The sequence below is a fragment of the Staphylococcus sp. HMSC34G04 genome, from assembly GCF_001838765.1.
Taxonomy (GTDB): Bacteria; Bacillota; Bacilli; order Staphylococcales; family Staphylococcaceae; genus Staphylococcus; species Staphylococcus epidermidis.
This window is the reverse complement of the sequence record NZ_KV838739.1, coordinates 379,802-429,228: the sequence shown is the minus strand read 5'-3', so window position 1 is coordinate 429,228 and position 49,427 is coordinate 379,802. Positions and strand designations below refer to the sequence as shown.

Here is a 49,427-nt window from a genome sequence, read left to right as displayed (position 1 = left end):
GCTATTTTGCTAGGAATTATGTCCCAGCCTCTCTGTTTTAATAATCATTATTTATTAGCTGACATAAGTTTAGATTTAATACGGTCAGCTTTATTAGAATGGATTAAATTACTTTGAGATGCTTTATCAACTTGTTTGATAGCAAATCTTAATAATTCATCTTTGTTTTCAGCATCAGTAGAGATAGCTGTTTTAGCTCGTTTCACAGCTGTACGCATAGCGTTTTTCTTAGAAATATTTCTTTCTTCAGCTGTTTCAGTTGTTCTTACACGTTTAATTGCAGATTTAATGTTTGGCATTACTGTCACCTCCTAAAAGTGATCATAACTTATCAAAATTTATTTGATTACAACAAGAAATATTTTATCAAATGTCTTATATTTGTGCAATCATTTATTTAAAAGTAACTTCAATTGAATTTATTACTTTTTAATTGTTGGAATGAACTACTGAACTAGATATAATAGTTATGTTAGAATTTACATTTAATTAATTATGTCAAAGATATATTGCATTAAAGTAATAAAAACGTTACTATATCAAAGATACATAGAAGTGACAGGTTATAAAGATGAAAGCGAGAAGGATAAAATGGATAAGCAAGAACGATACAATAGAAGAGAAAATATTAGAAATTTCTCCATTATTGCGCATATAGACCATGGTAAATCGACATTAGCTGATCGAATTTTAGAGAATACAAAATCAGTTGAAACTCGAGAAATGCAAGATCAATTACTTGACTCTATGGATTTGGAAAGAGAACGAGGCATCACTATTAAACTAAATGCTGTTCGATTAAAATACGAAGCTAAAGATGGAGAAACTTATACATTTCATTTGATAGATACACCAGGGCATGTCGACTTTACGTATGAGGTTTCTCGCTCATTAGCTGCATGTGAAGGTGCAATTCTTGTAGTTGATGCTGCCCAAGGAATAGAAGCACAAACCTTAGCAAACGTTTATCTAGCATTAGATAATGATTTGGAACTTTTGCCAGTTGTTAATAAAATAGACTTGCCTGCAGCTGAGCCTGATAGAGTTAAGCAAGAATTAGAAGATGTTATAGGTATAGATCAAGAAGATGTAGTACTCGCAAGTGCTAAGTCAAATATAGGTATTGAAGAAATTTTAGAGAAAATAGTTGATGTTGTGCCAGCACCGGACGGTGATCCTGAAGCCCCACTTAAAGCACTTATCTTTGATTCAGAATATGATCCATACAGAGGAGTAATATCTTCAATTCGAATTATTGATGGTGTTGTTAAAGCTGGTGATAGAATTAAAATGATGGCTACCGGTAAAGAATTTGAAGTTACAGAAGTGGGAATCAATACACCTAAGCAACTACCGATAGAAGAATTAACAGTTGGTGATGTGGGCTATATTATCGCAAGCATCAAAAATGTTGATGATTCTAGAGTAGGTGACACAATTACTTTAGCTGAAAGACCTGCTGACAAGCCGTTACAAGGATATAAAAAGATGAATCCAATGGTATATTGTGGTCTATTCCCTATTGACAATAAAGACTATAATGACCTAAGAGAAGCTTTAGAAAAATTACAACTTAATGACGCATCCTTAGAGTTTGAACCAGAGTCTTCACAAGCCCTTGGTTTTGGATACAGAACTGGATTTTTAGGAATGTTACATATGGAGATTATTCAAGAAAGAATCGAAAGAGAATTTGGTATTGAACTCATTGCAACAGCGCCTTCTGTTATCTATCAATGTATTTTAAAAGATGGTTCTGAAGTTTCAGTTGATAATCCAGCACAAATGCCCGAAAGAGATAAAATAGAACATATTTATGAACCATTTGTCAAAGCTACGATGATGGTGCCGAATGATTATGTAGGTGCAGTGATGGAGTTATGTCAACGTAAAAGAGGGCAATTTATAAACATGGATTATCTTGATGATATAAGGGTTAATATTGTTTATGAAATTCCATTATCTGAAGTAGTTTTCGATTTCTTTGATCAACTTAAATCTAATACAAAAGGTTATGCTTCTTTTGATTATGAATTTATTGAAAATAAAGAAAGTAATCTTGTTAAAATGGATATATTACTGAATGGAGATAAAGTTGATGCTCTAAGTTTTATTGTCCATAGAGATTTTGCATATGAAAGAGGAAAAGCGCTTGTCGAAAAATTAAAAACATTAATTCCACGACAACAATTTGAAGTGCCAGTTCAGGCGGCTATTGGTCAAAAAATTGTTGCACGAACAAACATTAAATCTATGGGTAAAAATGTTTTATCTAAATGTTATGGTGGAGATATCAGTCGTAAACGAAAACTTTTAGAAAAACAAAAAGCAGGTAAAGCTAAAATGAAAGCAGTAGGCAATGTGGAAATTCCTCAAGATGCATTTTTAGCAGTATTAAAAATGGATGATGAATAATGTAGATGAATGGGGTATAGACATTCTTTATGTCTTACCTCATTTTATAATGTCTAGAATGATATAAGTATATAATGTGAAAACTATATAAATGATTTAAAGATTGGTGGTTATAAAGTGAGTGTAAAAAGTGCATATATTCATATTCCATTTTGCTATAGAATTTGTACTTATTGTGATTTCAATAAATACTTTATCGATAAACAGCCAGTCGATGAATACTTAGACGCACTTATTAACGAGATGCAAGTTGATAATAACAGAAATCTTGAAACAATGTATGTCGGAGGTGGTACACCGACAGCCTTGAATATGAGACAACTTGAGAAGCTACTTAAAGCAATTAATCAAACATTTACAATTAGCGGAGAATTTTCTTTTGAAGCTAATCCTGATGAGTTAACTTATGAAAAAGTTGTACTTTTAAAACAATATGGCGTAAATAGAATATCAATGGGTGTACAAACATTTAAACCTGAACTATTAAAAATTTTAGGCAGAACTCATAAAACTGAAGATATATATAATGCTGTTAGTCATGCCCGAAAAGCAGGTATTGAATCAATAAGTTTGGATTTAATGTACCATTTACCACAACAAACTATCGACGATTTTAAAGACAGCCTAGAACGTGCCATTGCATTGGATATTGATCATATTTCAAGTTATGGATTAATTCTTGAACCTAAAACCCAGTTTTATAATTTGTATAGAAAGGGACATTTAAAATTACCAAATGAAGATTTAGGGGCAGAAATGTATCAATTTTTAATGGATCGTATGAAAAACTCATCATTCCATCAATATGAGATTTCTAATTTTAGTAAACTTAATCATGAATCAAACCATAATAAAGTATATTGGTTAAATGAAGAATACTATGGCTTTGGTGCTGGTGCAAGTGGTTATGTAAACGGTGTACGTTACACAAATCTTAATCCAGTAAATCATTATATTAAAGCGATAAATGAAGGGAAAAAACCAATACTATCTGAAACATCTCCTACTTATAACGAAAGAATGGAAGAAGAAATGTTTCTTGGTTTAAGAATGAATCAAGGTGTGAGTAAAAGCCGTTTTAAGAAAAAGTTTAATAAATTAATCGATGAGGTGTTTGGTGAAACTATTAAAGATTTGAGGTGTAGGGGACTCATAAAAGAAGAAAGAGAATTTATATCTTTAACCGAACGTGGAAAAGTCATAGGTAACGAGGTTTTTGAAGCATTTTTGCTAAATTCATAAAAAGTTAGAAATTTTAGTGCTTTAACATTGACTTACTTTGACCAATTTGATAAATTGTAATTAGCACTTGAGATAAAAGAGTGCTAATGAGGTGAAAACATGATTACAAAAAGACAATTAAGCATCCTTAATGCTATTGTTGAAGATTATGTTGATTTTGGACAACCGATTGGATCTAAAACTCTAATTCATCGTCATCACTTGGATGTGAGTCCAGCTACCATTAGAAATGAAATGAAGCAACTCGAAGAAATGCATTTCATTGAGAAGACACACACATCTTCTGGAAGGGTTCCATCTGAATCAGGGATTAGATATTATGTCAATCGCCTTTTAGAACAAACATCTCATCAAAGTCAAAACAAAATTCAACGTTTAAATCAATTATTAATTGAGAATCATTATGATAGTTCGACTGCACTTTCAAACTTTGCACACGAATTATCTATGAAATCTCAATATGCAACGTTGGTAGTCCGCCCGAATCACAAGCAAGATGTTATAAATGATATACATCTTATTCGTGCTAATAACCATTTGATTATTTTAGTAATGGTATTTTCTTCTGGACATGTTGAAAATATACATTTTGTATCGCATGCTCAACTAAATAATATTAATTTAAATAAAATAGCAAACTTTTTGACCGAACATTTCAGTTTTAATCGTAAAGTACTAACTCAAAACATCGAGTCTTACTTTAGTCAAAAAGAAGAGCTATTGCTTGCAAATGAAGTAGTTGAGATGATAAATTTACAAATTGGTAATCAAAGTAATAGCATTTATATGGGTGGAAAGGTTAAACTTATTGATGCGTTAAATGAGTCCAACGTTTCATCTATTCAACCGATTCTTCAATATATAGAATCAAATAAAATAACTGAATTATTAGAAGATATATCAACTTCTCAAATCACTGTCCGAATTGGTAAAGAGATTGATGATAGTTTAAGCGATATATCAATTGTGACTAGTCAGTATCATTTTGATGAGTCACTAAAAGGTCAAATTGCAGTAATCGGACCAACTGCAATGCATTATCAAAATGTAATTCAATTATTAAACCGTATATGGTAGTAATTGGAAATGTATTGGAGGTCAGACTATGTCAGAAAAAGATCAGTCAGTGAATAATACTGAGAAAGATATTAATGTAGAAACTGAAGATAATCAGAATGATACAAAGATTGAAAACTCAGTATCTAACACAGATAATAGTGAAGCTAATGCTAGCGATTCAGAAAATAATTCAGAAGAAAGTATCAAGGATGAAGAGTCAGAGTCTCAAGATACTAAAATTAAAGAATTAGAAAAGCTTGCAAATGATAATGAAGAAAAATATTTAAGATTATATGCTGAATTCGAAAATTATAAACGCCGAATTCAAAAAGAAAATCAAATTAATGCTACTTATAAAGCTCAAGGTGTTTTAACTGACATTTTACCGTCTATAGATAATATTGAGCGTGCACTACAAATTGAAGGTGATGATGAATCGTTCAAATCACTTCAAAAAGGAGTGCAGATGGTTCATGAAAGTTTACTAAGAGCTTTAAAAGACAATGGTCTTGAAGAAATTTTAGCTGAAGGTAAGGAATTCGATCCTAATTTACATCAAGCTGTCGTTCAAGATGACAATCCTGATTTTAAATCAGGTGAAGTTACTCAAGAATTGCAAAAAGGATACAAACTTAAGGATCGTGTTTTAAGACCATCAATGGTAAAAGTAAATCAATAATTAGATTGAAAATACATTGAAATAAATAAAATGATTAAATTGGAGGAATTATATTATGGGTAAAGTAATTGGAATTGATTTAGGTACAACTAACTCTTGTGTTTCTATCTTAGAAGGAGATGAACCAAAAGTAATTCAAAACCCAGAAGGTGCACGTACTACACCATCAGTGGTTGCATTTAAAAATGGTGAAACTCAAGTAGGTGAAGTAGCAAAACGACAAGCTATCACAAATCCTAACACTGTACAGTCTATTAAACGTCATATGGGTACAGATTATAAAGTTGATATTGAAGGTAAATCTTATACACCACAAGAGCTTTCAGCAATGATTTTACAAAACTTAAAAAGCACTGCAGAAAACTATTTAGGAGATACAGTAGACAAAGCTGTTATCACTGTCCCTGCTTATTTCAATGATGGTGAACGTCAAGCAACTAAAGATGCTGGTAAAATTGCAGGCTTAGAAGTTGAACGTATTATCAACGAACCTACAGCTGCTGCACTTGCTTATGGGTTAGATAAAACTGAAACAGATCAAAAAGTTCTCGTATTTGACTTAGGTGGGGGAACATTTGACGTATCTATTCTAGAGTTAGGCGACGGTGTATTTGAAGTATTATCAACTGCCGGAGATAATAAACTTGGTGGCGATGACTTTGACCAAGTAATTATTGATTATCTTGTTTCAGAATTCAAGAAAGAGAATGGTGTTGATTTATCACAAGATAAAATGGCATTACAAAGATTAAAAGATGCTGCTGAAAAAGCTAAAAAAGATTTATCAGGTGTTTCTCAAACTCAAATTTCATTACCATTCATTTCTGCTGGAGAAAATGGACCATTACACCTAGAAATTAGTTTGACTCGTTCTAAATTTGAAGAATTAGCTGATTCATTAATCAAAAAAACTATGGAACCGACTCGTCAAGCATTAAAAGATGCTGGTTTATCTACTTCAGAAATAGATGAAGTTATTTTAGTTGGTGGTTCAACACGTATTCCGGCCGTTCAAGAAGCTGTTAAAAAAGAAATTGGTAAAGAACCACATAAAGGTGTTAACCCAGATGAAGTTGTAGCAATGGGTGCTGCTATTCAAGCTGGTGTAATCACTGGTGATGTTAAAGATGTGGTATTACTTGATGTTACGCCATTATCTTTAGGTATCGAAATTATGGGTGGACGTATGAACACATTAATTGAACGTAATACTACTATTCCAACATCCAAATCACAAGTTTATTCTACAGCAGCTGACAATCAACCAGCGGTAGATATTCATGTATTACAAGGTGAACGTCCAATGGCATCTGACAACAAAACTTTAGGAAGATTCCAATTAACTGACATTCCACCTGCACCACGTGGTGTACCTCAAATCGAAGTAACATTTGATATCGATAAAAACGGTATTGTTAACGTTACAGCTAAAGATTTAGGTACTAATAAAGAACAAAATATCACAATACAATCAAGCTCATCTCTATCTGATGAAGAAATCGATCGCATGGTTAAAGATGCTGAAGAAAATGCTGAAGCAGATAAAAAACGTCGTGAAGAAGTTGACTTGAGAAACGAAGCAGATAGTCTAGTATTCCAAGTTGAAAAAACAGTTAAAGACTTAGGCGAAAATATTAGTGATGAAGATAAGAAAAATGCTGAAGAGAAAAAAGATGCACTTAAAACAGCATTAGAAGGTGAAGACATCGATGATATTAAAGCTAAAAAAGAAGAACTTGAAAAAGTAATTCAAGAATTATCTGCAAAAGTTTATGAACAAGCTCAACAAGCACAACAACAAGCTCAAGAAGAACAAGGTTCTCAAGATAGTACTGTTGAAGATGCAGACTTTAAAGAAGTTAAAGATGACGAAGATAAAAAATAAGTTTAGTATCTAACTTATAATTATCTATTAAGTTTTTAGTAAAAAAGTCAAAGTCAATCGATCATTGACTTTGACTTTTTATTTGGATATTAAGAAACAATTAGATAAACTATTCTTGTTAAACGTATAAAAGGAGAGGTAATTATGGCCAAAAGAGACTACTATGAGGTCTTAGGCGTAAGCAAAAGCGCTTCTAAAGACGAAATTAAAAAAGCTTATCGTAAATTATCAAAAAAATACCATCCAGATATAAATAAAGAAGAAGGCGCAGACGAAAAATTCAAAGAAATCTCCGAAGCATATGAAGTCTTAAGTGATGAAAACAAACGTGCAAATTATGATCAATTTGGTCATGACGGACCACAAGGTGGATTTGGCAGTCAAGGCTTTGGTGGCAGTGACTTTGGTGGATTTGAAGATATTTTCAGCTCATTCTTTGGTGGCGGTTCACGTCAAAGGGATCCTAATGCACCTCGCAAAGGTGATGACCTTCAATACACAATGACAATAACATTTGAAGAGGCTGTATTTGGGACAAAAAAAGAAATATCAATAAAAAAAGATGTAACATGTCATACATGTAACGGTGATGGCGCTAAACCTGGTACAAGTAAAAAAACTTGTAGCTATTGTAATGGCGCTGGTCGTGTTTCTGTTGAACAAAATACTATTTTGGGTAGAGTTAGAACTGAACAAGTTTGTCCTAAATGTGAAGGTAGTGGACAAGAATTTGAAGAGCCATGTCCAACATGTAAAGGAAAAGGTACTGAAAATAAAACAGTTAAACTAGAAGTAACTGTTCCTGAAGGTGTGGATAACGAACAACAAGTTCGTTTAGCTGGAGAAGGTTCACCTGGTGTTAATGGCGGACCGCATGGTGACCTATATGTGGTGTTCAGAGTTAAACCATCCAATACGTTTGAACGTGATGGAGACGATATCTACTATAATCTAGATATTAGCTTTTCACAGGCTGCACTAGGTGATGAAATAAAGATACCTACACTTAAAAGTAATGTTGTTTTAACCATTCCTGCTGGTACACAAACGGGTAAACAATTCCGACTTAAAGATAAAGGTGTAAAGAATGTTCATGGTTATGGTTACGGGGACTTATTTGTCAACATAAAAGTGGTTACACCAACAAAATTAAATGACCGTCAAAAAGAATTATTAAAAGAATTTGCTGAAATTAATGGTGAAGATATAAATGAACAGTCATCTAATTTTAAAGATAGAGCAAAAAGATTCTTTAAAGGAGAATAGTCAATGAATTGGATGGAACTCTCAATTGTAGTTAATCACGAAGTAGAATACGATGTTACGGAAATTCTTGAAAGTTATGGCTCTAATGGAGTTGTAATTGAAGATTCACATATTTTAGAAGAACAACCTGTTGATAAGTTTGGAGAAATTTATGATTTAAACCCTGAAGATTATCCTGAAAAAGGAGTTCGATTAAAAGCTTATTTTAATGAGTTCACTTATAATGAAAACTTAAAATCCAACATTAATCATGAAATATTGAATCTTCAGCAAATTGATAAAACAATTTATGATTATCAGGAAAAACTTATTGCCGAAGTAGATTGGGAAAATGAATGGAAGAATTATTTTCATCCATTTAGAGCTTCAAAACAATTTACGATAGTACCAAGTTGGGAATCATATGTTAAAGAAAATGATAACGAATTGTGCATTGAATTAGATCCAGGTATGGCTTTTGGAACAGGTGATCATCCAACTACAAGTATGTGTTTAAAAGCAATTGAAACTTTTGTAAAACCAACGGATTCAGTTATCGACGTTGGAACAGGCTCAGGCATTTTAAGTATTGCTAGTCATTTACTTGGAGTTCAAAGAATAAAGGCATTAGATATAGATGAAATGGCTGTAAATGTGGCAAAAGAAAACTTTAAGAAAAATCATTGTGATGATGCAATTGAAGCAGTTCCAGGTAATTTATTAAAAAATGAAAATGAGAAATTTAATATCGTTATTGCAAATATTCTTGCCCATATTATTGAAGAAATGATTGAAGATACTTATAATACTTTAATTGAAGATGGTTATTTTATCACATCAGGTATTATTGAAGAAAAGTATCAAGACATAGAATCACAAATGAAGCGTATTGGTTTCAAAATTATTTCAGTAGAACATGACAATGGCTGGGTTTGTATAGTTGGTCAGAAAGTGAGTGGATAATTTGCAAAGATATTTTATGAATCAAAGCGCTGATGAAAATCAGTGCTTTTTTATTGAGAACAAAGAAGACTATCATCATATCTTGAATGTTATGCGTTATAAAGAAGGACAAAATATCATTGTCACTTTTTCAGATGAAAATGTATTTAGATGTAAAATTATTTCAATAAACGATCAATCGATTGAAATTAAATTAGAAGAAAAACAACAAATTAACACTGAACTACCTCAGAACATTACAATATGTAGTGGTTTAATCAAAGCAGATAAATATGAATGGATGATACAAAAAGCAACTGAAATGGGGGCAAACGAATTTATAGCTGTAGCTATGGAACGCTCTGTGGTCAAGCTCAATGATTCTAAAGTAGAAAAGAAATTATCGAGATGGCAAAAAATTATAAAGGAAGCTGCAGAACAAAGTTATCGTTTAACAATACCAAATATAAAATTTAAGTCGAATTTAAAAGAAATTTATGGTATGATAAATCAATATGACTATGTTCTTATAGCATATGAAGAACAAGCAAAGCACGGTGAATTAAGTCAATTTAAGCAAACAATTAAACAATTTAAGACACAGGACCGTGTTTTAATCATATTTGGACCTGAAGGTGGGTTATCAGATAGTGAAATTGCATTATTCGATGATGTAAGTACTATAGTTGGATTAGGTCCACGTATCTTGCGTGCTGAAACTGCACCTCTTTACGCTTTAAGTGCAGTAAGTTATGAAAAAGAATTATTGGGGTGAAGATTATGTCAACAGTTGCGTTTCACACATTAGGTTGTAAAGTAAATCATTACGAAACTGAGGCAATTTGGCAATTATTTAAAGATGCAAATTATGAAAGAGTAGAATTTGAAACAAATGCTGATGTATTTGTTATTAATACATGTACGGTGACAAATACAGGGGATAAAAAAAGTCGTCAGATAATTAGAAGAGCGATTAGACAAAATCCTGATGCAGTCGTTTGTGTAACTGGATGTTATGCACAAACATCATCTGCCGAGATTATGGAAATCCCTGGTGTTGACATCGTTGTAGGTACTCAAGACCGACATAAATTGTTAGATTATATTCAACAATTTCAGGAAGAGAGACAACCTATTAATGGTGTAGGTAATATTATGAAAAATAGAACTTATGAAGAATTAGAAGTTCCTTACTTTACTGATAGAACGCGTGCTTCATTAAAAATACAGGAAGGGTGCAATAATTTTTGCACGTTCTGTATTATCCCGTGGGCACGTGGATTGATGCGTTCTAGAGATCCAGAAAAAGTAGTAGAACAAGCTACTCAACTTGTTAACTCTGGTTATAAGGAAATTGTCTTAACGGGTATTCACACTGGTGGTTATGGGCAAGACCTTAAAAATTATAATCTAGCACAATTGCTAAGAGATCTAGATACTATTGAAGGGCTTGAACGTATACGTATTTCTTCGATTGAAGCAAGTCAACTTACTGATGAAGTTATTGATGTCATTGGAAACTCAAATAAGGTAGTACGTCATTTACATATACCGTTACAATCTGGGTCTGATGATGTGTTAAAACGTATGAGACGTAAATATACGATGGCACACTTTTCAGAAAGATTGACAAAATTACATCAAGCATTACCAGATTTAGCAGTTACTAGTGATGTAATTGTTGGTTTCCCTGGAGAATCTGAAGAGGAATTCCAAGAAACTTACGATTTCATCGTAAATCATCATTTTTCAGAGTTACACGTATTCCCTTATTCTCCTAGAATAGGAACGCCTGCTGCAAGAATGGACAATCAAATTGATGAAGAAACAAAAAATGTTCGTGTGCACAAACTAATTAGTCTAAGTAATCAATTAGCCAAAGAATATGCTTCTAAATTTGAAGATGAAGTTTTAGAAGTTATACCTGAAGAAATGGGTGAAGAACCACAAACACTTGTTGGCTATGCTGACAATTATATGAAGGTAAGATTTGAAGGAGATGACTCATTAATAGGTCAAATAGTGAAAGTTAAGATAGTTAAAGCTAATTATCCAATTAATGAAGGCAAAGCAATACGTGTTGTTAAACATGCAACGAATCAATCTGAAAAAGAAGTACTTGTTTAATTAATAAAAAATTGTAAATTTTACTGATTGACCGTCATTTAGAGTTATATTATACTAATAACTGCATAGTTTTACTATGCAATGACTATAAAGTTCCGTTGATATTTGGAGGGAGGGAAATACAGATGTCTAAAACAGTAGTACGTAAAAACGAATCACTAGAAGATGCTTTACGTAGATTTAAACGTTCAGTATCAAAAAGTGGAACTATTCAAGAAGTACGTAAACGTGAATTTTACGAAAAACCAAGCGTAAAACGTAAAAAGAAATCTGAAGCTGCACGTAAACGTAAATTCAAATAATTAATAGCTCTGTTGACTCCCTCAACAAGAATGTTAATTATATATTAGGACAGAATTTGAATTGAATTCACTGTTCTATCTAGAAATGAAGACTAGAACTGATTTATTTGTTTTTAACGTATTTCAGTTCTAGTCTTTAATTGTTAATAAGTCAAAGCTTGGGACAATGATTGAGCTATCTCCCAAATATCGGTAAAAAACACTTTCGTTGAATTCATATTAAATTGATTCATGCGAAAGTGTTTTTCTATTAAAAGAAAATCTTATTCGATAGAAACAAAATATCAAGCAGTTGAAATGAAAGTAGATGAGTATGATTTAAAACAATTATGGAACCATTGAATCTTCAAAATAAAACACAAGTCAAGTATTGTTAGCGATGATATCAAAATGCTGAAAGCTACACATTTTCTCAACATACTAGAAAATATTAGAAAAGATATAGAATTGGATATTAAAAAACTATAAGGTAATGAAAAAAGGTATCAGCAGTAATGATTGATTTAGTGGATCACTTAAAACTAAAATATCTGTCCGAACTAATAATAGAAGTCATGCGTATATCTAAATTACCATAATAGAAAGTTTATAATATTTTCAAGTGTGTGTTATTGATATGTCTCAGTTTTTTCATTTTTATGTCCGACTATACGCTTGTAACTGTAACAAACTGTTGCAACTATATTTAAATGCGTTTGAGTAATAGTTAAAATGCTTTGATTTTATATCGTCTTATATTGCGTTTTTATTTTACTAAATTAACATACTATTTTTATTATAGATATGTAAATGACTATATGATATGTTTCATTTCATGTATAATTATTTTGAGGGCGAGGTGAAAAAATGGATAACTTACATCTAATACATATGCTGTTTATGACAAAACCTTTAAATGGAATGAATTGGGTTGAAAACCTTGCACAGTTTATCACTCAACCTTTTGTTTCTCTTATTTTCACTTGTATTATATTTATTGGCTTTTTATACCAACTATATTCAAAACGCATAAACTTAATGGGAATAATTGCATTACTTGCTTTACTACTTTTATTTTTAGCATTCCTAATTAATGGCGACGTCAACGTGATGTCAGTATTACTGTTTACAATTGGTCTCATACTACTCATCATTGAATTATTTGTTATAGGGGCTGTAATTGGTATTATTGGTATTATTCTAATAACACTAAGTATTATTATACTTGGTGACAATATTTTATTAATGCTTGGAAATGTTATAGTTGCATTAATATTATCAATTATAGAATGGGTGATTTTAGTGAAAATATTCAATAGAAAAATTCCATTTTTAGATAAAGTTATTTTAAAGGATTCAACAAATTCTGAAGCAGGTTATCGTTCACATGACGACCGCTCTCATCTTTTAGGAAAAACCGCACATACTGTTACCGATTTAAGACCAGCAGGAATTATAACTTGTGACAATGATCGAATAGACGCAGTATCTGATGGATCATTTATTTTACGTAATCGACAAGTTAAGATTCTTGAAGTGGAAGGTACACGTGTTGTTGTTAGAGAAATCGAAAAATAAAAAGGAGCGATTTAATGTTTAGTATTGGTTTTATAATCATTGCAGTCATTATAGTAGTTGCACTACTCATTCTGTTTTCATTTGTTCCAGTCGGATTATGGATTTCAGCACTAGCTGCTGGAGTACATGTTGGAATAGGCACGCTTGTGGGGATGCGTTTAAGACGGGTTTCACCAAGAAAAGTTATCGCACCTCTGATCAAAGCGCATAAAGCTGGTTTAAACTTAACTACAAATCAACTTGAGTCTCATTACTTAGCAGGTGGTAATGTTGATCGTGTTGTTGATGCAAACATTGCAGCACAACGAGCTGATATCGATTTACCATTTGAGCGAGGCGCTGCCATTGATTTAGCTGGTAGAGATGTATTAGAAGCAGTACAAATGTCAGTTAATCCAAAAGTTATTGAAACGCCATTTATTGCTGGTGTAGCTATGAATGGTATCGAAGTTAAGGCAAAAGCTCGTATTACCGTACGCGCTAACATAGCAAGACTTGTTGGTGGTGCTGGTGAAGAAACAATCATTGCTAGGGTCGGAGAAGGTATAGTATCTACAATTGGTTCTAGTGAGCATCATACAGAAGTGCTCGAGAATCCAGATAATATCTCAAAAACAGTTCTAAGTAAAGGTTTAGACTCTGGAACTGCATTCGAAATTCTATCTATCGATATTGCCGATGTTGATATTAGCAAAAACATCGGTGCTGATTTACAAACAGAACAAGCACTTGCTGATAAGAACATTGCACAAGCAAAAGCAGAAGAACGTCGCGCAATGGCTGTTGCTTCTGAACAAGAAATGAAAGCGCGCGTTCAAGAAATGAGAGCTAAAGTTGTTGAAGCTGAATCCGAAGTACCTTTAGCTATGGCTGAAGCATTAAGGTCAGGCAATATTGGAGTTAAAGATTATTATAACCTTAAAAATATTGAAGCAGATACAGGTATGAGAAATGCAATAAATAAGCGCACTGATCAAAACGATGATGAATCACCACAACAATAATGAAGAGGTGATAAGATGAATATTGGCATTATCATTTTCATCATATCTGTGATAATTACAGGTGTTAGCGCATTACGAGATAAAAGTCACGAGGACAGACAAAATCAAAGACCCAATCAAAAACCCTCAAACGACCAACCTCAAGAAGGTGGTTTCTTTGAAAAATTAGAAAAAACTTTTAAAGAAATTAGTGACGAATTAAATGATGAACCTGAAAAAAAGCAGAGTAAACCTTTTGAACCTTCATTACCACCACTGAATGAAGATTGGAATAAAAATGAAAAGAAAAACACATCACATCCTAAAGAAAAACAAAATACTTCACAATCCAAACGTCAAACAACGTCTACTCATGAACATCAAAATATTCCTCAGCTAGATAAGACAACATCAAGAGATGATAATTATGAAAAACTTAAACAGGAACTTGAACAAGATGTAACTAAAAATTTAAGTGATGTACGGAGAGAAATTGATAAAGAAAAAGAAAAGCAACTTGTTATGATTGAGAGAAAAGCTCAAGACATTATCAACGATAAATATCTCTCAGAAAGAACAAAGCGATATCGATTAAAACAACTACTAAATTCTAGGAATGTTGAAAAAAACATGTCGCACTCTGCTTTTCAATATGATAGTGATGAAGTTATAAATGGTATTATTTGGTCAGAAATTTTAAGTAAACCAAAACAGCTTTAATTAGTTTTAAATTTTCAAACATTAATTTAAATATTTAAGTATATGAGAGAGTATATTGTAATTTATTACGGTATACTCTCTTTTTAGTTTGTCTAAAAACAGGTATTTTAGTAAAATTTAATTAAGATTTAAAATGAAATTTAGCTATGAATGATAGTAAGAGTTTAATTCATCATTTATTCATAGCAAGCATGATACAATATTGATGTATCAAGCTAAATTTTATATTATGAAATTTATCTCATGTTGATGAAACATTAAATTTACGTAACTTGAAAAGGAGCGCGTTTATGCCAGGAATAATTCAAATTGACGATATTAATCAATCTCAAGCTTTAATAGGAAATAATGATGAAAACCTAAAAGCGATTGAAGCACATTTTAATGTCGTAATACATGCTAGAGGTCAAGAAATTGCTGTTAAAGGTGAAAAACTAGAGCATGTTGAAAAAGCAGAATTAGTTCTAAAAAATTTACTTAAAGTAATTGAATTAGGTAATACAATTACGCTTAAAGATGTAGAAGCTGCTATAAAAATGGCCGACAATAATACAATTCATCATTTGTTAGATTTATATGATGAAGAAATTACAAAAGATGCTTATGGTAAAACAATTCGTGCTAAGACTATGGGACAACGTATATATATTAATGCTATGAAGCGTAATGATTTAGTATTCGGTATTGGTCCAGCTGGAACTGGTAAAACTTTTTTAGCAGTCGTATATGCGGCTAAACAACTACGTAAAGGATCTGTTAAGCGTATTGTTCTAACGAGACCTGCTGTTGAAGCAGGTGAATCTCTAGGATTTCTGCCAGGTGACTTAAAGGAAAAAGTAGATCCATATTTAAGACCCCTTTACGATGGGTTAAATACTGTTTTAGGTAGAGAGCAAACTCAAAGACTCATCGAACGAGGTGTAATAGAAATTGCACCATTAGCATATATGAGAGGTAGGACCCTAGATGATGCATTTGTTATATTAGATGAAGCTCAAAATACGACACATGCACAAATGAAAATGTTTCTTACCCGTTTAGGATTTGGATCAAAAATGGTTGTCACTGGTGACCAAACTCAAATCGATTTACCAAAAGGGGTAAAAAGTGGTTTAAAAGAAGCGGTAAAAAAACTAAGTGGTGTCAGTGGCATAAGTATTATGAAAATGGATCAAAGCGATGTAGTTAGACATCCACTTGTAAGTAAAATTATTAATCGTTATGAAGGAGTTGAATAAATGTTTACTATAGATTTTAGTGACCATACGGGTCTAGTAGAAACGTCTTGGTTTGACCAAATAGATCAATTATTAACATTCGCAAAAAAGAAAGAAAATATTCATAATGATGCTGAATTATCAGTAACTTTTGTAGATAAAGAGGAAATTCAAAATATAAATAAAGTATATCGTAACAAAGATAAAGTTACTGATGTCATCTCATTTGCTCTAGAAGAAGATGAACCAGAAATAGATTTCAATGACTTTGAGATACCACGTGTTCTAGGTGATATTATTATATGTACAGATGTTGCCAAAGAACAAGCAGAAAGCTACGGACACTCATTTGAGCGTGAATTAGGATTTTTAGCATTACATGGCTTTTTACATTTGCTAGGATACGATCATATGAATGATAATGATGAAAAAGAAATGTTTGGTCGACAAGATGCTATACTTAACGAATTTGGTTTAACTAGAAATTAATATGAAACGTTTTAAATATGCATATGAGGGTTTTCGCGCAATTTTAAAAAAAGACCAAAATTTCTTATTCCACATTTTAGCGGCTGTAATAGTTATCATATTAGGAATTGTGTTAAATATTGATCGTATAGATTGGATATTAATCATTGTAGCTATAGGACTTGTTTTAAGTTTTGAAGCTATTAATACCTCAATTGAATTTGTTGTCGACTTAATTACCACTGACTATCATGAATATGCAAAATATGCTAAAGATATAGCTGCGTTTAGTGTTGTCATCGTTTCAATCGTTTCAATATGTATTGGGCTAATTGTTTTTATACCATATATATTAGAAATATTTAAGGGAGGAATGTAATGAGTTATCAATCACACTACTTTAAAGAAGTCCGAGAGGCACAAAAAAATGCTTACGCACCATACAGTAACTTTAAAGTTGGTGCTTATTTAAGAACGAAAGATGGTCGGTGTTTTCACGGAGCAAATGTTGAGAACGCTGCATACCCGATGGGGATATGTGCAGAAAGATCAAGTTTAGTAAGCGCTATATCAGAAGGTTATCAACCGGGTGATTTTGAATCCATTACAGTTACTGTCGATGCTGATAAACCCTCGTCCCCATGTGGCGCATGTCGCCAGGTGATGATGGAACTTTGTGATAAAGATATGCCTGTATATATGACCAATCAAAACGGAGATATGATAGAAGCTACAGTTGGTGAATTATTACCATTAGGATTTTCTGGAAAGGATTTAAATTAATGACAGAACATAAATCAGGATTTGTTTCAATAATCGGTAGACCTAATGTAGGTAAATCTACCTTTGTAAACAGAGTAATAGGACATAAAATTGCTATTATGTCAGATAAAGCTCAGACGACTAGAAATAAAATACAAGGTGTAATGACGAGAGATGATGCTCAAATCATCTTTATCGATACACCTGGTATCCATAAGCCTAAACATAAATTAGGAGATTACATGATGAGAGTAGCTAAAAATACACTTTCTGAAATTGATGCTATTATGTTTATGGTTAATGTAAATGAAGATATAGGTAGAGGAGACGAGTATATAATGGAAATGCTAAAAAACGTCAAAACACCTATATTTTTAGTTTTAAATAAAATTGATTTGGTTCATCCAGATACATTGATGCCAAAAATTGAACAATATCAGTCATATATGGATTTTACAGACATAATTCCAATTTCTGCTTTAGAGGGGTTGAATGTTGATCATTTTATTGATGTATTAAAATCTTTTTTACCAGAAGGGCCTAAATATTATCCTGACAATCAAATTTCTGACCATCCTGAACAATTTGTAGTGAGTGAAATCATTAGAGAAAAAATTCTACATTTGACGAGTGAAGAAATTCCACATGCAATTGGTGTCAATGTCGATCGTATGATTAAAGAGGATGAAGATAAAGTACGTATTGAGGCGACAATTTATGTTGAAAGAGATTCACAAAAAGGTATAGTAATAGGTAAAGGTGGTAAAAAGCTTAAAGAAGTAGGTAAACGTGCACGTAGAGATATCGAAATGTTACTTGGCTCGAAGGTTTATCTTGAATTATGGGTGAAAGTACAACGTGATTGGAGAAATAAGGTTAATTTTATAAGACAAATTGGATATGTTGAAGATCAAGATTAATCAATAGAAAGTTGGTGATCAACTGATGCTAATGAAACAAAAGGGCATCATTATCAAATCTGTTGATTATGGTGAGTCAGATAAAATCATTACAATATTAAATGAATACGGAGCTAAAATACCACTAATGGCCAGACGAGCAAAAAAAGTTAAGTCTGGATTTCAAGCAAATACACAGCTTTTCGTATATGGCTTATTTATTTATAATAAATGGCGAGGCATGGGAACACTAAATTCTGTTGATGTGATTAATCAACATTATGAACTCCAACTCGACTTATTTGAAAGTAGCTATGCATCTTTATGTGCTGAAACAATTGACCGATCAATGGAAGAGAATGAGGTTTCAAAATATAATTATGACTTGCTTCAATTTGTTCTTTCCAAAATTAACGAAGGAACTCCAGCACAATTAATGTCTGTAATCGTCTTATTAAAAAGTATGTCTAAATTTGGATTCACAGCTTCATTTGATCACTGTGCAATTACCGGCATTCAAGATCAATCAAAACTTATAGCGTATAGTTTTAAATATGACGGTGCTATTTCAGAATCTGCATTATATCAGGATCAACATGCTTTTCAGCTCTCTAATCGCACTTTATATCTTCTTAATATCCTACAGCAATTACCCATAAGTAAGATGAATCATCTAAATATTCAGCAAGACATATTAAATGAAATGTCTGAATTACTTATCATGCTTTATCGTGAGTATGCTGGTATGTTTTTTAAAAGTCAAAAATTAATAAACCAATTAAATAGATTAGAAAAAGATTCATTGTGAAAAGATTTCAGAATAAATTTATCATAAAAAGCTCCTATCTGCTGTTGTTAAAACTTAAGATAGGAGCTTTATTCATAATCAAAATTTTTACTTATAAATAAATAGTAAACTAAAATTTAACTTTGTCAGCTAAAAATGTTTCTAGTTCTGATATTGGCATACGTACTTGTTCCATACTATCTCTGTCACGCACTGTTACTTGGTTGTCCTCTAATGAGTCAAAATCAAAAGTGATACAATATGGTGTACCTATTTCATCTTGACGACGATAACGTTTACCAATAGATTGTGATTCATCAAAGTCTATTGCAAAGCTAGAGCTTAGTTGTTCAAAAATTTTAATAGCTTCACTTGATAATTTTTTACTCAATGGTAGTACCGCCGCTTTATATGGTGCTAAAGCTGGGTGGAAATGCATAACTGTACGTGCATCTTTACTACCCTCAACACCTTCTTCAGCATACGCATCACATAAAAATGCTAAAGTCACACGATCTGCACCAAGAGATGGTTCAATACAATAAGGAATGTATTTTTCGTTAGTTTCAGGATCGTGATATTTAAAATCTTCACCTGAATGTTCACTATGTTGTCTTAAATCATAGTCTGTACGACTCGCAATACCCCATAATTCTCCCCAACCAAATGGGAATTTGTATTCAATATCAGTAGTAGCATTAGAATAGTGTGATAATTCATCTTCATCATGATCTCTAAGGCGCATATTGTCTTCTGAGATGTTTAAATCTGTTAACCATTCACTTGCAAAAGTTTTCCAATAATTTTGCCATTCAATTTCTTCACCAGGTTTACAGAAGAATTCAAGTTCCATTTGTTCGAATTCTCTTGTTCTGAAAATAAAGTTTCCTGGTGTGATTTCATTACGGAATGATTTACCAATTTGACCAATACCAAAAGGTAATTTTTTACGCATAGAACGTTGAACATTTTTATAGTTCACAAAAATACCTTGAGCTGTTTCAGGTCGTAAAAATAATTCATTAGTAGAATCTTCAGTAACACCTTGGAAAGTCTTGAACATAAGATTAAATTGACGGATATCAGTCCAGTTTGCAGTCTTACTGACCGGACAAACAATTCCTTCATCATCAATAATTTTTTTCATTTCATCAAAACTTAAGCCATCTGCTATAAAGTTTTCGTCACCTTTTTCATTTTGCATATAATCTTCGATTAATTTATCTGCACGATAACGAATTTTACTGTCCTTATTATCAATCATAGGATCATTAAAATTTCCTAAATGTCCTGATGCTTCCCATGTTTTTGGATTCATAAGAATCGCAGCATCAATACCTACATTGTATGGTGATTGCGTAATAAATTTTTGCCACCAAGCTTTTTTAATATTATTTTTTAATTCAACACCTAACGGACCATAATCCCATGTATTTGATAATCCACCATAAATATCACTACCAGGGAATACAAATCCTCTATGCTTCGCAAGTTGTACAATTGTATCCATATTTTTAACCATAAAAGCCTCTCCTTATACATAAAAACGCCCCAAGACAATACACATAGATTATGCAATATTATCTTGGGACGAGTTTAAATTATTTAAAACACATTGTTGAAATAACATGTGTTTATTTACATTTCAACCCGCGGTTCCACCCAAATTAGTGTAAACACTCGCTTTTATAAAAATTTAATCATATGCCAAAATATGTTTGTTAAGCTCACACCATCCTTAACTCGCTTATTAATAATTCTAATTGAAATAATTTTTAATAGCAAGTGTTTATATGTATTTGTAGCAATTGAAAATAAAAGTTATAATGAGTAAGTATTAAAAAGGGGTGAAGACCTATAGAATTAAGTCAAAGACAAGAACAAATAATAGAGATTGTTAAATCGGAAGGACCTATCACGGGCGAGCATATAGCTGAAAAAATCAATTTGACTCGTGCTACATTACGTCCTGACTTGGCTATACTCACTATGTCTGGTTTTATAGAGGCACGTCCTCGAGTAGGTTATTTCTATTCTGGTAAATCTAAAAATAAAATCATAAACGAAAAATTACGAAAATATGTTGTAAAAGATTATATGTCGCATCCTGTTGTCATAAAAGAAAACATGACTGTTTATGATGCTATATGTACCATCTTTTTAGAGGATGTCAGTACATTATTTATTACAAATGAGAATAACGATTTTGTAGGAGTATGTTCTAGGAAAGACTTACTTCGTGCCTCAATGATTGGTGAGGACATACATACAATGCCTATCAGTGTAAATATGACTAGAATGCCTAATGTTTCATATTTAAAAGAACAGGAACTCGTTATTTATGCTGCAAACCAAATGATTGATAAGGAGATAGATTCATTACCAATTGTTAGACCTAAAGAAAACGACAAATTTGAAGTAATAGGTCGCATCTCTAAAACAACAATCACTAAATTATTCGTTTCATTATTTAAAGAATAGGTGGTAAGTACATGGATAATATAAAGATAATTGTTGCCTCTGATTCAATTGGTGAAACTGCGGAACTCGTTGCAAGAGCAGGCGTTTCACAATTCAATCCTAAACAGTGTAAGCATGAATTCCTTCGATATCCATATATCGAATCATTCGAAAATGTTGATGAAGTCATTCAAGTTGCTAAAGATACGAATGCAATCATTGTTTATACATTAATAAAACCCGAAATTAAAAAGTATATGATATCAAAAGTCAATGAACATGCATTGAAATCTGTTGACATCATGGGTCCATTAATGGAATTGTTATCGAATTCTATAGAAGAAACTCCTTATTATGAACCTGGGATGGTTCATCGATTGGACGATGCTTATTTTAAAAAGATCGATGCAATCGAATTTGCTGTTAAATACGATGACGGAAAAGATCCTAAAGGATTGCCGAAAGCAGATATTGTGTTACTTGGCATTTCAAGAACATCAAAAACACCTTTATCTCAATATTTAGCACATAAAAGCTATAAAGTAATGAATATTCCAATAGTACCTGAAGTGACTCCCCCAGACGGTTTATTTAATGTTGATCCATCAAAATGTATTGCGTTAAAAATTAGTGAAGAAAAATTAAATCGTATACGTAAAGAGAGATTAAAACAATTAGGATTAGGTGACAAAGCTAGATATGCAACTGAAGCAAGAATTCAGGAAGAATTAGATTACTTTGAAAAGTTAGTCGATAAGATTGGTTGCCCTGTTATCGATGTTTCAGATAAAGCCATTGAAGAAACAGCAAATGATATTATTCATTTTATTGAAAAAAATAAATCGAAATGATTTCTTTTCCAATAAATTGAAGGTATAATAATAGAACTTTAATAAGATTGCTATCTTAGAAATGAATGTATTTTATAGGTGGCATTTATAGTTTGAAATATATTCCTTCATTCTTTTAGTAACCACATAAAAATAAAGAATTAGCAATTATGAATATTGATAGGTGATGTCTTTTGCGTATAGATCAATCCGTCATTGATGAAATAAAAAATAAAACTGATATATTAGATTTAGTTAGTGAATATGTAAAACTTGAAAAAAGAGGGCGCAATTATATCGGTTTGTGTCCTTTTCATGATGAAAAGACACCCTCATTTACAGTTTCAGAAGATAAACAAATTTGTCATTGTTTTGGATGTAAAAAAGGTGGTAATGTTTTTCAATTTACGCAAGAAATTAAAGACGTATCATTTGTTGAAGCTGTAAAAGATTTGGGTGAACGAGTTAATATCCAAGTTGATATAGGGCAGAACCAAACAAATTCCTCGACAAAAATTGCGTCTGATGAGTTGAAAATGATTGAGATGCATGAACTCATTAAAGATTATTATCATTATGCTTTAATGAAAACAGTTGAAGGTGAGGAAGCCCTCAATTATTTACATGAACGTGGCTTTACAGATGACCTTATTAAGGAAAGAGAAATTGGGTATGCACCTGATAACTCACATTTTTGTCATGATTTTCTTGAAAAAAAAGGATATGATATAGGACTAGCATTTGAAGCAGGTTTGTTATCTCGTAATGAAGAGAATTTCACATATTTTGATAGATTTAGAAATAGAATTATGTTTCCTTTAAAGAATGGACAAGGACGAATTGTTGGGTATTCAGGACGGACATATACGAATCAAGAACCAAAATATTTAAATAGTCCGGAAACACCTATTTTCCAGAAGCGTAAAATTTTATATAATTTAAATAAAGCACGTAAATTTATTCGAAAACAAGATGAGATTATTTTATTAGAAGGTTTCATGGATGTAATTAAATCAGATTACGCTGGATTAAAACAAGTTGTCGCTAGTATGGGTACCCAGTTATCACAAGAACATATTACTTTTTTACAAAAACTAACTCAAAACGTAACATTAATGTTTGATGGTGATTATGCTGGTAAAGAAGCTACTATAAAAACTGGACAAGCACTGTTGAATCAAGGATTAAATGTGTTTGTGGTTCAACTACCTTCAGGTATGGATCCTGATGATTATATTAGAAAATATGATAACGAACAATTCATAAAATTTGTTCAACAAGACAAACAATCATTTGTGCTATTTAAAGTTAAAATGTATCAAAATGAGATTAATCATAATGATCTTGCATACGAAAAACATTTTAAAGAAACTGTGCGAGACCTTTCTTTAGTCAATTCAGGTATTATTCGTAATAAACTTATTCAAAACATAGCTGATATATTTAAAGTTAGTCCAGAAACCATTCAATATGAGTTAGATGCAACTTATCAACATCAGATGCCGTCGAACACTTATCCCACTTTTCAAGATGAGCCAAGTAAACAACAATTAATACTCGGTCGTCTGACTAAAAATGAGAAAGCAGAAAGAGCTTTAATTAAGCATTTAATGAAAGATAAAGATACCTTTTTGAATTATTATCAAAAAGTTGTACCAGAAGACTTTACAAATAGCTATTTAAAGCGTATATTTAGTTATTTGTACGACTATTATTCAAAAAATGATTATTATACAATTAGCGATATGATGCAATATATTGAATCTAATGAATTGAGAGAAGTTCTTATTGAATTAGATCAATATCATCTAAATGATGAACCTTATGAAAACGAAATAGAGGACTATATTCAAATTATTAAAAATAATAATAACGAAGATTCTTTAGAAAGTTTGAATTATAAATTAAGGGAAGCATCACGTATTGGAGATTCAGAATTACAAAAATATTATTTGCAACTTATCGTTAACAAAAATAAAAATCGAATGTAAAAGCAATATTTATAAGAATTTAATTTAAAATTCAAGAGTAGTTAATCAAATATGGTTACTTTAATTATTTAACGGGTAAATTTGTTATATCAGAACTTCTAAAGTGTATATTTATTCAATTGAACACCACTTATTTAAGCACATATCACTTGATTTTCACTTACTCAGTGTAATCCAGTGATTATTTAGAATATACAAATCATATTAAATTGATATAATATATAATTATTAATAGATTATCAGTATTTACTAAAATCGGGAGGCCTTTTCATGTCTGACAACCAAGTTAAAATTAAAAAGCAAACAATTGATCCGACTTTAACACTAGAAGATGTTAAAAAACAATTAATTGATAAAGGAAAAAAAGAAGGTCATTTAAGTCACGAAGAAATCGCTGAAAAACTACAAAATTTTGAAATGGACTCAGATCAAATGGATGATTTCTTCGACCAATTGAATGACAATGACATTACACTTGTCAATGAAAAAGATAGTTCTGACACGGATGATAAAATCAATCCTAATGATTTGAGTGCCCCTCCTGGTGTCAAAATCAATGACCCAGTGCGTATGTATTTAAAGGAAATTGGTAGAGTTAATCTTTTAAGTGCTCAAGAAGAAATTGAGCTTGCAAAAAAAATTGAACAAGGTGATGAAATTGCTAAATCACGATTAGCTGAAGCAAACTTACGTTTAGTTGTTAGTATTGCTAAAAGATATGTTGGTCGTGGCATGTTATTCTTAGATTTGATTCAAGAAGGTAATATGGGCTTAATTAAAGCTGTTGAAAAATTTGATTTTAGCAAAGGATTTAAATTTTCAACATATGCCACTTGGTGGATTAGACAAGCTATTACACGAGCAATTGCTGACCAAGCGCGTACAATTCGAATACCAGTTCACATGGTAGAAACGATTAATAAATTGATTCGTGTTCAACGTCAATTATTGCAAGATTTAGGCAGAGATCCAGCTCCTGAAGAAATTGGAGAAGAAATGGATTTACCACCAGAAAAAGTCAGAGAGATTTTAAAAATTGCACAAGAACCCGTTTCCTTAGAGACGCCAATCGGTGAAGAAGATGATAGTCATTTAGGAGACTTCATAGAAGACCAAGAAGCTCAAAGTCCATCTGATCATGCAGCATACGAATTGTTAAAAGAACAATTAGAAGATGTTTTAGATACACTTACTGACAGAGAAGAAAATGTTTTACGTTTACGTTTCGGTTTAGATGATGGACGAACAAGAACACTAGAAGAAGTTGGAAAAGTATTCGGTGTAACACGTGAAAGAATTCGTCAGATTGAAGCAAAAGCTTTAAGAAAACTAAGACATCCTAGCCGAAGTAAACGTCTTAAAGATTTCATGGATTAAATTAAAGGAATAAGACATTGGCGTTTGAATTATTAATTAATAGTAATGTCGTTTAACTAAATCATCACACTAAAGTAGGGTGGGATAGTGAATTCAAATTTCTTATTACTGAATTCTATCCTACTCTTTTTTAATACATATAAGGAGTTTAAAAATGATTAACCTTAACCAAAGATTATCAATTGTATGCTCATTTATTAAAAGAGGAACATTGGCTGATATTGGCTCAGACCACGCATATCTACCTATATATGCAATTCAAAACGACTTATGCACAAAAGCAATAGCAGGAGAAGTTATTCAAGGACCTTATAAGGCCGCTAAAAGAAATATTGCAAATTATGAATTAAATCAACTGGTTGATGTACGTCTAGGCGATGGTCTAAGCGTTATAAACGCAGAAGATCAAATTGATAATATAACTGTTTGTGGTATGGGAGGACCATTAATTGCAAAAATTTTAAACGATGGGAAAGATAAATTAGTTAACCACCCAAGACTCATACTACAAAGTAATATACAAACTCAAGCATTAAGACAAACTCTTAACAAACTCTCATATGAAATCGTTGATGAAAGAATCATTGAGGAAAAGGGTCACATATATGAAATCGTGGTAGCTGAGTTTAATAATAACTTAGTTAAATTAAATATATTACAAGAAAAATTCGGACCATTTTTACTTAGAGATTGTAATAACATTTTTCAAAAAAAATGGAAAAGAGAGTTACAAGCACTGCGTGATATAAAATCTCAATTGAATTCAACTTCACATCATGAGAGACTAAAAGAAATAGAAGATGAAATCAACTTAATACAAGAGGTGTTAATTAATGAAAATTAGTGAACTGATGAAAATTTTAAATAATCACGTTCCATTTCATCAAGCTGAATCATGGGATAATGTAGGATTATTAATTGGTAATGATAATTTAGATATTACAGGTATTCTGACAACTCTCGACTGCACCGATGATGTTGTTAACCAAGCAATTGAACTTAATACTAATACCATCATTGCTCATCATCCACTTATTTTCAAAGGAGTAAAACGCATTGTTGAAGATGGATATGGTAGTATTATTCGTAAACTTATCCAAAATAATATCAATCTTATAGCATTACACACTAACCTTGATGTACATCCTGAAGGTGTCAATCGAATGTTAGCGCATCAATTAGGTTTAGAGAACATATCCATGATTAATACAAATAGCTCATATTATTACAAAGTTCAAACTTTTATACCTAAAAATTATGTTGAAGATTTCAAAGACAGTTTAAACGAACTTGGATTAGCTAAAGAAGGTAATTACGAATATTGTTTCTTTGAAAGTGAAGGTAAAGGACAATTTAAACCAGTAGGTGATGCAAACCCTTATATAGGGAAGTTAGATAGTATCGAATATGTTGATGAAATAAAACTTGAGTTTATGATAAAAAGCAATGAATTAGAAATAGCTAAGCGAGCTATTTTAGATAATCACCCATACGAAACACCAGTTTTTGATTTTATTAAAATGAACAAAGAAAGTGAGTATGGATTAGGGATTATTGGACAATTAAACAAAACTACGACTTTAGATGAATTCTCTGAATATGCAAAAAAACAACTCAGTATACCAAGCGTACGATATACAGGTCAACATGATAGTCCAATTAAGAAAGTAGCAATCATAGGCGGTTCAGGTATAGGATTTGAGTATAAAGCTAGCCAACTTGGAGCAGACGTTTTTGTTACTGGTGACATTAAACACCATGATGCTCTAGATGCTAAAATCCAAAATGTAAATTTATTAGACATCAATCATTATAGTGAGTATGTTATGAAAGAAGGATTAAAAGAATTATTAGCAAAATGGTTATTTAAATATGAAAATCAATTTCCGATATATGCCTCTGAAATCAACACAGATCCATTTAAATATAAATAAATGTTATTGATAAACATTTAAAGGAGAACAAATTATGTCAAAACATCCATTTGAACACTTTAATTTAGATGAGAATTTAATTGAAGCTGTTAAAAATCTCAATTTTGAAAAACCGACCGAAATCCAAAATAGAATCATACCGAGAATTCTTAAAGGAACAAATTTAATAGGACAATCTCAAACTGGAACTGGAAAGTCACACGCTTTTCTCTTACCATTAATTCAACTTATAGAAAGTGACATTCAAGAGCCACAAGCCATCGTAGTAGCTCCAACACGTGAACTTGCTCAGCAACTTTATCAAGTTGCTATGCATTTGGTAAAATTCAAAAAAGGTATAAAGGTAAAACTTTTCATTGGTGGCACCGATTTAGAAAAAGATAAACAACGATGTAGCCATCAACCACAACTCATTATTGGTACACCAACAAGAATTAATGATTTAGCACATTCAGGTTATCTTCATGCACATTTAGCCTCATATTTAATTATAGATGAAGCGGATTTAATGATTGACCTGGGTCTCATTGAAGATGTTGACCATATTGCAGCGAGATTAGATGATGAAAATGCTCATCTAGCGGTATTTAGTGCAACAATACCTAAATCATTACAACCATTTTTAAATAAATATTTAAGTCAACCAGAATTTGTAGAAGTAGATGGTAAAGCTCATAATAAAGAAAATATCGAATTTTATCTAATTCCTACAAAAGGTTCTGCCAAGGTAGATAAAACATTGGAACTGATAGATATATTGAATCCTTATCTATGTATTATTTTCTGTAACAGTCGTGAAAATGCCGATGAATTGGCAGACACTTTAAATAAAGAAGGAATTAAAATAGGTATGATTCATGGTGGTTTAACACCAAGAGAACGTAAACAACAAATGAAAAGAATAAGAAATTTAGATTTTCAATTTGTCATTGCAAGCGATCTTGCTTCTAGAGGAATAGACATTGAAGGCGTAAGTCATGTTATTAATTTCGATGTACCCAATGACATCGATTTCTTCACACATCGCGTAGGTCGAACAGGAAGAGGTAATTATAAAGGAGTAGCCATTACATTATATAGTCCTGATGAAGAAAGTAATATTACTCTTATCGAAGACAGAGGTTATAAATTTAAAAATGTAGATATCAAGAATGGTGAATTAAAACCGATTAAGGCACACAATATGCGTAGATCAAGACAACGTAAAGATGATCATTTAACCAATGAAGTTAAACACAAAGTAAGAAGTAAATCAAAACGTAAAGTTAAACCAGGGTATAAAAAGAAATTTAAACAAGAAGTTGAAAAAATGAAACGTCAAGAAAGAAAGCAGTATAGTAAAAAGCAAAAAAGACAAAAACGAAAAACTAATAAAGGATAGGTGAAATGAATGTTACTAGGATCACATGTTTCAATGAGTGGCAAAAAAATGCTGCAAGGGTCGGCAGAAGAAGCACATAAATATGGTGAATCCACATTTATGATTTATACAGGTGCACCACAAAATACAAGACGTAAAAATATTGAAGATTTAAATATCGAAAAAGGCCAACAGGCAATGAAAACATATGGTTTATCAAATATCGTTGTACATGCACCATATATCATTAACATTGCAAATACAACCAAACCTGAAGTATTTAATTTAGGAGTTGACTTTCTACAAAAAGAAATCGAAAGAACTCAAGCACTTGGAGCAAAAGATATTGTACTACATCCTGGGGCGCATGTCGGAGCAGGTGTAGATAAAGGAATCCAAAAAATTATTGAAGGACTTAATGAAGTGCTCACACATGATAATGATGTAAGAATAGCACTTGAAACTATGGCGGGTAAAGGAACAGAAGTAGGGAGATCTTTTGAAGAAATTGCTCAAATAATTGATGGTGTTACACATAATGATCGCTTATCAGTATGTTTTGATACGTGCCACACTCATGATGCCGGATATAACGTCAAAGAAGATTTTGATGGTGTACTAGAAAAATTCGACAATATAATTGGAGTAGATCGAATTAAAGTAGTACATGTTAATGACAGTAAAAACCTAAGAGGTGCACAGAAAGATCGTCACGAAAATATCGGCTTTGGTCATATTGGCTTTGATGCACTTAATTACGTAGTGCATCATGATACTTTTAAAAATATTCCAAAAATATTAGAAACTCCATATGTTGGTGAAGATAAAAAAAATAAAAAACCACCGTATAAATTAGAAATAGACATGTTAAAATCACAAGAATTTGATCCAGACCTCAAGAACAAAATTTTAAATCAATAAAATAGTTATAAAATCAAGCCATTCATCGTCTTTTCATTCAGTGAATGGCTTAATTATTTCATCATGTTAAATAAAAATAATATCTTTTTAATTACGACTATCAAGTCATTAGACTAATTATAGAACAACCAAAACTATATGTAATTTAAAATAGTCGTAAACATTACTATTTACATAAAAATTAATAAGTTGTATAGTTATATGCGAGGTGAAAACCATGACAACGCCAGTTTTTGAATTACGAAATTTAGATTATTATTTCGATAATAAGCATGTATTAGAGAACATAAATATCAAAATTAATAAGGGCGAATTTTTAGCAATTGTTGGTCCAAACGGGGCAGGTAAATCTACTTTACTAAAAGTCATATTAGGGCTATTGCCTATACAAAAAGGGGAGATAATTGTTGAAGGAAAACCATTTAAAGATAATAAATCTTCATTGAAAATTAGCTATGTCTCTCAGAAAGCTTCTGCCTTCAATGCAGGTTTCCCAGCTAGTGTAAAGGAAGTTGTTTTAAGTGGTCTGACTAAAACCAAAAAAATATTTCAAAGATTCAATAAAAGTGATTATCAAAAAGTCAAAAAGGTATTAGAGAGATTAAATATATCTCATTTAATAAATAAAAATATAGCTGAACTATCTGGTGGACAACAACAACGTGTACTTATTGCTAGAGCACTTATTTCTAACCCAAGTGTGCTAGTGTTAGATGAACCTACAAACGGAATTGATGCAAAACATGTAAGCGAATTTTACGATACACTTGATAAATTAAAAAAGCAGGGGATTACAATAATTTTAGTCACCCATGATATTGGCATTGTAGCAGATACCGCTACAGAAGTAGCATGTTTAAATAAACATCTTCATTTCCATGGTTCTACAGAAGCATTCAAGTCTTTAGATGAAGTGGAAATTTCAAAAATTTATGGTCATCCTATTCAATTTGTTGATCATCAACACAACCGAACATGTTGTAATGAGGGAAATGAATAAATTTATATTAGAAACAAAGAGGAAGTGTAACTTTTGATAGATGCGTTATTAAATTTTGATTTTATTAGATATTCTTTGATTAGCGGTCTGCTTATTGGCTTTATCGCACCATTAATAGGTGCATTTATTGTAGTTCGAAGACTATCATTAATTGCTGACGCTTTGAGCCACGTGACATTAGGTGGCATTTCCTTTGGTATGTTTTTGCTTACCATTATTCCCGTATTCTCAGTAATAAACCCTATGTGGTTTGGTATTCTTTTTGCTGTTATTGGAGCGTTATTAATTGAAAAATTAAGAACTTCATTTTCTAATTATCAAGAAATTGCAATTCCTATTATAATGAGCGCTGGTATTGCCCTAAGTGCTATTTTTATTTCTCTAGCAGATGGTTTTAATCAAGAAATCGTAGGCCTACTATTTGGATCAATTAGTGCAGTAAATATTAGTGATTTAACTACAATTATTATCATTACAATAATTGTTCTCATATTTATTGTTTTATTTTATAAAGAATTATTTATTTTATCATTTGACGAAGAATATAGTAAGGTCATAGGTATACCAAAGTGGATTCAATTTTTGTTTATAGTAATTGTTGCAATGGTTATATCTGCATCAATGAGAGTTGTAGGTATATTATTAGTAAGCGCGTTAATAACTCTTCCTATAGCAATTTCAATGAGAATAACTAAAGGATTTAAACAATTAATAGCATTAAGTATTATATTAGGAGAACTGTCTGTAATTCTAGGATTAATTATAGCTTTTTATATGAATATATCACCTGGTGGTGTCATTGTTGTACTATTAGTAGTAATGCTCATACTAACGATGACTATTCAGAAGTTAAAAATTAAGTTCAAAAAGGGAGTCGTTTAAGAATGAATACAAATGATGCAATTAAAGTTTTAAAAGAAAACGGACTTAAATACACTGATAAACGTAAAGATATGCTAGATATCTTTGTTAAAGAGGATAAATATTTAAATGCTAAACATATTCAACAACAAATGGATAAGGACTATCCTGGAATATCATTTGATACTGTATACAGAAATCTTCATTTATTTAAAGATTTAGGCATTATAGAGAGTACCGAATTAGATGGAGAAATGAAATTCAGAATCGCATGCACAAATCATCACCATCATCATTTTATTTGCGAAAATTGCGGAGAAACTAAAGTGATTGATTTTTGTCCAATTGAGAAGATTAAAAGTCAATTACCCAATGTAAATATTCATACTCATAAACTAGAAGTGTATGGTATTTGTGAAGAATGTCAACGTAAAGCAAACTAAAAAACATTCGGATCATAATACTGGCAGATTTCATCATTTCAATTTAAGATTTTCGGTCATGGAATTTTAAATATTTAATATAAAATGAATACTCATGATTTGTAGCAAAAGAACCTTGTGATAATAACTGAGGTTCTTTTACTAATTATAGGCCATTAGTCGTATTTATTAAAATTTATGTATTTTTATGTTTAATCTTCACAAATTTGAGATATATTTATAGTATATCAATTAGTAGATTTAGAAAAATATTAAGAAGATTCACATTAACAATTTTGATAAATTGTAGTGTGGGTCGGGAAAACAATTCAGCAATTAAAACTTTTTTGAAAGCATATTCTTTGTTGCTTATAAATCTACTTGTTATGATATAGTTATAGACAATTTAGGAGGATGATTATTTATGGCTTTTGAATTACCAAATTTACCTTATGCATATGATGCATTAGAACCACACATCGACAAACAAACTATGGAAATTCATCATGACAAACACCATAACACATATGTTACAAAATTAAATTCAGCAGTTGAAGGGACAGATTTAGAAGCTAAATCAATCGAAGAAATTGTTGCTAATTTAGATAGTGTGCCATCTAATATTCAAACAGCTGTTCGTAATAATGGCGGTGGACACCTTAACCATTCATTGTTCTGGGAACTATTATCACCAAATTCTGAAGAAAAAGGTGAAGTTGTAGATAAAATAAAAGAACAATGGGGTTCTTTAGACGAATTTAAAAAAGAATTTGCAGATAAAGCTGCAGCACGCTTTGGTTCAGGATGGGCTTGGTTAGTTGTAAACAATGGACAATTAGAAATTGTTACAACACCAAATCAAGATAATCCAATTACTGAAGGAAAAACACCAATTTTAGGTTTAGATGTTTGGGAGCATGCTTATTATCTTAAATATCAAAATAAACGCCCAGACTATATCAATGCATTCTGGAATGTTGTTAACTGGGAAAAAGTTAATGAATTATATAATGCAACTAAATAATCAATATTAAATAACTTTAGAACATAGAAATTCTAAAAATCAGTTTAAACAATACCTTATATTTTTTGTTGTAGCCCTTAGATGATCGTCATCTAAGGGCTAATTACATATAAAACTAAATACTATCTACAACACGTGAGAAATGAGATTCATTACTTAATATCCATTTTTATTAAAATCTAAATTAACATAAAAGTATATGCATTTAGTTTGAATTACAATACTGATGAAACCGATGTAAAAATTTTTATTATTGATTATTGTTTAAAAGTATATTTATAAATTTGATTATCAATTGATAAAGGAATTTTTCTGCGTCTCTTTTTTGTTAAAATGATAGAAAAATAATCTAATATCATATATCATTTGTATGAGAGACTTTGAATAGAGGTAGGTTGTTTTGCTGAAAAGATTAAAAGAAAAAACAAATGATGAAAAAATGAGAAACACCATGAATAAAAGAATCAATTTCATATTTGGATTTATAGTATTTATCTTTGCTATAGTCGTATTGAGATTAGGTTATTTACAAATAGCACAAGGATCTCATTACAAACAATTAATCAAAAACGATGAAAATATAACTGTTAATGAATCAGTACCAAGAGGCAGAATACTAGATAGAAATGGCAAAGTACTAGTTGATAATGCTTCAAAGATGTCTATTACATACACTAGAAACCGTAAAACTTCACAAAAGGAAATGTTAAATACTGCTAAGAAACTGACAGATTTAATTAAAATGGATACGGATAAAATTACTGAGAGAGATAAAAAGGATTTTTGGATTCAAATGTATCCGTCATCTGCTAAAAAGTTAATGAGAAAAGAACAATTAATGTTAGAAGATGGCAGTATTTCACAAGAACAATTTGATACACAATTAAGAGATAAAATAGGAAAAAAACAATTAAAACAGTTAACTAAAAAAGATTTGCAAGTTTTAGCAATTTATCGGGAAATGAATGCTGGGTCAACTCTAGATCCTCAAACAATTAAAAATGAAGACGTAAGCGAGAAAGAATATGCAGCCGTATCACAACAACTTTCTAAATTACCTGGTGTAAACACTACAATGGATTGGGATAGAAAATACCCATACGGTGATACTTTAAGAGGTATATTTGGAGATGTGTCGACTTCGACTGAAGGTATACCTAAAGAATTAACCGAACAATATTTATCAAAAGGTTATTCACGCAATGATCGTGTCGGTAAATCTTATCTTGAATATCAATACGAAGATGTTCTTAAAGGCACGAAGAAACAAATGAAATATACAACTGATAAATCTGGTAGAGTAATAAGTTCAGAAGTACTTAATCCTGGTTCAAGAGGTCATGATTTACAATTAACTATAGATATTGATTTACAGAAAAAAGTAGAATCTTTATTAGAAAAACAAATTTCTAAGTTACGTAGTCAAGGTGCTAAGGATATGGACAATGCGTTAATGGTTGTCCAAAATCCTAGAAATGGAGACATACTTGCTATGGCAGGGAAGCAAATTGATAAGCAGGGTAAACTCAAAGATTATGATATTGGCAACTTTACAGCTCAATACACGGTCGGTTCTTCAGTAAAAGGAGGAACATTATTAGCTGGGTACCAAAATAAAGCTATTAATGTTGGAGAAACTATGGTAGATGAGCCATTAAAATTCCAAGGTGGTTTAACTAAACGATCATATTTTAATAAAAATGGTCATGTATCTATCGATGATAAACAAGCACTTATGCATTCATCAAACGTATACATGTTTAAAACCGCACTTAAATTAGCAGGTGACCCCTATACTTCAGGTATGTCATTACCTAATAATATAGCAGATGCGGGTCGTAAATTGCGTAAAGGGTTAAATCAAGTAGGTCTTGGCTTAAAAACAGGCATTGACTTACCGAACGAAACGCCAGGCCAAATAGAGCCCTTAACTAATAATCCTGGTAACTATTTAGACTTAGCTATTGGACAATACGACACATATACACCACTTCAGTTGTCCCAATACGTATCAACTATTGCAAATGATGGCTATAGAATTCAACCACATATTGGATTGTCTATTTATGAATCTACTAATAAAGATGAAACTGGCCCATTAAAACGTAAAATTAAGGGTAATGTTTTAAATAAGGTAAATAACTCAAGTGACGAAATTAAAGAAGTTCAAGAAGGATTTAAAATGGCTTTCAATGAAAAGCAAGGTACGGGTTATGCTAGTTTTAGAAATACTGTAGTACCTTCAGCTGGTAAAACTGGGACTGCTGAAGTTTTTCAAGATGGAGAACCTAGAGTTAATTCAACATATATCGGTTATGCACCCGTCGATAATCCTAAATTATCTTTTTCAATTGTCTACACAAATCAACCTGTTCCACCACCTTGGTTAAATGGTGGAGATTTAGGTAGAGACGTAATCAACTACTATTTTAAAGATAAAGATAATAAAGATGACTCTCGATCTAATAACGAAGAGAAAGAAGATTAATTTAAATTGTCAACTTAACTAATCATAAAATTATACTTTGCAATTAGTTAAGTAATTGGTATAATAAATAAGTCGTATTTTGAAAAGGTAAGGAGGAGAAATTCATGCGCGTAAACGTTACATTAGCTTGTACAGAATGTGGAGATAGAAATTATATCTCAACAAAAAACAAAAGAAATAATCCTGAACGTGTAGAAATGAAAAAATATTGTTCACGTGATAATAAACATACTTTACATCGTGAAACTAAATAATTAATGTTTTTAAATTTGTACATGACGATATAAAATCGATTTAATCCCTTTAAAGTAACCACTTATAAAAGTGAAAACTTTGAAGGGATTTTTCATTTACTTTTTGTCTTTAAATACCAACTTAATGACATTAGTTACTATAAACGTTATAATGTTAAGTGAACGAAATGGGTGAATAAAATGGATAAAAAGGGACTACGTAGAAATATAATTAAAAAGATGAAATCTTACGACAAAGTACAAAAACATTTGGCTGATGAATGGTTGGCTAAGAAATTATATCAAAGTGAAGCTTATCGCAAAGCTAACAAAATTGGTATTGTTTTATCGATGCCTCATGAAGTTAATACATATCCAATTATTACTTATTCGCTACATAATAATAAAAAAATTTTTGTTCCTGAAACAAATTATCAACAGCAAGAAATGACTTTTAAACAACTATTATCAATTGAGGATATCGAGAAAGATGGCAAAGGTATTTATCATTCTATTTCCCCAGTCGGTACAACGAATAAAATGGACTTAATTGTAGTACCTGGGGTTGCATTTGATAAATTGGGCTATCGAATAGGTTATGGTGGTGGTTATTATGACCGATTCCTGAGCCAACATAGAAGTAATACAGTTAGTTTACTATATGATTTTCAGTTAGCCCAATTCAATATAGAACCACACGATCAACCTGTAGAGCAATTAATTATTTATCACAATAAAGTGGTGGAGGAATAAATGAATATTAATAAACTTTATTGGAAGGCCTTATATTACTGGATTAGGTATCTTAATTATAATGTAATTTATCGTGATAAAGGGGACGATGAAATATGGTTGTCTCATAAGAGAAAACAATCCATTGTTGTTTTTAGAAAAAATGTTACATCTACCCAAGAGATTAGGTTTGATAAATCAAAAATTATGGAACGACCTGAAGAAATACAACAATTCATCGGTTATTTACCTGAATCTTATGAATTTTATTATTTTACGGATAAAGAGCTTTCAAAAGAAAATTTAAATGAAGAAAAACCAACTAAACTGAAATTTAAAATTTTAAGCAATGAGCAAAGCTTAAAGTCACTCCCTATAAACTTTTTACTTATAAAAATGCTAATTAATAATGAAGATAAAAAGACTTATCTTTATTACAAAAGAAAAGTTTTGACACAAAATCTTGTTGATAAACATATGCATCGTTTTACCCCTATTACATATACACTTATCTTAATTAATATTGTGATATGGTTATGTATGATTTTATACTTAAATCGATTTTCTGATGTTAAACTATTAGAAGTAGGTGGACTTGTTCATTTTAATGTTGTACATGGAGAATGGTATAGACTTATTTCGTCAATGTTCTTACATTTTAATTTCGAACACATTTTAATGAATATGCTTTCTCTATTTATTTTTGGTAAAATTGTCGAATCAATCATTGGTTCATGGCGAATGCTAATAATTTATATTATATCCGGATTATATGGAAATTTTGTTTCTCTATCTTTTAATACGTCTACAATTTCAGTCGGTGCTAGTGGAGCAATATTTGGCTTAATTGGTTCTATTTTTGTGATTATGTATTTAAGCAAGAATTTTAATAAAAAAATGATTGGCCAGTTATTAATTGCATTGGTTGTTTTAATCGGTTTTTCACTTTTTATGTCTAATATTAATATAATGGCACACTTAGGTGGATTTATCAGTGGTGTATTAATTACATTAATAGGCTATTATTTCAAAACACATCGCTCTTTATTTTGGGCATTTTTGATTGTATTTTTACTTATATTCATTGTTTTACAAATTAGAATATTTACTATAAGTGAGGATAATATCTATGATAAATTAATTCGGGATGAAATGATTAAAGGTAATTATAGCGAAGCAAAACATGTTGTAAAGCAAACACTTAATAATAATTACGCCGATGATGAAACATATTACCTTAGTGGTTTGATTACTGCAACTAAGAGCTCGCAAGCAGAGGCCGTATCAGAATGGGAAAGAGGTTTAAGAAAATTTCCAAATTCAGGTGTACTTAATTATGAATTAGCTATAGCTAATCGTTCTTTAAGTGATGATAAAAAGGCTTTAAAATATATAAAAAAAGCTGTAGCAATTAATCCTAATAATAAAAAATATGTTAATTTAAAAAAAGAGTTGAGTAAATCTAATGACGCGAAAAATTAAAAATTTTTATGACGTGTTACAATTACTTAAAACATATGGTTTCATTATCTATTTTAAAAATCCAGATGATATGTATGAAATGATGATACAAGAGATTAAATCCTTATATAGTTATCAATTGTTAACGAAGGATGAATATCTGAATTGTATACTGATAATAAATCAAAGAAGGAATGAAAAATAATGACAGATATTATTTTAGCTGCCGATATAGGCGGAACAACTTGTAAATTGGGGATATTTGACAAGGATTTAGAACAATTGCATAAATGGTCTATTGATACTGATACAAGTGACCACACTGGTGAGTTACTTTTAAAAAACATTTATGATTCTTTTACTGAAAAGGTTGCAGAATTTAAATATGATTTTAACAATGTTGTTGGAGTCGGTATTGGTGTTCCTGGACCTGTTGATTTTGATACTGGAGTTGTATACGGAGCTGTTAATTTACATTGGCCAGGTAGTGTCAATGTAAGAGAAATTTTCAAACAATATGTTAATTGTCCAGTTTATGTTGATAATGATGCTAATGTTGCTGCATTGGGAGAAAAACATAAAGGTGCCGGTGAAGGTGCTGATGATGTAGTAGCAATTACTTTAGGTACCGGACTTGGTGGAGGTATAATTTCTAATGGAGAAATCGTACATGGACACAATGGGTCAGGCGCTGAAATTGGACATTTAAGAGCTGATTTTGATCAACGTTTTCAATGCAATTGTGGTAAATCAGGGTGTATAGAAACAGTTGCTTCTGCTACTGGTGTAGTAAATTTAGTTAATTTCTATTATCCTAAATTAACGTTTAAATCATCAATTTTACAACTTATTAAAGATAACCAAGTAACAGCAAAAGCTGTATTTGATGCAGCTAAAGCCGGTGATCAATTCTGTATATTTATAACTGAAAAAGTTGCAAATTATATCGGCTATTTATGCAGTATCATTAGCGTTACTAGTAATCCAAAATATATTGTTCTAGGAGGGGGCATGTCTACTGCCGGACTTATCCTTATAGAAAATATTAAAACTGAATATCGTAATTTAACTTTTACTCCAGCTCAAAATAATACTGAGATAGTACAAGCTAAATTAGGGAATGATGCTGGTATTACTGGTGCAGCTGGACTTATCAAAACATATATCATAGATAAAGAGGGTGCTAAATAATGGCAATTGTTGATGTAGTAGTTATTCCAGTAGGAACAGAGGGTCCTAGTGTAAGTAAATATATAGCAGAAATCCAAACAAAGTTAAATGAATTTAAACAACAAGGGAAAATTGATTATCAATTAACACCAATGAATACATTAATCGAAGGTGATTTGAAAGATCTTTTTGAGGTGATTCAAGCGATTCATGAATTACCTTTTGATAAAGGATTAGATAGAGTTTGTACAAATATTAGAATTGATGATCGTCGAGATAAATCAAGAAAAATGAATGATAAATTAAAATCAGTACAAAAACATCTAGACTATAGTGGTGAATTATAATGCGAATTTCAAATTTAACATTAGGAATCGTTGACACTAATACGTACTTCATTGAGAATGAAGAAAATGTAATATTAATCGATCCCTCAAGTGAAAGTCAAAAAATAATTAAAAAATTAAATCAAATCAATAAACCTTTAAAAGCAATTTTATTAACACATGCACACTATGATCATATCGGAGCATTAGATGATATTATTGAAAAATATCAGGTTCCAGTTTATATGAGTAAAGATGAGTTTGATTTTTTAACTGATCCAGATAAAAATGGCTCATCTAAATTTACACAATATGGTTTATCTAAAATAGAAAGTCACGCAAATCCATTAAGTTTATCAGAGGGTCCTGCAGAGATTGAAGGATTTAAATTCAAAGTATTACATACGCCTGGTCATTCTCCAGGTAGTCTTAGTTTTGTTTTTAATGACTTTGCTGTTGTTGGCGATACTCTGTTCAAAAATGGTATCGGTCGTACAGACCTTTATAAGGGAGATTATGAAACATTAATTGATTCAATAAAAGATAAATTATTTGAATTAGAAGGTGATATGCCACTTTTCCCTGGACATGGGCCTTACACCACAGTTGACGATGAGCAACTCAATCCTTTTATAAATGGTTAATATTAGAGAGTAAAAAAATCGCCTCCTACGTTTATATATGTAGGAGGTGATTTTTTTTGAAAATTTTATTTGAACAGATTATCAATCATGCAATTAAGCAAGAAGCAAGTGACATACACTTTATACCATGTGAGGAACACACTATAATTAAGCTAAGAATTAAAGATGAGCTCACAATATATGATACACTTTCATTTCCAATTTATAAAAAATTACTTATATACATGAAGTTTCAATCTGGGTTAGATGTATCAACACAGCATAGGGCACAAAGTGGTAGATATAGTTATAAGATGAAGCGTTTATATTATTTAAGAATCTCTACATTACCGTTATCATTAGGCAATGAAAGTTGTGTAATTCGTATAGTACCTCAATACTTCCAAACTAAACGAGAATCATATGAATTTAAAGATTTTAAACATTTCATGAAAAAGAAACAAGGTCTACTTTTGTTTAGTGGGCCAACTGGCTCTGGCAAAAGTACTTTAATGTACCAAATGGTCCTTTATGCACATCAAAATTTGAATTTAAATGTAATATCAGTTGAAGATCCAGTAGAACAAATACTCAATGGAATCACACAAATATCAGTTAATGAAAAGGCAGGTATAAATTATGAAAGCTCTTTCAAAGCCATTTTAAGGTGTGATCCGGACGTAATTTTAATTGGTGAAATCAGAGATTCTACCGTAGCTAAATACGTGATTCAAGCCAGTTTAAGTGGACATTTAGTTTTGTCGACAATGCACGCGAATGATTGCAAGGGAGCATTATTACGATTATTAGAAATGGGTATTTCTGTCCAAGAGTTGTGCCAGGCAATCAATTTAATTTCTAATCAAAGATTAATCACTACTACTACAAATACTCGTCAACTAGTATCGGAATTAATGTTTCAAAGCCAAATCAATTATTTTTTTGAACATAATCATTCTTTACCTAAAAATTTCACAAAATTATCTACACATTTAAACAAAATGTCTAAAGAAGGTGTTATATGTGAAGAAGTTGTCGATAAATACATTTAAATATAAGAGGAATAAATATCTTACTGAAATACAATCAATAAACTTATTACAGAGATTACATCAGCTTTTAAGTCACGGATTCACTTTATATCAAAGTTTTAAATTTTTAAACTCTTATTTTAAATATAAAGAACGAACAATAAATGAAAAGATTATCCAACATCTACAAAACGGCGCTACATGTTATGATATTTTAAAAATGATAGGGTATCCAGAATTAGTTCTTCTTCAAATAAAATTTGCTGAAAACTACGGTAACATTGATGAGGCTCTCGTTGATACTGTTCAATATATGAAAAGAAATTTGAAAGCTAAAAAACGACTCATCAAAACCTTACAATATCCTGTTGCATTAATTTCTATCTTCTTATTCATATTAACCATTTTAAATATAACTGTCATACCTCAATTTCAACAACTTTATGAGACTATGAATGTTAAATTATCAACATTTCAAAATCTACTAACTCTTATTATTACCCTTCTTCCCAAGCTAACTTTCATTTTTATCTTTATGAGTGGTATAGCATTTTTTATCACTTATAAATTTTACTATTATCTACCAATTGAGAGAAAATTAAAATCTATTTTAAAAATCCCAATGATTAATACGTATTATAAAATATATAGAACTTATCAACTTTCCAATCAGCTTTCTTTATTTTACAGAAATGGTACAAGTCTTCAACAAATTGTCCAAATATATCGTAATGAGCAAGATAACGAATTTCTTAAATTTCTGGGTAATTGTCTTTTTAAAGAAGCTAATAGAGGGCTCCCGTTACCTACTATATTAATGAATCTACAATGTTTTCAAAATGATTTAATTAAATTCATAGAACAAGGAGAGAAAAATGGAAAATTAGATATAGAATTAAAATTATACAGTCAAATGTTATTACAGCAATTTGAGGAAAAAGTGTTAAAACAAACAAAATTTATACAACCTATCATCTTCTTTATCTTGGGAATTTTTATTGTATCTTTATACTTAGTCATTATGCTTCCTATGTTCGAACTTATGCAAACAATAAAATAATTTGAGGAGTGACATCAATGAAAACATTGAAATTATTGAAACAAACACGAGCATTTACCTTGATAGAAATGCTTTTAGTATTACTAATAATCAGTTTATTATTAATACTTATAATTCCAAATATTGCAAAACAAACATCTCATATTCAGTCAACTGGATGTGATGCTCAAGTTAAAATGGTAAACAGTCAAATAGAAGCCTACGCTTTAAAACATAACCGCAACCCTTCTAATATTGATGATTTGGTTTCAGATGGTTTTATAAAAGAAGGACAAAAAACATGTAAATCCGGTCAGACAATTAGTATTGCAAATGGAGAGGCAGTTGCCAATTAAAAACATTAAAGCATTTAGTTTAGTCGAGATGATTTTTACTTTGTTTATTATCAGTTGCTTGTTGATAACAACTTTATGGTCACGAAACCTATTCGACATTCAGCTAATTGATGAAGAACATGAAATTAAGCAATTAATAACAAAATTTAATTACTATAAATCTAAAGCTATTAGCAACAATGAATCGATAACTTTATTATTTTTTAATAATTCAAATAGAGTACAAGTAGTTGAAGAAAATGGAGATAAATATAGTTTTAAACTTAATAAAGGAAAAGTGACTAATATAGCTAAAATTCAAACATTAAATTTTGATAAAAATGGAAATATCAATCATTTTGGTTCGCTCATTTTACAATATAATTCACATGCTTATAGATTAATCTTCCATATTGAAAAGGGGCGTTTGAGATTTGTCAAAATATAAATTTAAAGGGTCTTTAATTATTGATGCATTGCTAGCCTTTTTTATAGTTAGTACAATAACAATGATTTTAATACCTATGTTTTCAAACTTAAACAATCAGTATCTTATCAATTTAAATAACATAAAAATCAAGCAAATCATGATAACTAGTCTTCAACACTATAAAAAGAAAGAACTTTATCAAGGGGTTGTAATAGAAAATTATGAAATACAATTATTCAATCATAAAATATGTGGGGCGGATAAAGCATTTAATACGCGAACATGTATTTCTATTTAATATAAAAGCATTTACCTACATCGAAGCATTATTTGCTTTATTTGTGACTACTTTAATACTCACTTTATTACCTACTATACTTAAATTGACTTCATTTTATCTAAATACTGTTCAAAATAACGAAGATATTCAATTTGAATTTTTTAGAAGAGATTTACTTAAAGAGAAAATGACGACTAAAAACAATTATGAGATCGAAAATGCATATACAATTAAACTTAAGAAAAATAAAGATGTTATTAGGTATATTTATAAGAACCGTAAAATTTACAAAAATATTAATCAAAGAGGTAATATTACATTGTTAAATCATGTCTTATCTACTCGTATATTAAAAACGAACGATAATATAGTGAAATTATTAATAACAACAGGAGATGCGAACGATAAACACAAAGAAATCCTTTTTTTATAGCCAAAAAGCGTTCATTAGTTTATATTTAATAGTAATTTTTTCAATTTATTTATCAATTATATCTTTTTATATCTCTCAATATAGTTTAAAATTAAAGACAATACATAACTTAGATGTTTACTACAATAAAGTTATCGTTAATAAGTTAAAAGAGGTAGATTAATTTGAAGAGTATTCAAGTGCCTATTATTTTAGTTGGTTTCATGGGAACTGGTAAAACCACTGTTGGAAAATATCTTTCAGATTTATATAATTTAAGTTATGTGGATTTAGATAATTTTATTGAAGTAAATGAATGTAAATCTATACCTGATATATTTAATGATATCGGAGAAAAAGGTTTTAGATCATTGGAGACAAAGTACCTAAAAGCATGTCTCAATACTTTCGATATTATTTCAACTGGAGGAGGTATTATAGAAGATACGAATTCATTAAAGCTCTTAAAAAGCCAAAAGCATGTGGTTTGGCTAGATTGTGACATTGAAATCATTTTCAAACGAGTTAAAAATGATTCACATCGACCCAATGCTAAAAGTAAAAATCTTAACCAACTTGATGCCTTGTATTCTTCAAGACTTTCAAGATATAATGAAATCGCATTCATGAAAGTTGATAGTGCACAGAGTGTCTCTGAAATTTGTACTTTAATTAAAACAAAATTATTAAGCGATTGATCAGTATTAGAGAGAATAGAGATCAAAACTTGAATCATTATGAGTTAAACGATTATAGTCTATTACAATTTTGACTCTCTATCGCCGAAGGTGCAAGTGAAATAACGAAACTCTCAGGCAAAAGGATAATACTGTGACGCATTCCTGAAATGAGTATTAAAACAGGGTAGCTTTATGCTATCCTGTTTTTTAAAAATTATTAATTGGGGGTACAAGTATGACAACAGATTTGAAAAAAACACCTTTATATCAAAATTACGTTGATAGTGGTGCTAAAATTGTTGAGTTTGGTGGATGGGCAATGCCTGTTCAATTCTCAAGTATCAAAGAAGAACATAACGCAGTTAGATATAATGTTGGTCTTTTTGATGTAAGTCATATGGGAGAGATAGAGATTAGTGGTAAAGATGCAGAACAATTTATACAATACATCCTTTCTAATGATACAAATCTTCTAACAAATGATAAAGCAATGTATAGTGCTTTATGTAATGAAGAAGGTGGAGTCATTGATGATTTAGTTACATATAAACTTAATGAAAACCACTACTTGCTTATTGTAAATGCTGCAAATACCAATAAAGATTATCAATGGATTAAAAAACATAGCTCTAATTTCACCGTAGATGTAAGCAATACTTCAGACAAATACGGACAATTAGCTATTCAAGGTCCTCGTTCAAGAGCATTGATAAATGAATTAGTGGATGTAGATGTAAGCCATATGGCAATGTTTGAATTTAAACAGAATGTACAACTTTTTGGTAAATCTATTATTCTTTCGCAGTCTGGTTATACTGGAGAAGATGGCTTTGAAATTTACTGTAAGCAAGAAGATACTAAGGATATATGGGAACAATTATTAAAATACGATGTTACACCATGCGGTTTAGGTGCTCGTGATACTCTAAGACTTGAAGCTGGATTACCTTTACATGGTCAAGATTTATCTGAATCAATTACTCCTTATGAAGGAGGAATAGCCTTCGCTGCTAAACCGTTAATTGCAAATGATTTTATTGGCAAATCAGTACTCAAAGCTCAAAAGGAAAATGGTTCCGAGCGTAGAACAGTAGGTCTTGAACTATTAGGTAAAGGCATTGCTAGAACAGGTTATGAAGTACTAGATGAAAATAGTAATCAAATTGGTTTCGTTACATCAGGAACACAATCCCCATCTTCTGGTAAATCTATAGCACTTGCAATAATAGATAGAGGTGCATTTGAAATGGGCAAAAAAGTAATAGTGCAAATACGTAAGCGTCAAGTTGAGGCAAAAATAGTTAAAAAAAATCAAATTGAGAAATAAATTTAAAGGGGTGTAAATATTGAGTCATCGTTATATACCATTAACTGAACAAGATAAAAATGAAATGCTAAATAGTATTGGGGCAAAGTCTATTTCCGAATTATTTGATGATATACCTACAGATATTTTATTAAAAAGAAATTTAAACATTGCCGAAAGCGAAGCGGAGACGATATTACTTAGAAGGTTAAATCGTCTCGCAGCTAAAAATACAACTAAAGAAACACATGCAACATTTCTGGGTGCGGGCGTTTATGATCATTATACTCCTGCTGTTGTCGATGCAATGATTTCAAGATCTGAATTCTACACCGCATATACACCTTATCAACCTGAAATTTCTCAAGGTGAGTTACAAGCAATTTTTGAATTTCAAACACTCATTTGTGAATTAACAGATATGGATGTAGCAAATTCTTCTATGTATGATGGTATGACTAGTTTTGCTGAAGCATGTATATTGGCGCTAAGTCATACGAAAAAAAATAAAATTGTAGTTTCAAGTGGACTACATTATCAAGCCTTACAAATTCTACACACATACGCCAAAACTCGTGATGAATTTGAAATAATTGAAGTTGACCTTAAAGGTACTATTACTGATTTAGAAAAATTAGAACAACTTATCGATGACAACACAGCAGCTGTCGCTGTACAATATCCAAACTTTTATGGTTCTATTGAAGATTTAGAACAAATTAATAATTATATAAAGGATAAGAAAGCTTTATTTATCGTATACGCCAATCCACTTTCTTTAGGATTACTAACACCACCAGGTACATTCGGGGCAGACATAGTAGTGGGAGATACACAGCCTTTTGGTATTCCTACCCAATTTGGGGGTCCACATTGTGGATATTTTGCTACAACAAAGAAATTAATGAGAAAAGTACCTGGTCGATTAGTTGGACAAACTCAAGATGACGAAGGTAATCGTGGATTTGTTCTCACCTTACAAGCTAGAGAACAACATATCCGTCGTGATAAAGCCACTTCTAATATTTGTTCAAATCAAGCTTTAAATGCACTTGCATCTTCAATAGCAATGTCTGCTTTAGGTAAACAAGGGATTTATGAAATTGCAGTTCAAAATCTTATAAATGCTAATTATGCTAAAAATAAGTTTGAAGAGCATGGTTTTGAGGTACTAAAAGCACAATCTTTTAATGAATTTGTAGTCAAATTTAATCAACCAATAAAAAATATTAATCTTAAATTAGCAGAATATGGGTACATTGGTGGTTTTGACTTAGGTGAAGTATCAGATGATTTTAAAAACCATATGTTAGTCGCAGTTACAGAGTTAAGATCTAAAGATGAAATAGATGATTTTGTTATGAAAGCAGGTGAGTTAAATGATTAGTAAATCAAGCCCTTTAATATTTGAAAGATCCAAAAAAGATAGATATGCGTATTCTTTACCACAAAATGACATTGAAAATATCAATATTGCTTCACTCTTAGATGATAAGTATATTCGTAAACATAAGGCTGAGTTTCCTGAGGTTTCAGAATTAGATTTAGTTAGACATTACACTGAACTATCAAATAAAAATTTCGGGGTTGATACTGGATTTTATCCATTAGGTTCATGTACGATGAAATATAATCCTAAAATTAATGAAAAGGTAGCTCGTATTTCTGGTTTTAGTGAATCTCATCCTTTACAAGAAGAAGAACACGTCCAAGGTTCTCTTGAAATTATATATAGTTTACAAGAAGAATTGAAAGAAATTACTGGTATGGATGAAGTTACCCTACAACCTGCTGCAGGTGCGCATGGTGAATGGACCGCTTTAATGATTTTTAAAGCTTATCATGAAAAAAATGGACAAAGCCATCGAGATGAAGTAATAGTACCTGATTCAGCACATGGTACTAATCCTGCTTCTGCCTCATTTGCTGGATTTAAATCAGTAACTGTAAAATCTAATCAACGTGGGGAAGTTGACATAGAAGATTTAAAAAGAGTAGTAAACGACAATACAGCTGCAATCATGTTAACTAATCCAAATACATTAGGTATATTTGAACAGAATATTATTGAAATTGGGAAAATCGTTCATGAAGCAGGTGGTTTATTATATTACGATGGGGCAAATTTAAATGCTATTTTAGATAAAGTACGTCCTGGTGATATGGGCTTTGATGCAGTACATCTTAATTTGCACAAAACATTCACTGGTCCTCATGGCGGTGGTGGACCAGGATCAGGACCAGTTGGAGTAGTAGAGAAATTAGCCAGTTATCTACCTAAGCCTATGGTTATAAAAGATAATGATAGATATAAATATGACAATGATATTCCAAATTCAATTGGACGAGTAAAACCGTTTTACGGAAATTTCGGTATTTATTTAAGAGCATATACTTATATCAGATCAATGGGAGCCAATGGTTTAAAAGAAGTATCTGAAGCTGCCGTTCTTAATGCGAATTATATTAAATCTCGCCTTAAAAATCACTTTGAAATTCCGTTCAATCAATATTGTAAACATGAATTTGTATTAAGTGGAACTTTACAAAAACAATATGGTGTCAGAACATTAGATATGGCTAAACGACTGTTAGATTTTGGTGTGCATCCACCTACAATATATTTTCCTCTCAATGTCGAAGAAGGAATGATGATTGAGCCAACAGAAACTGAATCTAAAGAAACACTTGATTACTTTATTGATGCGATGATTCAAATCGCTAATGAAACAAAAAATGATCCAGATAAAGTTTTAGAAGCACCACATACAACTATAATTGACCGATTAGATGAGACGACTGCAGCACGAAAACCAATTCTTAAATTTGAAGAACTTAAGAACGAAAAGTATAAAGAACACACAAATATTGATTCTGAAAATAATTAAATCACTAAAAAGAAATCTTTATACTAGCTAAAACTTCTATAAGTTACAATAATCAAAAGTTAACTTATACTAATCTTTTACTAAATAGAAAATATCTTTTTTAAAGCATTTAAAAATTAGATTTGATGTTAATACGTAGCTTTTTTATGATATTTTTGAGAAAGGTGCGCCAATCCTCTATACGGGCTGAGACGGTACCTTTTGATGACGAGTCGTTCTCAATATGAAAATTATATAAATAAAGAAGCCAGTAAATGAGTTTTTTATAATTCATTTACTGGCTTCTTTATTTACAATTCTTCTTATTGTTGGCTCGCTTTCTTAGGGGACAGCTTCAGCCTGTAGTCTTCAGCTTGTCCTGTTCCCTCAAGAGTCTCGCCAACATACTTTGTGTTTATATGTAATTTTACATTGAAATACTTTAAAAAATAAGGCCCATTCGTATAATTTAATAGATACCAATAAACTAAATTAACGTAGAGCCTTATGCACAAAGATTATAACATGACTCAACTTACTCTACC

At 31.0% G+C, this 49,427-nt stretch carries 50 protein-coding genes, 1 pseudogene and 1 riboswitch; of the genes and pseudogenes, 49 read left to right on the top strand and 2 right to left on the bottom strand.

Annotation, left to right across the window (positions count from 1 at the left end):
- Positions 1-47: 47 nt before the first annotated feature.
- Entirely contained in the window at positions 48-299 is a 252-nt protein-coding gene (gene rpsT / locus HMPREF3241_RS08715; protein WP_001831221.1) for a 30S ribosomal protein S20, read from the bottom strand.
- 292 nt (positions 300-591) lie between these two features.
- Here rpsT and lepA point away from each other — a divergent pair, with 292 nt between their 5' ends.
- The 19 genes from lepA (at position 592) to recO (ending at position 19,310) form a co-directional block, all read left to right on the top strand.
- On the top strand, positions 592-2,415 hold the full coding sequence (gene lepA / locus HMPREF3241_RS08710; RefSeq protein WP_002457751.1) for a translation elongation factor 4: 1,824 nt from the start codon (positions 592-594) through the stop codon (positions 2,413-2,415).
- A 117-nt stretch (positions 2,416-2,532) separates the two neighbouring features.
- Positions 2,533-3,657: a radical SAM family heme chaperone HemW gene (hemW, locus tag HMPREF3241_RS08705; RefSeq protein ID WP_002446570.1), complete on the top strand. Its 1,125-nt coding sequence runs from the start codon at positions 2,533-2,535 to the stop codon at positions 3,655-3,657.
- 99 nt (positions 3,658-3,756) lie between these two features.
- Positions 3,757-4,734, top strand: a complete 978-nt coding sequence (hrcA, locus tag HMPREF3241_RS08700) for a heat-inducible transcriptional repressor HrcA (RefSeq protein WP_002446569.1) — start codon at positions 3,757-3,759, stop codon at positions 4,732-4,734.
- 28 nt (positions 4,735-4,762) lie between these two features.
- Positions 4,763-5,395, top strand: a complete 633-nt coding sequence (grpE, locus tag HMPREF3241_RS08695; RefSeq protein WP_002446568.1) for a nucleotide exchange factor GrpE — start codon at positions 4,763-4,765, stop codon at positions 5,393-5,395.
- Positions 5,396-5,450: 55 nt separating this feature from the next.
- Positions 5,451-7,280, top strand: coding sequence for a molecular chaperone DnaK (dnaK, locus tag HMPREF3241_RS08690; RefSeq protein WP_002446567.1), 1,830 nt, complete (start codon positions 5,451-5,453; stop codon positions 7,278-7,280).
- Positions 7,281-7,424: 144 nt separating this feature from the next.
- The gene (dnaJ, locus tag HMPREF3241_RS08685; RefSeq protein ID WP_002457747.1) at positions 7,425-8,546 is read left to right on the top strand and encodes a molecular chaperone DnaJ; all 1,122 of its coding nucleotides are present in this window, start codon (positions 7,425-7,427) and stop codon (positions 8,544-8,546) included.
- Positions 8,547-8,549: 3 nt separating this feature from the next.
- Positions 8,550-9,488, top strand: a complete 939-nt coding sequence (gene prmA / locus HMPREF3241_RS08680) for a 50S ribosomal protein L11 methyltransferase (protein ID WP_002446565.1) — start codon at positions 8,550-8,552, stop codon at positions 9,486-9,488.
- A gap of 1 nt (position 9,489) precedes the next feature.
- Complete coding sequence (locus HMPREF3241_RS08675) at positions 9,490-10,242, top strand: 16S rRNA (uracil(1498)-N(3))-methyltransferase (protein WP_070853600.1); 753 nt, start codon at positions 9,490-9,492, stop codon at positions 10,240-10,242.
- 5 nt (positions 10,243-10,247) lie between these two features.
- Complete coding sequence (gene mtaB, locus HMPREF3241_RS08670) at positions 10,248-11,594, top strand: tRNA (N(6)-L-threonylcarbamoyladenosine(37)-C(2))-methylthiotransferase MtaB (RefSeq protein WP_002457745.1); 1,347 nt, start codon at positions 10,248-10,250, stop codon at positions 11,592-11,594.
- Positions 11,595-11,719: 125 nt separating this feature from the next.
- Positions 11,720-11,896 (top strand): 30S ribosomal protein S21, encoded by a 177-nt coding sequence (gene rpsU, locus HMPREF3241_RS08665; protein WP_000048060.1) that lies wholly within the window; start codon positions 11,720-11,722, stop codon positions 11,894-11,896.
- Positions 11,897-12,742: 846 nt separating this feature from the next.
- Positions 12,743-13,453: an NfeD family protein gene (locus HMPREF3241_RS08660; protein ID WP_002501141.1), complete on the top strand. Its 711-nt coding sequence runs from the start codon at positions 12,743-12,745 to the stop codon at positions 13,451-13,453.
- Between the two features lie 14 nt (positions 13,454-13,467).
- Positions 13,468-14,457 (top strand): flotillin-like protein FloA, encoded by a 990-nt coding sequence (gene floA, locus HMPREF3241_RS08655; protein WP_001830989.1) that lies wholly within the window; start codon positions 13,468-13,470, stop codon positions 14,455-14,457.
- Positions 14,458-14,472: 15 nt separating this feature from the next.
- On the top strand, positions 14,473-15,156 hold the full coding sequence (locus tag HMPREF3241_RS08650) for a hypothetical protein (RefSeq protein ID WP_002457743.1): 684 nt from the start codon (positions 14,473-14,475) through the stop codon (positions 15,154-15,156).
- 290 nt (positions 15,157-15,446) lie between these two features.
- On the top strand, positions 15,447-16,394 hold the full coding sequence (locus tag HMPREF3241_RS08645) for a PhoH family protein (protein ID WP_002475446.1): 948 nt from the start codon (positions 15,447-15,449) through the stop codon (positions 16,392-16,394).
- A complete protein-coding gene (gene ybeY / locus HMPREF3241_RS08640; RefSeq protein ID WP_070592838.1) occupies positions 16,395-16,862 on the top strand; it encodes an rRNA maturation RNase YbeY in 468 nt (155 codons plus the stop codon). It abuts the gene before it with no gap.
- A 1-nt stretch (position 16,863) separates the two neighbouring features.
- Positions 16,864-17,220 (top strand): diacylglycerol kinase family protein, encoded by a 357-nt coding sequence (locus HMPREF3241_RS08635; RefSeq protein WP_002446556.1) that lies wholly within the window; start codon positions 16,864-16,866, stop codon positions 17,218-17,220.
- The gene (gene cdd, locus HMPREF3241_RS08630) at positions 17,220-17,624 is read left to right on the top strand and encodes a cytidine deaminase (protein WP_002457741.1); all 405 of its coding nucleotides are present in this window, start codon (positions 17,220-17,222) and stop codon (positions 17,622-17,624) included. The genes HMPREF3241_RS08635 and cdd overlap by 1 nt, the downstream gene beginning before the upstream one ends.
- Complete coding sequence (gene era, locus HMPREF3241_RS08625) at positions 17,624-18,523, top strand: GTPase Era (RefSeq protein ID WP_002457740.1); 900 nt, start codon at positions 17,624-17,626, stop codon at positions 18,521-18,523. The genes cdd and era overlap by 1 nt, the downstream gene beginning before the upstream one ends.
- A gap of 25 nt (positions 18,524-18,548) precedes the next feature.
- A complete protein-coding gene (gene recO / locus HMPREF3241_RS08620; RefSeq protein WP_002486998.1) occupies positions 18,549-19,310 on the top strand; it encodes a DNA repair protein RecO in 762 nt (253 codons plus the stop codon).
- A 109-nt stretch (positions 19,311-19,419) separates the two neighbouring features.
- On the opposite strand, the gene HMPREF3241_RS08615 is transcribed toward recO, so the two are convergent.
- Positions 19,420-20,811, bottom strand: a complete 1,392-nt coding sequence (locus HMPREF3241_RS08615) for a glycine--tRNA ligase (protein ID WP_002457738.1) — start codon at positions 20,809-20,811, stop codon at positions 19,420-19,422.
- 335 nt (positions 20,812-21,146) lie between these two features.
- Between HMPREF3241_RS08615 and HMPREF3241_RS08610 the strand changes: the two genes are divergently transcribed.
- The 30 genes and pseudogenes from HMPREF3241_RS08610 to gcvPB all read left to right on the top strand — a co-directional run bounded on the left by HMPREF3241_RS08610 (position 21,147) and on the right by gcvPB (position 48,903).
- Entirely contained in the window at positions 21,147-21,770 is a 624-nt protein-coding gene (locus tag HMPREF3241_RS08610; protein WP_079994851.1) for a transcriptional regulator CcpN, read from the top strand.
- An 11-nt stretch (positions 21,771-21,781) separates the two neighbouring features.
- Positions 21,782-22,600: a pyruvate, water dikinase regulatory protein gene (locus HMPREF3241_RS08605; protein WP_002457736.1), complete on the top strand. Its 819-nt coding sequence runs from the start codon at positions 21,782-21,784 to the stop codon at positions 22,598-22,600.
- A 173-nt stretch (positions 22,601-22,773) separates the two neighbouring features.
- Positions 22,774-24,570 carry a DNA primase gene (dnaG, locus tag HMPREF3241_RS08600; protein WP_070853599.1) on the top strand — a complete coding sequence of 599 codons (1,797 nt, stop codon included), beginning with the start codon at positions 22,774-22,776 and terminating at the stop codon, positions 24,568-24,570.
- Positions 24,571-24,840: 270 nt separating this feature from the next.
- Positions 24,841-25,947, top strand: coding sequence for an RNA polymerase sigma factor RpoD (gene rpoD / locus HMPREF3241_RS08595; protein WP_002446547.1), 1,107 nt, complete (start codon positions 24,841-24,843; stop codon positions 25,945-25,947).
- Positions 25,948-26,101: 154 nt separating this feature from the next.
- Complete coding sequence (locus HMPREF3241_RS08590) at positions 26,102-26,791, top strand: tRNA (adenine(22)-N(1))-methyltransferase (protein ID WP_002476250.1); 690 nt, start codon at positions 26,102-26,104, stop codon at positions 26,789-26,791.
- Positions 26,781-27,881 (top strand): Nif3-like dinuclear metal center hexameric protein, encoded by a 1,101-nt coding sequence (locus tag HMPREF3241_RS08585; RefSeq protein ID WP_070853598.1) that lies wholly within the window; start codon positions 26,781-26,783, stop codon positions 27,879-27,881. Before HMPREF3241_RS08590 ends, HMPREF3241_RS08585 begins: the two co-directional genes overlap by 11 nt.
- Positions 27,882-27,915: 34 nt before the next feature.
- On the top strand, positions 27,916-29,262 hold the full coding sequence (locus tag HMPREF3241_RS08580) for a DEAD/DEAH box helicase (RefSeq protein ID WP_060545271.1): 1,347 nt from the start codon (positions 27,916-27,918) through the stop codon (positions 29,260-29,262).
- Between the two features lie 9 nt (positions 29,263-29,271).
- A complete protein-coding gene (locus HMPREF3241_RS08575) occupies positions 29,272-30,162 on the top strand; it encodes a deoxyribonuclease IV (protein ID WP_002446543.1) in 891 nt (296 codons plus the stop codon).
- Positions 30,163-30,363: 201 nt separating this feature from the next.
- Positions 30,364-31,162: pseudogene (locus HMPREF3241_RS08570) on the top strand (metal ABC transporter ATP-binding protein).
- A 33-nt stretch (positions 31,163-31,195) separates the two neighbouring features.
- Positions 31,196-32,044 carry a metal ABC transporter permease gene (locus tag HMPREF3241_RS08565; protein WP_002457730.1) on the top strand — a complete coding sequence of 283 codons (849 nt, stop codon included), beginning with the start codon at positions 31,196-31,198 and terminating at the stop codon, positions 32,042-32,044.
- A gap of 2 nt (positions 32,045-32,046) precedes the next feature.
- On the top strand, positions 32,047-32,466 hold the full coding sequence (locus HMPREF3241_RS08560; protein WP_001831164.1) for a Fur family transcriptional regulator: 420 nt from the start codon (positions 32,047-32,049) through the stop codon (positions 32,464-32,466).
- A 403-nt stretch (positions 32,467-32,869) separates the two neighbouring features.
- On the top strand, positions 32,870-33,469 hold the full coding sequence (locus HMPREF3241_RS08555) for a superoxide dismutase (protein ID WP_001831217.1): 600 nt from the start codon (positions 32,870-32,872) through the stop codon (positions 33,467-33,469).
- Positions 33,470-33,869: 400 nt separating this feature from the next.
- Entirely contained in the window at positions 33,870-35,957 is a 2,088-nt protein-coding gene (locus HMPREF3241_RS08550) for a peptidoglycan D,D-transpeptidase FtsI family protein (RefSeq protein WP_002475076.1), read from the top strand.
- A 104-nt stretch (positions 35,958-36,061) separates the two neighbouring features.
- Positions 36,062-36,211: a 50S ribosomal protein L33 gene (gene rpmG / locus HMPREF3241_RS08545; protein WP_001830957.1), complete on the top strand. Its 150-nt coding sequence runs from the start codon at positions 36,062-36,064 to the stop codon at positions 36,209-36,211.
- A 180-nt stretch (positions 36,212-36,391) separates the two neighbouring features.
- On the top strand, positions 36,392-36,943 hold the full coding sequence (locus HMPREF3241_RS08540) for a 5-formyltetrahydrofolate cyclo-ligase (protein ID WP_002446539.1): 552 nt from the start codon (positions 36,392-36,394) through the stop codon (positions 36,941-36,943).
- Positions 36,944-38,404 (top strand): rhomboid family protein, encoded by a 1,461-nt coding sequence (locus tag HMPREF3241_RS08535; protein WP_070853596.1) that lies wholly within the window; start codon positions 36,944-36,946, stop codon positions 38,402-38,404.
- The gene (locus tag HMPREF3241_RS08530) at positions 38,388-38,588 is read left to right on the top strand and encodes a YqgQ family protein (RefSeq protein ID WP_002446537.1); all 201 of its coding nucleotides are present in this window, start codon (positions 38,388-38,390) and stop codon (positions 38,586-38,588) included. Before HMPREF3241_RS08535 ends, HMPREF3241_RS08530 begins: the two co-directional genes overlap by 17 nt.
- The gene (locus tag HMPREF3241_RS08525; protein WP_002446536.1) at positions 38,588-39,574 is read left to right on the top strand and encodes an ROK family glucokinase; all 987 of its coding nucleotides are present in this window, start codon (positions 38,588-38,590) and stop codon (positions 39,572-39,574) included. The genes HMPREF3241_RS08530 and HMPREF3241_RS08525 overlap by 1 nt, the downstream gene beginning before the upstream one ends.
- On the top strand, positions 39,574-39,900 hold the full coding sequence (locus HMPREF3241_RS08520) for an MTH1187 family thiamine-binding protein (RefSeq protein ID WP_070853595.1): 327 nt from the start codon (positions 39,574-39,576) through the stop codon (positions 39,898-39,900). The genes HMPREF3241_RS08525 and HMPREF3241_RS08520 overlap by 1 nt, the downstream gene beginning before the upstream one ends.
- Entirely contained in the window at positions 39,900-40,523 is a 624-nt protein-coding gene (locus tag HMPREF3241_RS08515) for an MBL fold metallo-hydrolase (RefSeq protein WP_002446535.1), read from the top strand. Before HMPREF3241_RS08520 ends, HMPREF3241_RS08515 begins: the two co-directional genes overlap by 1 nt.
- Before the next feature lie 56 nt (positions 40,524-40,579).
- Positions 40,580-41,554 (top strand): competence type IV pilus ATPase ComGA, encoded by a 975-nt coding sequence (gene comGA / locus HMPREF3241_RS08510; RefSeq protein ID WP_002446534.1) that lies wholly within the window; start codon positions 40,580-40,582, stop codon positions 41,552-41,554.
- On the top strand, positions 41,526-42,593 hold the full coding sequence (comGB, locus tag HMPREF3241_RS08505) for a competence type IV pilus assembly protein ComGB (RefSeq protein ID WP_002446533.1): 1,068 nt from the start codon (positions 41,526-41,528) through the stop codon (positions 42,591-42,593). Before comGA ends, comGB begins: the two co-directional genes overlap by 29 nt.
- 17 nt (positions 42,594-42,610) lie before the next feature.
- Positions 42,611-42,928, top strand: a complete 318-nt coding sequence (gene comGC / locus HMPREF3241_RS08500) for a competence type IV pilus major pilin ComGC (RefSeq protein ID WP_002446532.1) — start codon at positions 42,611-42,613, stop codon at positions 42,926-42,928.
- A complete protein-coding gene (comGD, locus tag HMPREF3241_RS08495) occupies positions 42,918-43,355 on the top strand; it encodes a competence type IV pilus minor pilin ComGD (protein WP_002446531.1) in 438 nt (145 codons plus the stop codon). The genes comGC and comGD overlap by 11 nt, the downstream gene beginning before the upstream one ends.
- Complete coding sequence (locus HMPREF3241_RS12350) at positions 43,342-43,635, top strand: hypothetical protein (RefSeq protein WP_002446530.1); 294 nt, start codon at positions 43,342-43,344, stop codon at positions 43,633-43,635. The genes comGD and HMPREF3241_RS12350 overlap by 14 nt, the downstream gene beginning before the upstream one ends.
- On the top strand, positions 43,559-44,050 hold the full coding sequence (locus tag HMPREF3241_RS08490) for a competence type IV pilus minor pilin ComGF (RefSeq protein ID WP_070853594.1): 492 nt from the start codon (positions 43,559-43,561) through the stop codon (positions 44,048-44,050). The genes HMPREF3241_RS12350 and HMPREF3241_RS08490 overlap by 77 nt, the downstream gene beginning before the upstream one ends.
- A 164-nt stretch (positions 44,051-44,214) precedes the next feature.
- Positions 44,215-44,727 carry a shikimate kinase gene (locus HMPREF3241_RS08485; protein WP_002457723.1) on the top strand — a complete coding sequence of 171 codons (513 nt, stop codon included), beginning with the start codon at positions 44,215-44,217 and terminating at the stop codon, positions 44,725-44,727.
- A riboswitch (glycine riboswitch) is annotated at positions 44,724-44,866 on the top strand. (Overlaps the previous gene by 4 nt.)
- Positions 44,867-44,944: 78 nt before the next feature.
- Positions 44,945-46,036 (top strand): glycine cleavage system aminomethyltransferase GcvT, encoded by a 1,092-nt coding sequence (gene gcvT, locus HMPREF3241_RS08480; RefSeq protein ID WP_002457722.1) that lies wholly within the window; start codon positions 44,945-44,947, stop codon positions 46,034-46,036.
- A gap of 19 nt (positions 46,037-46,055) precedes the next feature.
- Positions 46,056-47,402, top strand: a complete 1,347-nt coding sequence (gene gcvPA / locus HMPREF3241_RS08475) for an aminomethyl-transferring glycine dehydrogenase subunit GcvPA (RefSeq protein ID WP_002446526.1) — start codon at positions 46,056-46,058, stop codon at positions 47,400-47,402.
- The gene (gene gcvPB, locus HMPREF3241_RS08470; RefSeq protein ID WP_002446525.1) at positions 47,395-48,903 is read left to right on the top strand and encodes an aminomethyl-transferring glycine dehydrogenase subunit GcvPB; all 1,509 of its coding nucleotides are present in this window, start codon (positions 47,395-47,397) and stop codon (positions 48,901-48,903) included. The genes gcvPA and gcvPB overlap by 8 nt, the downstream gene beginning before the upstream one ends.
- The last annotated feature ends 524 nt before the right edge of the window (positions 48,904-49,427 follow it).

What these genes read in the sequence shown, in the direction of transcription:
- rpsT (WP_001831221.1), bottom strand. Translation starts at nt 299, where the DNA reads ATGCCAAACATTAAATCTGCAATTAAACGTGTAAGAACAACTGAAACA.
- lepA (WP_002457751.1), top strand. Translation starts at nt 592, where the DNA reads ATGGATAAGCAAGAACGATACAATAGAAGAGAAAATATTAGAAATTTC.
- hrcA (WP_002446569.1), top strand. Translation starts at nt 3,757, where the DNA reads ATGATTACAAAAAGACAATTAAGCATCCTTAATGCTATTGTTGAAGAT.
- grpE (WP_002446568.1), top strand. Translation starts at nt 4,763, where the DNA reads ATGTCAGAAAAAGATCAGTCAGTGAATAATACTGAGAAAGATATTAAT.
- dnaK (WP_002446567.1), top strand. Translation starts at nt 5,451, where the DNA reads ATGGGTAAAGTAATTGGAATTGATTTAGGTACAACTAACTCTTGTGTT.
- dnaJ (WP_002457747.1), top strand. Translation starts at nt 7,425, where the DNA reads ATGGCCAAAAGAGACTACTATGAGGTCTTAGGCGTAAGCAAAAGCGCT.
- prmA (WP_002446565.1), top strand. Translation starts at nt 8,550, where the DNA reads ATGAATTGGATGGAACTCTCAATTGTAGTTAATCACGAAGTAGAATAC.
- mtaB (WP_002457745.1), top strand. Translation starts at nt 10,248, where the DNA reads ATGTCAACAGTTGCGTTTCACACATTAGGTTGTAAAGTAAATCATTAC.
- rpsU (WP_000048060.1), top strand. Translation starts at nt 11,720, where the DNA reads ATGTCTAAAACAGTAGTACGTAAAAACGAATCACTAGAAGATGCTTTA.
- HMPREF3241_RS08660 (WP_002501141.1), top strand. Translation starts at nt 12,743, where the DNA reads ATGGATAACTTACATCTAATACATATGCTGTTTATGACAAAACCTTTA.
- floA (WP_001830989.1), top strand. Translation starts at nt 13,468, where the DNA reads ATGTTTAGTATTGGTTTTATAATCATTGCAGTCATTATAGTAGTTGCA.
- HMPREF3241_RS08650 (WP_002457743.1), top strand. Translation starts at nt 14,473, where the DNA reads ATGAATATTGGCATTATCATTTTCATCATATCTGTGATAATTACAGGT.
- HMPREF3241_RS08645 (WP_002475446.1), top strand. Translation starts at nt 15,447, where the DNA reads ATGCCAGGAATAATTCAAATTGACGATATTAATCAATCTCAAGCTTTA.
- ybeY (WP_070592838.1), top strand. Translation starts at nt 16,395, where the DNA reads ATGTTTACTATAGATTTTAGTGACCATACGGGTCTAGTAGAAACGTCT.
- HMPREF3241_RS08635 (WP_002446556.1), top strand. Translation starts at nt 16,864, where the DNA reads ATGAAACGTTTTAAATATGCATATGAGGGTTTTCGCGCAATTTTAAAA.
- cdd (WP_002457741.1), top strand. Translation starts at nt 17,220, where the DNA reads ATGAGTTATCAATCACACTACTTTAAAGAAGTCCGAGAGGCACAAAAA.
- era (WP_002457740.1), top strand. Translation starts at nt 17,624, where the DNA reads ATGACAGAACATAAATCAGGATTTGTTTCAATAATCGGTAGACCTAAT.
- recO (WP_002486998.1), top strand. Translation starts at nt 18,549, where the DNA reads ATGCTAATGAAACAAAAGGGCATCATTATCAAATCTGTTGATTATGGT.
- HMPREF3241_RS08615 (WP_002457738.1), bottom strand. Translation starts at nt 20,811, where the DNA reads ATGGTTAAAAATATGGATACAATTGTACAACTTGCGAAGCATAGAGGA.
- HMPREF3241_RS08605 (WP_002457736.1), top strand. Translation starts at nt 21,782, where the DNA reads ATGGATAATATAAAGATAATTGTTGCCTCTGATTCAATTGGTGAAACT.
- rpoD (WP_002446547.1), top strand. Translation starts at nt 24,841, where the DNA reads ATGTCTGACAACCAAGTTAAAATTAAAAAGCAAACAATTGATCCGACT.
- HMPREF3241_RS08590 (WP_002476250.1), top strand. Translation starts at nt 26,102, where the DNA reads ATGATTAACCTTAACCAAAGATTATCAATTGTATGCTCATTTATTAAA.
- HMPREF3241_RS08585 (WP_070853598.1), top strand. Translation starts at nt 26,781, where the DNA reads ATGAAAATTAGTGAACTGATGAAAATTTTAAATAATCACGTTCCATTT.
- HMPREF3241_RS08580 (WP_060545271.1), top strand. Translation starts at nt 27,916, where the DNA reads ATGTCAAAACATCCATTTGAACACTTTAATTTAGATGAGAATTTAATT.
- HMPREF3241_RS08575 (WP_002446543.1), top strand. Translation starts at nt 29,272, where the DNA reads ATGTTACTAGGATCACATGTTTCAATGAGTGGCAAAAAAATGCTGCAA.
- HMPREF3241_RS08560 (WP_001831164.1), top strand. Translation starts at nt 32,047, where the DNA reads ATGAATACAAATGATGCAATTAAAGTTTTAAAAGAAAACGGACTTAAA.
- HMPREF3241_RS08555 (WP_001831217.1), top strand. Translation starts at nt 32,870, where the DNA reads ATGGCTTTTGAATTACCAAATTTACCTTATGCATATGATGCATTAGAA.
- rpmG (WP_001830957.1), top strand. Translation starts at nt 36,062, where the DNA reads ATGCGCGTAAACGTTACATTAGCTTGTACAGAATGTGGAGATAGAAAT.
- HMPREF3241_RS08540 (WP_002446539.1), top strand. Translation starts at nt 36,392, where the DNA reads ATGGATAAAAAGGGACTACGTAGAAATATAATTAAAAAGATGAAATCT.
- HMPREF3241_RS08535 (WP_070853596.1), top strand. Translation starts at nt 36,944, where the DNA reads ATGAATATTAATAAACTTTATTGGAAGGCCTTATATTACTGGATTAGG.
- HMPREF3241_RS08530 (WP_002446537.1), top strand. Translation starts at nt 38,388, where the DNA reads ATGACGCGAAAAATTAAAAATTTTTATGACGTGTTACAATTACTTAAA.
- HMPREF3241_RS08525 (WP_002446536.1), top strand. Translation starts at nt 38,588, where the DNA reads ATGACAGATATTATTTTAGCTGCCGATATAGGCGGAACAACTTGTAAA.
- HMPREF3241_RS08520 (WP_070853595.1), top strand. Translation starts at nt 39,574, where the DNA reads ATGGCAATTGTTGATGTAGTAGTTATTCCAGTAGGAACAGAGGGTCCT.
- HMPREF3241_RS08515 (WP_002446535.1), top strand. Translation starts at nt 39,900, where the DNA reads ATGCGAATTTCAAATTTAACATTAGGAATCGTTGACACTAATACGTAC.
- comGC (WP_002446532.1), top strand. Translation starts at nt 42,611, where the DNA reads ATGAAAACATTGAAATTATTGAAACAAACACGAGCATTTACCTTGATA.
- HMPREF3241_RS08490 (WP_070853594.1), top strand. Translation starts at nt 43,559, where the DNA reads ATGAAATACAATTATTCAATCATAAAATATGTGGGGCGGATAAAGCAT.
- gcvT (WP_002457722.1), top strand. Translation starts at nt 44,945, where the DNA reads ATGACAACAGATTTGAAAAAAACACCTTTATATCAAAATTACGTTGAT.
- gcvPB (WP_002446525.1), top strand. Translation starts at nt 47,395, where the DNA reads ATGATTAGTAAATCAAGCCCTTTAATATTTGAAAGATCCAAAAAAGAT.